Source organism: Martinezella lusitana (genome assembly GCF_010668395.1).
GTDB lineage: Bacteria > Pseudomonadota > Alphaproteobacteria > Rhizobiales > Rhizobiaceae > Rhizobium > Rhizobium lusitanum_A.
In genome coordinates, this window is sequence record NZ_WUEY01000031.1 from 1 (window position 1) to 49751 (window position 49751).

The window sequence follows — 49751 nt, forward strand, 5'->3', positions numbered from 1 at the left end:
TGTTTAAAAGTCCCATGTGGATCACTCCGTTGCCCCCGTCGCTCTACGCGTTGGGGAAGGTTCACATGGCTCAATTCTCAATGGAAATTATGTGCCTAACCGGCTCAGTTCTGCGTGGAAACCAACAATCAGAGGAACAAACAAGGCGCGAGTGGCGATTGCGCGCAAGCTTTTGACGATTGCCTTCCAGATCCTGCGTGACCAGCGCGCCTATGAGCCGCGCGACACTAGCACCACGGAAGACGCGTCGACGATATCCCGGTTGTCCTGATGGTTGTCTAGCGAGCCCGGCAGGACTGGGCTGCGCTCATAATGGAGAATGGGAAACCGGGAGCCGAACGCCACTCTGTGACCGAAGCCGAGAGCATCAGGATCACGAATTGGAGAATGGTTGAAGGACCGAAGGACATCTTTGTCCTGCGGAAGTGAGACGTTTAGCCGATCGGCCAAAATGCCGGTCAAATAACAACTGAACCCAAGGAAAAGCCCGCAAATGCTGGTGTTTTTGCCCCTTGTGTTCTTTCATTGGAGAAAACTATGAGTGTTCGTGATCTGATTCCCTGGCGCCGCAACAATGGCAACCAGGTTCCGACTGTCCTGCGCGATGACGACCGGGACCCTTCCTGTCGCTGCATCGCGAGGTGATTCGCCTGTTCGACGACGTGTTCCGCGGGCTTTGGCTCCGGCCTGCCGACCTTCGGCAGCAGTCCTGCCTTCAGTGCCGGCTGGCATCGACGGCGTTGTCTGCACGCTGATTGCGAAACTCGATTGATCCTGAAGACAGAATTCCTTGTCGGAAGTCCATCCCGGGCCATGGCCACCAGAAACATAGGCCACATGGCCATTCACCACACAGCCGTTCTCGTTGTCGAAGACGAGGCACTCGTTCGAATGGCCATCGCTGGTGAACTGGAGGAGGCCGGCTTTGAAGTGTTCGAAGCCGCCAATGCTTCGGAGGCAATCGAACTGCTGATCGCCCACACGCAGATCGAGGTGCTGTTCACCGTTATCGACATGCCTGGTGGCGTCGACGGCATCGAGTTCGCCGCAGCGGTGCGGGAGAGGTGGCCGTCAATCAAGATTATCGCAACGTCCGGCCATCGCAGAGTCGATATCGACACGTTGCCTGTTGAAGCACGCTTCATGGCAAAGCCCTACAATCCAGATCTTGTCATCCTTGCGATTATGGAGATGGTTGCGACGGGATCAAGCCCTTGAACCCGACCGTGCTGTCTGAATCCATTCTTTTTTGGCACGTGTGTCGGTCTTGCTCTGGTTCTTCGCAACGGAACAGTTTTGGAACATACCCGTTCTTGACGTTATCACGGACGAGAGGGACCTATGACCGCGCGCACCTTGCTTCAGTTCTTTCATTGGTACTATCCGGATGGCGGACGACTATGCAGCGAGGTGGGAGAAAAGGCTGCGAGCCTTGCCGAAATGGGCATAACCGATGTTTGGTTGCCGCCAGCGTATAAGGGTGCGGCCGGGGGGTACTCGGTCGGTTATGATACTTACGACCTTTTCGATCTCGGCGAATTCGACCAAAAAGGTACCGTTGCCACCAAATACGGCGAGCGCCCGGGGCTTGAACAAGCGTGCGCAGAACTGAAAAACAATAATATCCGCGTCATCCATGATGTCGTCTTCAATCACAAGATGGGAGCCGATGAGAAGGAAAGCGTGCATGTCCGCCGCGTCAATCCTGACGATCGCACGCAAATCGAGGACGAGGAATTTCAGGCGCTTGCCTATACCCGGTTCACCTTTCCCGGCCGACAGGGCAAACACTCGCAATTCATATGGGATCACAAATGCTTCAGCGGTGTCGACCTCATCGAGCGACCCGACGAGACGGGGATTTTTCGGCTCGTCAACGAATATGGCGAAGGCGAATGGAGCAACGAAGTCGATGATGAAAAGGGCAACTTCGACTATCTCATGGGCGCCGATGTCGAGTTTCGCAACAAGGCGGTTTATGAGGAGTTAAAATACTGGGGCCGATGGCTTTCCGAGCAGATACCAGTCGACGGCTTCCGACTCGACGCAGCTAAGCATATTCCAGCATGGTTCTTCCGCGACTGGGTCCGCCATATGCGCGATACGGTCAGTCCCGCTCTTTTTATCGTGGCGGAGTACTGGGATCCCGATATGGGTGCTCTGAAAAGCTATCTTGATCTTGTCGACAAGCAGTTCATGCTCTTCGACGTCGCGCTTCATCACCGCTTCCACGAAGCATCAAAGCAGGGAAGCGATTTCGATATGCGGACGATCTTTGATGGTTCGCTGGTTTCGGCAGCACCGGAGCATACGGTTACCCTCGTCGACAATCACGACACCCAGCCATTGCAGGCGCTTGAGGCCTCTGTCGAGCCTTGGTTCAAGCCACTCGCATACGCGCTGATCCTGCTGCGCGAGGAAGGTGTGCCATGCGTGTTCTATCCTGATCTATACGGCGCAAGTTATAGCGATACCGGCGCAGACGGCAATAAGCAGGAGGTGGACATGCCGGCCGTCAATTGCCTGCCAAAACTCATTGAAGCGCGCAAACGTTTCGCCAACGGATCTCAAACCGATATGCTCGACGACGAGCATTGCATCGGGTTTATTCGCCACGGCACCGCTGAAGAGCCTGGCTGTGTCGTGATCATGTCCAATGACCAATACCATGAAAAATTTGTCGATCTGGGCGCCAATCAGGCTGGCGCGGTGTTTCATGATTTTCTGGGCCACCGCGACGAGCAAATCAGAGTAGACCAGGAGGGAAAGGCTACTTTTCCGACGAATGCGGGGAATGTCAGTGTTTGGGTACGGCAGGCCCCGTAAATAGAATTGATGAGCGTTCACGGCTCGATGGCGTCGCCGCGCTTGAAAGTGATCGTAACCGCCATACCCTGGCCAGGCTGTGAGCTGACGTCGATCTCGGCTTTTGCATTATGTCTGACAGACTGAACGATCATGGCGCTGAGCTTGCCTCGCTGTGGCCAGTCGGTTTTGTCGGAAAGGCCGACTCCGTCGTCAGCGACGAGAACCTTGCAGCCATCGTCATCTACGGTGCAACGAACCGTGAGCGAGCCTCCGTCAAGACCGACAAAGGCGTATTTCAGGGCATTGGTCATCAATTCGTTGACGAGAAGGCCGACAGGCATCGCGACATTGACCGAAACCGGCCAGGTGTCGACCTTCATGTCGAGTCGAATGCCTTCGATGGCATGCGCCGCCATCACCGAGGATGCGATCTGACTGACATAGGTTCCCAGATCGACCGTTTCGGTTTCACTGCTGCCGTAGAGCGAGCGGTAAAGGATCGACAGCGCCTCGATGCGGCCAGCCAGTCGATTGAACGGCTCTCTCTCTTCCTGCCGCTGAGCATTGCGCGCTTCCATGCGGATCAGCGCGGTGATCATCTGAAGATTATTCTTGACCCGGTGCTGGAGCTCTTTGAGCAAGACATCTTTTTCCACAAGCGTCTCGGTCAACACCGCCGTATCGTCCGAACGTTCGCGCGCGGACATCGCCAACAACCGGAACAGGGGTTTGCCGAAGTCATCGACGATCGTGTTCGACCAGGCATCGACGACCCGTGTGCCGTCATCAGCCCGGATGGTGAAGGCGCCGAGATACTCTTCGTTTTCCAGCAAGGCTGTTGCAAGTTTCGGTCCCTCGGCAAGGGAAACAGCCGCTGGAAGAACTGACCATGGCTTACCCTGAAGCTCTTCGGCCGGCATGCCTATCAGGCGCTCGAACTCGATATTGGCATAGACGAGCACTTCGTCCTCGCCGATTTCGGCGACCGCGACCGCGAACGGAACATGATCGAGAAACTGCCGAAACCGGTCGTCGTCGAGCGCCTCCGCCAGATGGGGAAGATCGGCCATGGTCGCAGGCGTCGGATGTTGGTCGTTTGCGTCTGTCATGAAAATCTGTGCTTTCGGTAGGCCGATACTTCATATCATGGCCTCGCGAGAGGTCGCCACTGATTTTATGGAACGGCAACGTGGCACTTCGACCTAGCCAAGCAAGGTTCTCAGCGTGTCGATGACGGGTTGATGAGCATAAGGCTTCGGGAAGAACCGCGCCCGCTCGGGCATATCGCGTTCTTCAACTTTTCGATGGCCCGACGTCACGATTATATGGACCGGCGGCCACCGATCCCTGACGATCCAGGCGAGCTCTAAGCCATCCAGACTGCCGGGCATATCGATATCGGTGAAGATTGCACCAATACTATGGTCACTTTCAAGGATGGCCAATGCCTCATCCGCATTCCCCGCCTCGAGAACCCGAAAGCCCGCATCGACAAGATCGTCCGCCACGGCCATCCGAATAAGCGGCTCATCCTCGATTATCAGCACGGTCGCTTGCTGCATTGCACATCACTCTGTCATGCATGATGGCAAGAAACCCTTAGTGCAGCAACATGTTCCCCACCGCTCACATCGAGTCAAAAGATACCGATTGAGCTAACAATCTCTGCGTTTTCTCGCCCACGTCGTAACCTAGGATGCCACTACCTCCAGTTGTCGGCGCTATGAGCGCCTGTCCAACCGTATCTCCAGCGGATCCAGTTACTATCGCCACTGAGCTTTCTATATGCCGATACGGACATAGGCCCAGATGAATTGAAACGGCCTTTCCTCGGGACTGCTCTCGACCTTCATCGAGGCGATCTGCGGACCGGTCTCATCAACAATGCAGACCTGCGTGGTTTCCATCGACAGGTCCAATCCGGCATAATGTTTCATGGCTGCTTCCTTTCTTCTACGTTCCACAGCCAGAATGTGACCCATCTTTCAGGTCCGAGGGAGGCAGCCACAAATTACCCGATGACTCAATCAGGCCCACCAGATGATGATGGCTGCGATGAAGCAAGTTGCTGTAAAGTTCAGCATGAGCTTGTCATATCGTGTGGCGACCCGCCGCCAGTCCTTGAGGCGGCAAAAGGTACGTTCAATGATGTTCCTTCGGCGGTAGGCGATGGGGTCGAAAGGCCTGATGCGCTTACGCGTCGGATTGTTAGGAATGACCGGTTCAGTGCCACGTACTTTGAGAAAGTCACGTAAAGTGTCACTATTGTAAGCCGTATCCGTAGCGCAAAGGCGGCTCGGCGGCAGTGGTTCGAGCAGCGGGATGGCGACGGGAGCATCACCGCGCTGTCCAGGCGTTATTCCCAGCGCGATTGGACGGCCGCAACGATCGACAACAGCATGGATTTTTGTCGATCTGCCGCCTCTTGAGCGGCCGATTGCTTGCGCATCTGCCCCCCTTTTCCGCCAGAGGCGGATCGGTGTGCCTTTGCGGTGGTACTGTCGATCATGTGAATGTCCCGATCGGTCGTTTGCACCAGAGTTTCAAACAGCCGCCGCCATATACCTTTGGCAGACCAACGATGGAAGCGATTGTAGACGGTGGTCGAGGGGCCGTAGCAAGCAGGACAATCCTGCCACCGGCAGCCAGTTCGCAGCACATGGATGATGCCGCTAATCACCCGGCGGTCGTCGGTTCGATGGGCGCCGGGTTGGTTCGTTGGAAGCAAAGGCGCGATCACCGCCCATTGCCGATCATCAAGCCAGAATTCTCCTGCCATAGTCCAAAACTCCCCTTATCAGGAGAGTGAATCATGGAAACGTAATTACATCAATCGTTTGATTGGGTTTCAACCCTAAGATGAGTGGTCGAAACACCTCACATCTCCCAGACGGGCGCACCGTAATCCATTATATTTGGCGATGACAGGTCACCATCGTAAACTTAGCGGAACTTGGAATTCGATGTGGGATGACGGGCGATGACAGATCGTGATCCTCTCTATCGCCGACATCGTTTTCACGCTGAAATTATTGTCCACGCAGTATGGCTCTCTTGTGTCGGCGGGTGGAGTTGAACTTGTGCGGCATGCGGCAAATCCTGAAGATGATTTCTCCCCAAATATCAGCCACCTGCACGATCCGTGCAACAAGGCCGATAATTTCCCACATAGGCCGAGCGGACGTTCTATTTCATATACAGCGCACGCGAGCGTTCCAGATGCTTGAGCACCGCCGCCTCGGCGCCGTCCGCGTTGTTGACGGCAAGGCACTCCAGGATCTCTTCGTGTTCGGCAAGCGTGAATTTCTCCTTGCCGCTCCAGATTAGCATTTCCGTGTGATATTCCTTCAGCCATGCCAGCATGGCTTCACTGACGGCGGCAAAGATCGGATTCCCGGAAATCTGGGCAATGCGCGTATGGAACTGCATGTCGGCCGAAATGAATTCTTCCGCATGTCCCAGCGACGCGCGCTGCCGTTTGATGATCTCGTGAAGATCGGCGACATCCTTTTCCGTTACGCGCAATGCCGCTTCGCGTGCCATGCCGCGCTCGAAGAAAATTCGGGCGCTCTTCAGATGCTCGAGCGAGTCCGACGATTGTGACAGCATGATCTTGGCGGTCAGATCGACCTGTCGGAAGATCGATTTTGCCGTGAGCTGCAACACCTTGGCGCGCTCGCCGTGCGAAATATTCACCAGCCCCATATTGGCAAGCGCCTGCATGGCCTCGCGAATCGCCGGACGGCCGACGCCGAATCGCTCCATGAGGACACGCTCGGATGGCATCTCATCGCCAGGCTTGAGCTCTCCCGAGGTGATCAACCGCTCCAGCCGGTCGAATACCTCGTCAGACAGCTTTCGACGTATAATCTGTTCGACTGGCTGGCCCATGGAACCCCGCTTTCTCAAAGCTTTTCCTCCCTTATGCATTTTTGTTGCCTCGGCGGAAGCCCCATTACGAAACGCGGTATCCGCTGCCGGGCAAAAAAGTCTTTGCAGAAGTTGGAATACTCATTATACCAGATTACCAGTTTGCGCCACGCTAAAAGTCGTGTGCGAGAGGAGCGTTCAGCCGTCCATGACCATCACCGTCACCTATCGTATCGAAACGCCCGGCAGCATCGAAGCGATGGCCCGCAAGATCGCCAGCGATCAATCGACCGGAACTTTTGTTGCCGTACCGGGCGAAACGGAAGAGCTGAAGGCGCGCGTCGCCGCCCGCGTCATCGCGATCCGTCCCTTGCCCGACATTGATCATCCGACCTGGCCGGAAGCGGCGGAGGGACATGGCCCGATCCACCGCGCCGACGTCGACATAGCCTTTCCGCTGGACGCGATCGGCACCGATCTGGCGGCGCTCATGACCATCGCGATCGGCGGTGTCTACTCGATCAAGGGCATGACCGGCATCCGCATCGTCAACATGAAGCTGCCGGAGGCTTTTCGCGACGCGCATCCCGGCCCGCAATTCGGTGTTGCCGGCAGCATGCGCCTGACCGGCGTCAGCGGCCGCCCCATCATCGGCACCATCGTCAAGCCGGCACTCGGCCTGCGGCCGAAGGAAACGGCAGCGCTTGTCGGCGAATTGATCGGTTCGGGCGTCGATTTCATCAAGGACGACGAAAAGCTGATGAGCCCGGCCTATTCACCGCTGAAGGAGCGCGTCGAGGCCATCATGCCGCTAATCCTCGATCACGAGCAGAAGACTGGCAAGAAGGTGATGTATGCGTTCGGCATCTCGCACGCCGATCCCGACGAGATGATGCGCAATCACGATCTGGTGCTGAAGGCCGGCGGCAATTGCGCCGTCGTCAACATCAACTCCGTAGGTTTCGGCGGGATGAGCTTCCTGCGCAAGCGCTCCGACCTGGTGCTGCACGCGCATCGCAACGGCTGGGACGTGCTGACCCGTCATCCCGGTGCCGGAATGGATTTCAAGGTCTATCAGCAGTTCTGGCGCCTGCTTGGCGTCGATCAATTCCAGATCAACGGCATCCGGGTCAAATACTGGGAGCCGGACGACAGCTTCGTCGAGTCTTTCAGGGCAGTCAGCACGCCGTTATTCGATCCCACGGACTGTCCGCTCCCCGTCGCGGGTTCCGGGCAATGGGGAGGTCAGGCGCCGGAAACCTACCAGCGCACGGGGCGGACCACGGACCTTCTCTATCTCTGCGGCGGCGGCATCGTCAGCCATCCGTTCGGGCCGGCTGCCGGCGTTCGCGCCATCCAGCAGGCGTGGCAGGCTGCGGTTTCCGACATACCGCTTGCGGATTACGCCAGGAACCATTCCGAGCTTGCCGCCTCGATCGCAAAATTCAGCGGCGGCAAGGACGCCTGACAGCAATGTCCGATCTTCTTCTCGGCTATTACGGCGACGATTTCACCGGCTCGACCGACGTCATGGAGGCTCTTGCCTCGAACGGCGTGCCGACGGTTCTCTTTCTCGGCATTCCGAGCGAGGCTATGCGGAAGCGGTTCAAGGATTGCCGCGCCATCGGCATTGCCGGCACCAGCCGCAGTGAAACGCCACAATGGATGGACGAACATCTGACGCCGGCGTTCCACTGGCTGAGGAGCCTCGATGCGGCGATATGCCATTACAAGGTCTGCTCCACGTTCGATTCAGGCCCCGACATCGGCAACATCGGCAAGGCGATCGAGATCGGCAAGGCGCTCTTCGAACAGTCGGTCGTGCCGATCGTGGTTGGAGCGCCGCAACTGAAACGTTACACCGCTTTCGGCCATCTCTTCGCGGCCTATCAGGGCCGGGTCTTCCGGATAGACCGGCACCCGGTCATGAGCCGGCATCCGGTCACTCCGATGGATGAGGCCGACCTGACCCTGCACCTGAGAAAACAGACATCCCTTCCCGTCAGCATCGCCGATCTCGTCACCATCCGCGCAGCCGATGCAGACGGGCGGATCGATGAACTCGCGACCGAAACCAAGGGCATTCTGCTTCTCGACGTCGACAGCCCGGAAACGCAAATTGCAGCGGGACGCCAGGTGTGGCGCCTTGCGGGCAAGGGCAACGCTTTCGTGGCGGGCTCCTCCGGTGTCGAATACGCCCTTCTGAGCGCCTGGAGCAGCGAGGGCCTGATGGGACCAAGGCCGGAATTCGCATCTCCAGGCAGGGTCGATCGGCTGGCTGTTGTTTCCGGCAGCGTGTCGCCAACCACGGAACGGCAGATTCGCCGCGCCGCGGCCAACGGGTTTGACGGCATCGACCTTGATCCGCTGGAGCTTATCGGCGAAAGCGCTGCGAGCGCGCTGGACGCGGCCGTCAAGAACGGCATTGCCAGCCTGAAAGCCGGTCGCAGCGTCATTCTTCATACCGCGCTTGGGCCTTCCGCCGATCGCGGCGGTGACATCGATCGCATTCCCGGCGCAAGGCATCGCCTCGGGCAGGCCCTTGGCACCATTCTGCGGCGCCTGATCGAACAGGAAAACCTCGGCCGCGCCGTCATTGCCGGCGGCGACACATCGAGCCATGCGCTGAAGGAACTGCGCGTCGAGGCACTCACGACCCTCCTGCCATTACTGCAAACCCCCGGATCGCCGCTCTGCACGGCCCATGGCAGTTATTCCCGCACCAACGGTCTGCAGATCGCCCTCAAGGGCGGACAGGTCGGGACCGACGATTACTTCGCGCAGATCCGCGACGGCAGAGGATCCTGAGGCGGACATGCCCATTTTTCGCCCGGACAAATGGCATGCTCATTGACTCATCATACCACTTGCGTTACCACACTCTGAAAGTGAACGAGGTACGAACATGACTGCAATTGCTCTTTTCGGCGCCGGCGGCAAAATGGGCTACAGGCTCGCCAAGAACCTGAAAGGTTCCCGTTTCGATGTGCGCCATGTCGAGGTCAGCGATATCGGCAAGGCCCGCCTTAAGAACGACCTTTCCATCGATTGCGTGCCGGTCGACGCTGCTTTGGACGGTGCCGAGGTCGTTATCCTTGCCGTGCCGGATACGGCGATCAGCAAGGTCGCCGCCGGCATCGTCGACAAGCTGAAGCCAGGCACCATGGTCGTCGCTCTCGACGCCGCCGCCCCCTTCGCGGGACATCTCCCCAAGCGGGAAGACCTCACCTATTTCGTTACCCACCCGTGCCATCCGCCGATCTTCAACGACGAAACCGACATGCAGGCGAAGAAGGATCACTTCGGCGGCCTGTTTGCCAAACAGCACATCGTATCGGCACTGATGCAGGGGCCGGAGAGCACCTATGACCTTGGCGAGGAAATCGCCAAGGTCATCTGGGCGCCCGTCATGCGCTCGCACCGCGTCACCGTCGAGCAGATGGCGATGCTGGAACCGGGCCTTTCGGAAACGGTTTGCGCGTCGCTGCTCGTCATCATGCGCCAGGCCATGGATGAATGCATTGCCCGCGGCGTTCCGGCCGAGGCCGCCCGCGACTTCCTTCTGGGTCACATGAATGTGCTCGGCGCCGTTATCTTCAAGGAAGTGGAAGGCGTGTTCTCGGATGCCTGCAACAAGGCGATCGAGTTCGGCATCCCCGCGCTGATGCGCGACGACTGGAAGAAGGTGTTCGAGCCGCAGGAGATTGCAGAAAGCATCCGTCGCATCACCTGATCGCTGTCCCTGGGAGGGCGCCGCCCTCCCTTTGCTGCCCTGCCGGGAACAGGGCCTGTTTCATAACTGGGAGGAGACCATGAAACTGACACGCAGACTGACACTTGCAGCCTTCGCCGGTGCGCTTGCCCTGGGAACGGCAATGCCCGTATTCGCCGCCGACCTGATCGCCGTCATCACGCCGGCCCCCGACAACCCGTTCTTCAAGGCAGAGGCCGTCGGTGCCGAAGCGAAGGCGAAGGAGTTGGGGTACGAAACGCTTGTCATGACGCATGACGACGATGCCAACAAGCAGTCGGAAGTCATCGACACGGCAATCGGCCGCGGTGCCAAAGCCATCATCCTCGACAATGCCGGTGCGGATGCGACGGTAGCCGCCGTCAAGAAGGCCAAGGACGCCGGCATCCCCTCCTTCCTGATCGACCGAGAAATCAACGCCACCGGCGTCGCCGCCGCCCAGATCGTTTCCAACAACTATCAGGGTGCCCAGCTCGGCGCGCAGGAATTCGTCAAGCTCATGGGCGAGAAGGGCAACTATGTCGAGCTCGTCGGCAAGGAATCCGACACCAATGCCGGCATCCGCTCGCAGGGATATCACGATGTCATCGATGATTTTCCGGACCTGAAGCTCGTGGCCAAGCAGTCGGCGAACTGGAGCCAGACCGAAGCCTACGCCAAGATGGAAACCATCCTTCAGGCAAATCCCGACATCAAGGGCGTGATCTCGGGCAACGACACCATGGCGATGGGTGCGATTGCCGCCCTTCAGGCTGCCGGCCGCAAGGATGTGATTGTCGTCGGCTTCGACGGGTCGAACGACGTGCGCGATTCCATCAAGGCGGGCGGCATCAAGGCAACGGTGCTTCAGCCTGCCTATGCACAGGCGCAAATGGCCGTGCAGCAGGCCGACGCGTACATCAAGAACAAGACCGTGCCGAAGGAAGAGAAGCAGCTTATGGATTGCGTTCTCATCAACGCCGGCAATGCCGACAAGCTCGAGACTTTCGCGCTGAAAGACTAACGGTCAACCATGCAGTCGCGGAGAGCGTGCTCCACGCTCTCCGCCCTGTTCGTCGAGAGATTGAGGTGCATTGCATGGCGAGGATCGCAGGGGTGATTGCGGCCACTTTACTGATCGCGGCGCTACCCGGATGCAAGATCATCAAGACGCCGACGGCCAAGGAAAAGGCCGCCGCAGAGGCGAAGAACGCTTTCGATCCGACTGCCCGGGTTGATGCCATCTGGCAGCCCCAAGCGATACCGAGCCTTGAAAAGCGCGCCGGCGACCTGAAAGCGGTGCTGCAGGCCCTTGCCGCCAGCCCTGACGAAGCCGGAGCCCGATACGGCAACCCACGCAAGCAATCCGGCTCGCCATGGACCTATGCCGTGAAGCTGAGCGGCAGGATAGTTGCAACCGACACGTTGTCGCGCGCCGCGACGCTGGACGTTGACGTCGACGGCGACGGCAAAGCCGACGCCAAAGTCCAGATCGGACCGGCCATCCGCGGAACGGCGCTTCGCGACGCACTGGATTTCGTCGACTTCAACAGTTTCAAGAACCAGATCGAATGGGCACAGTTCGGCAAGGCGTTCAATGAGAAGATCAACGCCGCCTTTCTCGGTACCCTTCCTCGCGACGGCCTGGCCGGAAAGACGGTCACCATCACAGGCGCATTTCCTCAGCCCATGTCGGGCCAATTGCCGCTGGTGACTCCTTCGGCCCTGACATTGGGACAATGACGATGAACACCGCCTCCGGCAACGACATCATCCTGCGCCTCGAGGAAGTCTCGAAGGTCTATTCCGGCATTGTCGCGGTCAAGCGCGCGAATCTCGAACTCCATCGCGGCGCCGTCAATGTTCTCGTGGGCGAGAACGGCGCCGGCAAATCGACGCTGATGAAAATCATCGCAGGCGTCGAACGGCCGACTTCCGGCCGCATCCTGCTCGAGGGTAAGGACGTGTCCTTCAGCAGCCCGCCCGATGCACAGGCGCGCGGCATCGGCATGATCTTCCAGGAACTCAACCTCTTCGCCAACATGTCCGTTGCCGAGAACATGTTTGCGACGCGGGAGATCACCCGCGGCATTCTCGGCATCGACCACAAGGCGCAGATCGACAAGGCGAATGAGTTCCTCAGGAAACTCGACGCCGACATCAGCGCCGAAACCATGGTCGAGGATCTGCCGATCGGACAGCAGCAGCTGGTCGAAATCGCCAAGGCGATTTCGCTAGATGCCCGCATCCTGATCATGGACGAGCCGACATCGGCGCTTTCCGCCGCCGAGGTCGATGTCCTGTTCAAGGTCATCGCCGAGCTGAAAGCCCAGGGCGTTGCGATCGTCTATATCTCGCACCGGCTGGAAGAGCTGATGCGCATCGGCGATTACATCACAGTTCTGCGCGACGGTCAGATTACCGGCCAGGCGATGGTTCGCGATATCGACACGCGATGGATCGTCCGCTCGATGATCGGGTCCGATGCCAAGGACTTTGCCAAATCCAGCAGCCATACCATCGGCAAGGAAGCCTTTCGTGCCGAGGACATCAGCTTGCCGAGACGCACCGGCGGCCTCGCCGTCGATCATGTTTCGCTCTGCGTACGTGCCGGCGAGATACTCGGAATATACGGCCTGATGGGTGCCGGCCGCAGCGAATTCTTCGAATGCGTCATGGGCCGGCATACGCACTCCACCGGGCGGATCTACGTCGATGGCGTTGAGGTTCGCGCGCAGGATACGACCACACGCATCCGGCGCGGCCTGGCCCTGATCCCCGAAGATCGCCAGCGCGAGGGTTTGGTGCAGGTCCTGTCCATCGCCAGCAATCTGACGCTTGCCAGCCTCGGCCGTTTCGCCCGTTTGTTCGTCCACATCGATGCGGCGGCGGAAAAGAGCGCCATTCGCGATATGATCCGCGACCTTTCGATCAAGGCGCCCAACCCCGATTTCGAGGTCACATCCATGTCCGGCGGCAATCAGCAGAAGGTCGTCATCGGCAAGGCGCTCATGACCGACCCGAAGGTGCTGTTGATGGACGAGCCGAGCCGCGGCATCGATGTCGGTGCCAAGGCCGACGTCTTTCGCACCATGCGCCGGCTCGCCGGCAAGGGCCTGGCAATCCTGTTTTCGACATCGGACCTTGAAGAGGTCATGGCTCTTTCGGACCGCATCGCGGTGCTCAGCAACGGCAAGCTCGTGACCGTACTCGACAGAAGCGAAGCGACGGAAGAGGCCATCATCGCGGCATCCGCCGACGGACACGGACACAAAGGGAAACTCGCGTCATGACGGCACATACGTCCTCCGGCCTTGCGGCCAACCGCTCGAACGGCTCTGTTCTCCTGGCGGTGATGAAGCTCAGGACCTTCATTGCGCTGTTTTCGGTGATTATCTTCTTTGCGATCTTCGCGCCGAATTTCACCTCGACCGCCAACATCATCCTGATGTCGAAGCATGTCGCGCTCAACGCCTTTCTCGCCATGGGCATGACCTTCGTGATCGTGACCGGTGGCATCGACCTCTCGGTCGGTTCGATCGTCGGCCTATGCGGCATGGTGGCAGGCGCCCTTATCCTGAACGGTATAGATCTGCCGATCGGATATACCGTCTACTTCGACATCTACGAAATCATTCTCATCACCCTGGCCGTCGGGTTGCTGATCGGCCTCATCAACGGCCTGCTCATCACCAAGCTCAACGTCGCGCCTTTCATCGCCACGCTCGGAACGCTCTATGTCGCCCGCGGCCTTGCGCTCCTGTCCTCGGATGGGCAGACCTTTCCCAATCTGGTCGGGCGGCCGGAATACGATACGACCGGCTTCGACGTCTTCGGCGCCGGCCGGCTGCTCGGTCTTCCGGTTTCCATCTGGATCCTGATCGTACTCGCGCTGATCGCCGCGTATGTCGCACGCTCGACGCCGATCGGGCGGCATATTTTCGCCGTGGGCGGAAACGAGCGCGCCGCGCGCATGTCCGGCATCCGGGTCGATGTGGTCAAGATTTTCGTCTACATGTTCTCGGGGCTTTGCGCTGCCATCGTCGGCATCGTCATATCGTCGGAGCTGATGGCCGCGCATCCCGCCACCGGCGAGAGCTTCGAGCTGAATGCGATCGCGGCGGCAGTGCTCGGCGGCACTTCCATGTCGGGCGGTCGCGGCACCATCGGCGGCACCATCATAGGCGCCTTCGTGATCGGCATCCTTTCGGACGGCCTTGTGATGACGGGCGTGTCATCCTTCTGGCAGATGGTCATCAAAGGATTGGTCATCATCGTCGCCGTGGTCGTGGATCAGGCACAGCGGCGTCTCCAGCAGCGCGTAACTCTCATGCAAATGGCAAAGGCAGGCTGAAATGGCAGGACTCAAGGGCGCGTTGATCGGTTGCGGCTTCTTCGCGATCAATCAGATGCACGCGTGGAAAGACGTCAAGGGCGCTGATATCGTCGTAATATGCGATCGCGACCCAGAGCGTCTTAAGATCGTCGGCGACCAGTTCGGCATCGAGCGCCGCTACACGGATGCCGCCACGATGTTTGGCGACGGCGGCTTCGATTTCGTCGATATAGCCACGACCGTGCAGAGCCACCGCGCCCTGGTGGAAATGGCTGCCGCTCACAAGACCCCGGCGATCTGCCAGAAGCCATTCGCAAAGACGCTGAACGATGCCAAGTCGATGGTCGCTGTCTGCGCGCAGGCCGGCGTGCCGCTGATGGTGCATGAAAACTTCCGCTGGCAGACGCCTATTCAGGTGGTCAAGGCCATCCTGCAGTCGGGGGCGATCGGCGAACCTTTCTGGGGCCGCTTCTCCTTTCGCTCCGGTTACGACGTTTTCTCGGGTCAGCCTTATCTGGCCGAGGGAGCGCGCTTCATTATCGAAGATCTGGGCATTCACACGCTCGATATCGCCCGCTTCATCCTCGGCGACGTCACATCGCTCACGGCCCGCACCAAGCGGGTCAATCCGAAGATCAAGGGCGAGGATGTCGCCACCATCCTGCTCGACCATGAGAACGGCGCAACATCGATCGTCGACGTCAGCTACGCCTCCAAGCCCGCCGTAGAGCCGTTCCCCGAGACGCTGATCGAGCTCGACGGCACGAAGGGCACACTCCGGCTGTCGCAAGGCTATCGCATCGAGGTCAACGGCCCCGACGGCATTGCCGTTTCCGATGCCTCGCCGCAGCTTCTGCCCTGGGCCTCGCGTCCATGGCACAACATTCAGGAGAGCGTCCTAGCGATCCAGCAGCACTGGACAGACCGCCTCGCCGATGGCGGCGAGACCACCACCTCCGGCGCAGACAATCTCAAGACCTTCGCGCTCGTCGAGGCCGCCTATGAGAGCGCCACCAGCGGCCGCGCGGTCGATATCGGTGCGATGCTGCAATGACGACCGAGAGCGACACGTTTCAGTTCTACGGCACGCGCGAGGCGGAGACACCGCCGGTGCGGCTGAGCGCCGGCAAGCTGGCCGTCGATTTCAAGGACGGTAATCTGAGGACCATCTGCTATGACGGCGTCGAGGTCCTGCGGGCCGTTTCCTACCTCGTTCGCGATCGCGATTGGGGCACCTATGCGCCCGCCATCGGCGACCTGCGGATCAATCAGAGGCAAGACGCCTTCTCCGTCTCCTATGTCGCGCGTTGCGCGGGGCCTCTGAACACGAATCTCGCCGTCGATGTGCGGATCACGGCCGAGGCGGGGGGCACGCTCGTCTTCGAAGCGGAAGCCCTCTCTGCCACCGGCTTCGAGACCAATCGCTGCGGCTTCTGCATCCTGCATCCGATCGTCGGTCTCGCGGGCATGCCCGCATCGGTGGAGCATGTCGATGGCAGCTGCCGGGACAGCCGCTTTCCCGACCTGATCGAGCCATGGCAACCTTTCAAGGACATGCGGGCGATCACCCATCGCGTAATGCCGGACGTGACGGCACAATGCCGTATGGAAGGCGACACATTCGAAATGGAAGACCAGCGCAACTGGTCCGACGCATCCTACAAGACCTATGTTCGCCCGCTTGCCCTGCCCTGGCCCTACCGCATCCCGGCCGGCGAGCCCATGCGGCAGAGGATCGTTCTCACAGTAGAGGATATCCGTTCTTCGCCGGCCGTATCGGCTAAAGTTGCGGATACGGGTCCGGTCACGCTGAGCCCGGGAACGAAGTCCGGCAGGATGCCTGCAATCGGGCTTGTCATCACCCCGGAAGAGGTTGGGGCGACGCTTGCCGCCCGTGATCGCCTTAGCGAAATCGCGCCGCAGGAATTGCTGTTTCACTTCGATCCCGACGTCGGCCATGGCGCGGAGGCTTTAAAATCCTTCGCCGCGATCAAGGCGGTTCATGCTGGCCGATCGACATTGGAAATCGCATTGCCGTGTCGCCAAGCTCCGCTTGACGAAGCACGGCAGATCGCGACCTGGATGCGCGATACCGGCTTCAGGCCGGATGCGATCGTCATATCGCCGTCGGTCGACCGGCAATCGACGCCTCCCGGCAGCAAATGGCCCGAGTGCCCACCTCTTGAAGAGGTCTATGCCGCCGCTCACACCGCCTTTCCCGGCATGCGCCTCGGCGGCGGCATGCTGAGTTATTTCACAGAGCTCAATCGCAAACGCGTTCCTGCCGACAGCCTCGACTTCATCACCCATTGCACCAACCCGATCGTTCATGCGGCCGACGACCTCAGCGTCATGCAGACGCTCGAAGCATTGCCGTTCATCACCCGCTCCGTGCGCGCCATTTACGGAGATGGGCCCTATCGCATCGGCCCCTCGACCATACCGATGCGGCAGAACCCTTACGGCAGCCGGACGATGGACAATCCCAACGGCGGACGCATCGCCATGGCGAATGCCGACCCTCGGCACAATGCCCGCTTCGGCGCGGCCTTTGCGCTTGGCTATGCCGCCCACATCCTCGATGCCGGTTTGGAATGCCTGACGCTTTCGGCGCTGACAGGATCTTTCGGACTGATCGCCGCGGAAAATGAACCTTCGGCGGCGGGAACCCCACGACCGCTCTTGAATACGGTGTCCACCTTATCTCGTCTTTCCGGTCGCCATTGGTGGGAGTGTCGGTCGTCCGACCCTAATGCTGTTCTCGCCTTCCTCACGGCTGCCTCCGGAATGCCGCGGCAACTCCATCTGGTCAATATCACCGCCAAGCCGCGACACATCGAGCTCGGAGAGTTTCGCCCGGTGGAGCAGCCTGAAAAGACTAGTATCACGCTTGGAGCCTACGCAACTGCTTCCATGGCTGTGATGAACTGACTTTAATGCCGAGAAGTACATCCTCGCTCTCCCGTTCGGCGGGGTGGGATTGGGGAATCCGCGCGAGGATGAACGAACCGAACATCTGAGGTGCACCATTCCAGAGTTCCGGAGAGCCTTGGCCGGTGGAACCTTCCACGCTTGGCTAAGCTAAGCGGATGATTATCTCATCATACCAGTTGACATGTTGACACCGATTTGTGAAAACCGCCGACAGCTTTACTCAGAGGAGGACGGGAGATGGCTATCAACTTCAATTATGCGCGCTGGCTCGGTGCCGCTGCGATTACGGCCGCCAGTCTGGCGGCGACCCATGCCGCCGCGGAAGACCTGACGCTCTGGACGTTGAACTTCGACAACGGCGCAGCGAACACCGCGCTTCAGAAAGTCGCCAACGACTTCGAGGCCACCAATCCTGGTACTCATGTTGAAATCGTTCAGCGCGGCATCGACGAGCACAAGACGGCGCTGCGCGTAGCAGCTGGCTCCAGCAAGGGACCCGACATCTATTTCAGCTGGGCAGGCCTTGGGCTTGGCGGCGAATATGTGAAGGCCGGCCTGTCGCTGCCACTCGACAAGTACTACACCCAGTACAAGTGGAACGACGAACTACTTCCCTCGGCCGCCGCCTTCGCCGATCTCTATCCGGGCGGCAAGCATGGCGTTCCCTTCACCTTCAAGGGCGAAGCGATCTACTACAATAAGAAGCTCTTCCAAAAGGCGGGCATCACCGAAGAGCCGAAAACCTACGAGGATCTGCTTGCCGACGCCGAGAAGCTCAAGGCAGCGAAAATCCCCGCCTTCACCTTCGGCGGTTCCGTCAACTGGCACGTCATGCGCCTGATGGACGTGCTGCTCGAGACCAAGTGTGGCGCCGACAAGCATGACGCCCTGATGGCCATGAAGTCCGACTGGACCAAGGAGCCCTGCGCCACCGACGCCTTCGCCGAATTCGCCAAGTGGACCAAGGACTATACGTTGAAGCCCTTCATGGGCATCAGCAACCAGCAGTCCTACACGCTGTTCGTTGCCGGCCGCGCCGCAATGATGCTGGAAGGCGACTGGCTTGTGAGCCAGCTGAGCGGCAGCAAGGTCGACCTTGACGACTATGGCGTCGTGCCGTTCCCGACGAACACGAACCGTCTCTATGGCTTCGCCGAGTACAATTACATTAGCACCAAGAGCAAAAATCCGGATCTAGCCGCGAAGTTTCTCGACTATTTCCTCTCGACCAAGGTGCAGCAGGATCTCGTCGGCCAGATCAGTTCGACCTCCGTCAACAAGAATGTCCAGTACTCGAACCTGAAGCCGCTGGAGGCAAAGTGGTTGGATATCTTCAAGACCTACAGCAAGGTCTACATGAATGGCGACCAGGCTTTCCCGCTCGACGTCACGACTGAATACTTCCGGGTGATCAACGACGTCGCCTCCGGCAACATCCAGCCGGCCGACGCGGCCAAGCAGCTGCAGGCCTTCATCGCGGGCCGCACCTGATCGCTCGGGGGAAGCCGCCACTCCGATTGCCAGTCGCGGCGGACGGCTTCCCTGACTTTCATGCCCACACATCAGCTGCCGTCGGGAGAAATCATAATGTCATTCCGCAATCGAATATACGATGCACGTGTTCAGGCGGTGATCCTGCTTGCGCCGGCCATGCTGATCTATTTGATTTTCGCGCTTTATCCGATGCTGAACGTCGTTGTGCTGAGCTTCCAGAAATGGAATGGCCTGGCGCCGGAGCGACCATTCGTCGGTCTCGCGAACTATCAATATATCTTCACGCAGGACCCGGTCTTTTGGGTCGCCTTCCGCAACACGGTGATCTGGACGATCATGTGCGTGATCTTTCCGCCCATGGTCGGGTTGCTTTTGGCGCTCAGCCTCAATCAGAAGCTCTTTGCCCGTAATACCTTCCGCGCCATCTTCTATCTGCCCGTCATCATCGCGCCGATCGCAGTCGCGACCATGTGGAAGTGGATGTACGATCCCTTTTTCGGCCTCTTCACCGAGATCCTGACTTCCATGCACCTGCAGGACTGGATTCAGGACTGGCTCGGCGACAAGGATATCGCGCTCTATTCCGTCTTCGTCGCCTATCTCTGGCAATCAGTCGGTTTCTCCATGGTCCTGTTTCTGGCAGGTCTGCAAAACGTCTCGCAGACGCTGGTCGAGGCGGCGCGCATCGATGGCGCCGGGCGCTGGAACATCTTCCGCTACGTGACCCTGCCCGCGCTGCGCACGACGCTGACCATCGTGCTGGTGCTGTCGGTCATTTCGTCGCTGAAAGCCTTCGACATCGTCTACGGCCTGACCGGCGGCGGTCCCGCGCAATCGACGCAGATGCTGGCGCTCTGGGCCTTCACCCAGGCCATGCAGATCTTCGATTTCGGCCGCGGGGCTGCGATCTCGGTCGTCCTGCTGCTCATCACCATCGCCATCGTCATTCCCTACCTGCGCTGGACGCAGAAGCATGAGGAGGCCGAACAATGACCGCAGCATCGGCAACATCCATGTCGGAAGGCTTCGAGACCATCACCCCGGCAAAGCGCAAGCGCGATCCCGTACTGATCGGGTTGTGGATCGCACTCCTCATCGTCGCTGCGATCTGGCTCGCACCGTTCGTCTTTATCGTCTTCACCTCGCTGAAGACACAGGCGGATGTGACGTCGACCGGCGCCTTCATGCCGCCACTCGAGCCGGCCTTTGAAAATTATTCAAGCGCCTGGGGCCGTGGCAATTTCGCCAATGCTTTCCTAAACAGCGCCATCATCACCGTGATCAAGGTGCCGCTCGGGCTTATCCTCTCGGCGATGGCGGCCTATGCCCTCGCCAAGATCCGTATGCGGTTCAACAAGCTGCTGTTGCTCCTCGTCGTCTTCGGCACAATGATCCCCTTCCAAGTCATGCTTGCCCCACTGTTCACGCTGGTCAATTCGCTCGGTTTGATCGACACCTATCCGGGCGTCATCCTGCCCTACATCGCGTTCGGTGTGCCGTATCAGGTTTTCATTCTCTACGGCTTCTTCAGAGGCATTCCGAAGGAACTGTCAGAGGCAGCCCTCATCGACGGCGCAAGCCATTTCACCATCTTTCGTCGGATTTTTCTGCCGGTTTGCCTGCCAGTGCTCGCGGCACTGCTGATCCTAGATTTCGTCTCGACATGGAATGAGTTCGCCATGGCGCTCGTGCTGTTGCAGGACCAACACATGTGGACGCTGCCGCTCGGGCTCATGTCCTTCCAGGGGCAGTTTTCCAATGATTACGGCCAATTGAACGCGGCGATCGTCATGACCGTGCTGCCGGCCACCATCGTTTATCTGATCTTCCAGCGCTACTTCGTCTCCGGCCTCACCTCCGGCGCGGTGAAGGGCTGAGCGGTCGCACCATCCATACATCTTCCGAGGAGAACATCATGTCCAACGCGTCCGTCGAAAAATGGGGAGTCTTCGAAGCAGCCTTCGACGGCCCTTCGGGCGGCAACCCCTATCTCGATGTGGCATTCGATGCCGTTTTCAGCCAGAACAGCCGCGAGATCCGCGTGCCCGGTTTCTATGACGGCGACGGCGTCTACCGCGTGCGCTTCATGCCGGACAATGAAGGTGATTGGTCCTTCCGCACACGGTCGAAGACATCGGAACTGGATGGCAAGACTGGCTCCTTCGTCGCGACCAAGCCGTCCGAGGGCAACCACGGCCCCGTACACGTCCACAACAAGTTCCACTTTGCCTATGCCGACGGCAAGCCCTTCCTGTCGTTCGGCACCACCTGCTATGCCTGGACACACCAGCCACTCGACATGCAGGCCCAGACGCTCGAAACGCTGAAGACGTCGCGTTTCAACAAGATCCGCATGGGCGTCTTCCCAAAGGACTATCCCTATAACGTCAACGAGCCGCTTTACGTCTGCTTCGAAAAGGGCGCTGACGGCAAGGAAGATTTCGATCGGCCGAACCCGGTGCTCTTCCGTCATTTCGAGAACCAGGTCGCAGCCCTTTGCGAACTCGGCATCGAAGCCGACATCATCATGTTCCACCCCTATGACCGCTGGGGTTATGCCGATATGTCGGCCGAACAGGACTTTCGCTACGTCGCCTATCTGGCCGCCCGCCTCGCCGCCTATCGCAACGTCTGGTGGGCGCTTGCCAACGAATATGACTTCCTTCTCGACACCAAGCCGCTGCAGCAGTGGGATCGTTATTTCCACATTCTCGAAGAGAACGATCCCTACGGCCATCTGAAGTCGATCCATAACGGCGAGCCGACGATGAACTTCGATCATCGCAAGCCCTGGGTCACCCATACCTGCATTCAGAACTGGGACGTGAAGCGCACGCAGGAATGGCGCGAAGCCTATGGCAAGCCCGTCGTCAACGACGAGCCGGAATATGAGGGCAACATCATCCAGTCGTGGGGCAACCTGACGGCTGAAGAGCTGGTGCATCGCTTCTGGATCACGGTCACGCGCGGTGGCTATGCCGGCCATGGCGAAACCTATTCGCATCCGCAGGATTTGATCTGGTGGGCCAAGGGCGGCGAGCTGCGCGGCGAAGCCTGGAAGCGCATCGGCTTCCTGCGCGACCTTTTGGAACAGGATGTCGTCGATGGCCTTGAGCCCATGGCCTCGTTCGGCGAATGGCCGTGGACACGCGTTTCCGGCGCTCGCGATGGCGATGTCAGCTACATCTATCTCGGCGAGCACCAACCCGTCATCTGGTCCACCGGCCTGCCCAAGGACGGAACCGATTATGACGTCGACATCATCGACACCTGGGAGATGACGATCACGCCGGCGAAGAAGCTGGAAGCGCCGATCCCGCATCCGACGCGCCACGGCGCGGTCGTGCGCGGCGGCAAGGCCGATGCGGCTTTCGGCGTGGAGCTGCCCGGCAAGCCATACCAGGCGCTCCGTATCCGCAAGAAGCACTGATCCACCTTGAAGGGAAGAATGTCATGTCCGGATTGACCATCAAGAACGTCAGGAAGTCCTACGGCACGGTAAACATCATCCATGGCGTCGATGTCGAAATCTCGGACGGCGAATTCGTCATTCTCGTCGGCCCCTCGGGCTGCGGCAAGTCGACGCTGCTGCGCATGATTGCCGGGCTGGAGGATATTAGCGGCGGAGAAATCTCGATCGGTGGCCGGGTGGTCAACGACCTGCCGCCGAAGGATCGCAACATCGCCATGGTATTCCAGAACTATGCGCTATACCCGCAGATGACGGTGGCTGAAAACATGGGCTTTGCGCTGCAACTTGCCGGTGCCAAGCGCGCCGAGATCGAGCGGAAGGTTGGCGAAGCCGCAACGATTCTCGGCTTGGAACCACTTCTGAGCCGCAAACCCACCCAGCTTTCTGGCGGCCAACGCCAGCGCGTCGCCATGGGCCGCGCCATCGTGCGCGACCCCAAGGTGTTTCTCTTCGACGAACCGCTTTCCAACCTGGATGCCAAGCTGCGCGTGAAGATGCGCGCCGAAATCAAGGCCCTGCATCAACGCCTGAAAACGACCATCGTCTACGTAACCCACGATCAGGTCGAGGCCATGACCATGGCCGACAAGATCGTCGTGCTGCAGGGCGGGAAGGTGGAGCAGATCGGCTCGCCACTCGAACTCTACGACCGGCCGAAAAATGTCTTCGTCGCCGGCTTCCTCGGTTCGCCCGCCATGAATTTTCTCGAAGGCAAGCTTGCCGGCGGCGCGGCACCGGCGCTGGTGCTGCCCACCGGCACCCGCATCGAACTTTCCCGCGCTCCCGCTCAGTCGGAGGGCCGAGAAATCGTTCTGGGCATACGTCCGGAAGATATTTCCCTTGCGGCGGAAGGCGGCGTTGCCGTAACTGTCACGGTCGTCGAGCCGACCGGCTCGGAAACGCATGTCGCGCTCGATCTGCAAGGTAGGGAATTGACCTGGGTGATGCGAGAACGGGCCGAACTGACGCCGGGCCAGAAGATCGAGATCTCGCTGAAGACGCCGAACCTGCACTTCTTCGCCCGGGACACGCAGCAGCGCCTCTAATCAGTGATGTCTCGGAGTGGTTTGTTAGCTCTTGCTCACGACCATCTTAAGGCATAGTCGGAGGCAGTCAGAATGTTTATTATCCGGCGGTCAAACCACCCAGCTGCGTTTTCCGACAGCAGCCGCACCTTTATGGGCCGCCGGCGCCGTGGAACTACCTGCACGAGGGATCCACGTATTAAAGACTGTACTATTAATCATATCAGCCGCCTGTTTGCCAATTATCATGTTCGGTGCATTGGTGTTGCGGCTGAGAAGCAAACGCATAATCGATGAGTCCGCAACCCTGAGCCTTTGGACGCTCCCCACCCGTAGGTGCGGATCGACCACGGCATCATCCATCAACGCCCATCCTTGATCTCGTTAGGCCGCTATAAGACAACAGGCCGGCATACCGATTATCGTGCCGACTCTAATGCCTGCAGAGATCAACACTGTCGGTCACGTTCGGTTCACGGGTAAGAGAGCCGGCTGGTTCAGCCGCAGGGACGGGACTAACAAACAGACAGCATGTAAATTGCCGATATCAGAAGTGTCTTTCTCGAATCGGGAAAGCCGAGATATGTCGGAACTGAAGCAACAGTCCCCAGTGCGGAAGGGCTCGGTCGGAGGCGGACCATACGAGGATTTCGGCCGAGCCCAGCATCGGATTCAGGCACCTGGCTACTACTTTCAGGGTATAGTGCCTTGTCATCTGCTGAAAGTGCATTAGTTAGGCGTCGCCGCACCGCCATATGCGGCAGAGACCTGGCGCGGCGGACACCACGAGGACAAAGAGCCGGGTCTCTTTTAGGGGCCTACAAGTGAAATTCTTCTCTCGATTATTGCGTTTGGCCTTTATAGCCAATCGTGCCCATAAAGACGAAATATCCAAGCTTGAACCTTGGGCGATTGCCGCGATATCAGAATTTGAACGGGAGATAGCCGCGCTCTGTCGGCGGTCGCGGTTTGAGATATTCTAGTCTTCAGTGAGCGAAGCGCGCCGTTCGACTTGCCGCAGACACTCTATGGCCTTCTGTCTTTCCTCTACGTCGTCTCGACTGAAGTAAGCGCGTGCCGTCAGTATGCTCAGCTCTTTCAATTCATCAAAATCAGTCGATCCGCTGCGGTAGAGCTGGATCACCTGGGTTGCGAAAGCCTCCCGGCTGAATTCGTTCAAATCGAACCATGGTCGTTCGATGATCTCGTTGAAAATCGCTTGCAACATAGCCAGTTCGTCCGGTCGGAAAATACCTTCCGTCAAGTGGTGATAGCGCTGCATTTTATTCCCTGCCCATGCGGAGCTCTACTCGCTCGCAATCATAATCGGCTCCGCATATATTTCCACTTAAAGTTTATGCTTGAAGCATCTTGCAGCAGCGTGTTCAGCCTAAGGCTCAGAAGAGTTACCCTTTTGACCTAGAGCAAGGATTGGACATAACTCATGTTCAGTATTAGCCCCATCAACTTACCACCTTTCCGTGTCTGATCGCGGGAATTTATATGAAGTATGCGGTTGGGGACGGCATGGAGCGTTTGCGGCGCCTCGCGGGTAGGGCACTGCGCCCTAAGGAATTGGAGATTGTCGAACGAGTATTCGATCTGGTGACGGCGCAGCCTTGGTTCGATAAAAGCGAATATTGCCTGGATGGTTTCGCTGTTCGGCTGATTCATTTGGTTCGATCTGGCATCACGAATCCGGGCCAGCTTGAGACCATCGCTGTCCTGTGGGCAATGACGGATTTCAGCCGTGATATGACGAACAGTCAGCGGATGAAACTGATGGCAACCTATGAAGCACAAAGGCATCGGCGCCCCGCGCTTTAGCTGTGCATGTCGATTCCGTTCCAATCAGACGCCTTGGTTTTAGCCTTTTTCAAACTTGCGTCCCTGCGCGCTATCCACTATTCGCGCCAGCTTACACGGTTGAGGAAAAAGCTCTCGTTAGCGGTCGGCTTCCATTCCAGCTTATCAGCCGCGCCGTAAATGGCGGCCGCCTGATAGAGTGGCAGAACCGGAACATCCTTTGCCACCGCCGTCGCCACCTCGTTATAGGCAGCTACCCGCTTGCCGTCATCGAGCGTGTTTCTGGCCGTATTCAGAAGTGTGTCAATGCTGCTGTCCGAAAGCGACGACCACGAGCTGGTGCTGTGCAGGAGCGGAAAAGATATGCCGTCTGCGTCCTGGCAGGCACAGGACCAGCGCCCGAAAGACAGCGTCGGCTGCTTGGTCTTCTCGCTTTGGACGCGCTGCAAGTAGGTGGCGAAATCAACATTCTCGATGTTGACCTTAAAGCCGACGTCGCTTAACTGCTGCACCAAAGCCTGGACGATGCGCTGATCGAAAGTCGGCGACGTTAGGAAATCGATCGGCTGCCTCGCAGCGGCACCGGCCTCGCCGACGAGCTGCCTTGCTTTATCCGGATCAAAGGAGAGCCCTTCCACGTCTGGCGCATAGCCGGCATAGTCCGGGGACGCCAACTGCAAAGCCGGTTTGTCGTAACCCCCAAGCAGGCCGTCGATAATCGATTGCTTGTCGATCGCATAGGCGACGGCGCGGCGCAAATTCACATCATCGAAGGGCGGCCGCGACGGATTGAGCTTCAGATAGGCGATGCGCTCCGTCACCGTCGTCAATACCTTGACACCGGAGGTCGACTGAAGCTGCGCGGCGAGATCCGGGTCGAGCGTCACGGCCAGATCGGCGCCTCCCGCCTTCAGATCGGCAACGCGCGTTGCGGGATCAGGCACGGGACGAAATTCCGCATGCTGAAAATAGCCTTTCGTGCCCCAATAGGCGTCGTTGCGGTCGAGGTAAACGCCGACGCCAAGCTGCCACTTTGCGAATTTGTAAGGGCCGGAACCGACCGGAGAAAGGTTGAACGCCTTGTCGCCGACGACCTCCACCACGTGCTTCGGAACGATCGACAGCTTTACCAGCTGCGCCAGCAGAACTGGATAAGGGCCGTCGGTGCGGATCGTCACCTCATGCGGCCCAGTGACGGAAGCCGACAGGATCTTGTTGAACTGGCTGAACTGCGGACTTGCGAACTTCTTGTCGATGATGCGGTTGACGCTGAAGGCAACGTCATCGGGCGTCAGCGGCTGCCCATTATGGAAGGTGACGTCGTCGCGCAGCGTGAAGGCGATTTCGGTATCGGACTTGTAGGTCCAGGCGGTTGCGATATCGGGAATGATCTTGCCGCTGTCGTCGCGAGTGACGAGCTGATCGAAGATGTTGCGATAAACGAAATAGCTGTCGGGATTCCATTGCTTCTGCGGATCGAGAGACGAAGGCTCACTGACAAGATCAACAATGATCGTATCCTTTGCCGCGGCATAGGTCGGCAGCGGTGTCGCCGCACCGAGCAGGATTACAATTGCCAAAACCTTCATTGTCTTCATCTTCCACGTCCTTTTTTAAAGAGGGTTATTCCTGAAGGGATATGCCAAAGAAATTTCGTCCTGAGGATTTGCGTTCGGTCCGACAGCACAATCGGCAGAAATCTCGGATCGGGATCGAAACGAGCATGCGCATGACCAGCAAGATATGCGAAAATCGCCCAGTCCCCAGAGAATATCATTCAATCGCGTCGCCTCGGGCCCGGGATCGAACGGCGATCAGAATCTCCACCTCAAAACTTTCACACGTTCCGGCCTGCATGAGCTCGCAGTGGTACAATGAATTGAAACTAACATCTCAATTTCATAAACTGAAGCATCAGTTGTCTAATGTCTATAATTCTGGTGGAGAATTTTTTCATTGCAGTCTCTGCGGGAGAAATGTGCGCATTTTCTACATGCCCAGAATTCGGATCAGCCACACCTGCACGTCATGCTGGGAAATAGTTGTCGAGCTCGCCGGCAACGTGCGTCTCTCTCAAGTCGGGCAGCTAACCGAAAAGTTGGGTTTTCAGTTTCGCCGCGGCATGCTTCGGGACAATTCCGAGATCCGCCCTTTCAGATCGCGTGTCGTGCGGCCGAAAATGCCGCGCTCGCCGAAGCAATGCCTCTCCTCGTGGAGCTGCAAGCGCGAGTGCCGAAGGACGCAGTGGTCCGGCGTATTCGAATTCGGGATTTTCAGGTGATCTCGGATAGCTCCATTGATTTTGCCGGCTACAACCTTCGCCCCTCTTCACCGGGATTGCCGCTGGGCACTTTCGAGTTGCTTGACGCATACGCTCCTGCTCGACCGCCCGTAGCCGATGCGGCTTGGCGCAGACAGGTGCCTGAGCTCGCGGGCTCAGGCATGTCGTTTCGCTGACGGATGGGATGCGAGAGGTCCGCCGCGCCATGTTCAATGGCATGGGGAAAGCTCTGCTCCTTCGGCACCTCTCGTGTCGAAGACACTTCCCTTCGCGCTACCAATTTTCTCAGCGCGGGTGTTCATTTAGCAGAAATCTTTCGTTTGGAAGCGCTTTGCGCAAATCTGACACTTCAATTCTTATAACTGAGATGTTAGTTTTATGGCATGCTCGATACTCAAAGCCCCTTTCTGTCGTCCGGCGCGCCCGATACGGTTGCGATCACCGAGGATAAATTGAAGTATGCCATCATCTCCGGTGCGCTCGCACCGTGCGAAAGGCTCTCCGAAATTGAGGTCTGTAGGGATTACCGCGTTGGCCGCGGCATCGTCCGTGCCGCCCTCGGCCGCCTGGCGCATTCGGGCTTTGTCTCTTCGCAGCCGCGCAGCGGCTGGAAGGTCGCGTCCATCAGCGCCATCGGCCTGCGTGAAGTCATTCTCGGCCGCCGGCAGCTAGAACCGCTGCTTGGCGATGTCGAGCTCTCTTCCGACGAACTTATGCGGCTGGAGACGCTGTCGAACATGCATGCGGCGCTCGCCGCCGCTCAGGCGCAGGGTCTTGGCGAAGATATCGTTTCGGCGCGACGTTACGACCGGCAGATACGGCATCTCCTGACGATGAACATGAAGGCGCCATTGATTGCCGGCTGGCTCGAAAATCTCTGGGACAAATCGGATCGATATCTCGCATTCATGGAAGCGAAAGGCGGCTCGAAACTGCCGGTGACGGACTGGAGCGCCTTTGTCGAAGCCAAGCGCTCGGGCGGAACGATCGCGGCGACCGCATTCCTGACGGAAGCCTGCGAAGCCTTCGCACGCTTTACGCAAACCCGCTTCCTGGAATCGGATGCATCAGCCGTGGCATCGCCGACGAAGAAGTCGAAAGCAGCCCCGGGAACGGACCTTTCCGCAACCGTTCTGAACAGGAGCGAAACCAATCCCAAGCGGACGAGCTAGCGCCGCCCCGCATCAATCCGAGACCCGCAACAAAGGGAATAGGTCATGCCTGCATTTATCGCCAAGCGTCTGTTGCAGGCCGTGATCGCTCTGTTCGGCGTCGTGACGCTCGTCTTCTTCCTGCAGCGCCTCACCGGTGATCCGGTGCTGCTGCTCGTGCCACCCGATGCATCCAAGGCCGACATCGAAACACTGCGGGTCGCTCTCGGCTTCGACCAGCCGCTATACGTTCAATATTTCCAGTTTCTAGTGGGCCTGCTCCGCTTCGATCTCGGACAATCCTATGTGCAGCACTTGCCGGTGATCGATATTATCGCCAGTCGCGTCCCGTACACCCTATCTCTTGCCGCAGGCGCCCTTGTGGTGGCGATAGGCCTGGGCGTGCCGGTCGGCGTGTTCATTGCCGTGCGCCGACACTCATGGGAGTCCCGCTGGCTGATGGGCTTCGTGCTCGTCGGTCAGTCGATGCCGACCTTCTGGACATCAGTTCTGCTGATCATGCTGTTCGGCGTGGTCCTGCGCTGGCTTCCGACATCCGGAGCAAATGGTATTGCAAGCCTGCTGATGCCAGCCTTTGCGCTCGGCTTTCTGTCGATGGCGACCTTTGCCCGCGTCGCCCGCAGCTCCGTTCTGGATGAGCTGGAAAAGGACTATGTGCGCACGGGCCATGCCAAGGGCCTGTCGATGGCGCGCATCGTTCTGCGCCACCTGCTGCGCAATGCCGCCGTGCCGCTGGTAACGATCTCGGCGCTAGAAATAGCCAACCTGCTGACGGGGGCGATCATCATCGAAACGGTATTCGCCTGGCCTGGCCTCGGCCAGTTGACGATACAGGCGATCAGCGCCCGAGACTTCCCGATCGTCCAGGGTGTGGTCCTGATCGGCGCAACGCTCGCAATTCTGCTCAATCTGCTCGCCGACGTGCTTTATAGCGTCATCGATCCGCGCATCCGGCTTTCCGGGAGGCATGCATGAGTGTTTCGTTTGCCGGATCGCGACGATTCATGCGCGAGACGCCGGTCGGCGTGGCGATTTCGATCGTCGTCCTGCTGCTGATCGTCCTGATGGCGATCTTTGCGCCGGCCATCGCCCCGCATGATCCCAACACGCAGAATCTACTGGCCCGGTTGAAACCGCCGGGCACGGTCGTGCGCAACACGCCCTATCTTTTCGGTTCGGATGAGCTCGGCCGCGACACGTTGAGCCGGCTGATCTACGGCGCGCGCGTCTCGCTGTTCGTCGCGATTACCTCGGTGCTGCTGTCTGGCGTCTTCGGGTGTCTGATCGGCATGCTTGCCGCTTTCTATCGTGGCTGGACGGAAACGATCATCATGAGGCTGGTTGATATCGTCCTATCCGTGCCCGCCATTCTGCTCGCGATCATCACCGTCGCCGTGCTTGGGCCGGGGCTCCTGAATGTCGTGCTCGTTCTGGCCCTGACGCGCTGGCCGCGTTACGCACGCGTCGCCTACGGGCAGACATTGACCGTGACCAACATGCCCTATCTGCGCCTGTCGCGCTTCATGGGTGCCGGCTGGTTCCGGGTACTGCGGCGGCATGTTCTGCCCAATATCGCTGGCGCTCTCATCGTCGTCGCCACGCTCGAATTCGGGCTGATGGTGTTGTTCGAGGCGGGTCTCTCCTTCCTCGGCCTCGGCGTGCAACCGCCGACAGCCAGTTGGGGCGCGATGCTGTCGACGGGGCGCAATTACGTCGCGACAGCGTGGTGGCTCTCGGTCCTGCCGGGCTTTGCCCTCTTCCTTCTCGTCCTGTCCGTCAATTTCATCGGCGATCATCTGCGCGACCGCCTCGACCCACGGAGTACCTAAATCAAATGGTTGATTTTTTGAACGATTTCAAAGGAAAACACGTCGTCGTCACCGGCGCGGCGGGCATTTTCGGGGGCTGGATCGCCCAGGCGTTCGCCAATACGGGCGCGCAGGTGCTGCTGACGGATAAGAATGTGGCTCGGCTTGCCGCTGCCGCCAAAACTGTCGGTGACGGAAACCATCCTCAGTTTGCTGCGGATCTCACGTCTGACGCCGATATCAAGGCCCTGCTCGCTCACATCGCCGACACTTGGGGCGCGGCCGATGTCCTGGTCAACAACGCCGGCATCTATCCGTCCGGCTTCCTTCTCGACATCAACGCCGATGATTGGGACAAGATTTTCGGCATTAACCTGCGCGCGCCTTTCCTGCTGTCGCAGGGCGTTGCGCGGCAGATGATCGACAAGGGCATCAAGGGCTCGATCATCGACATTTCCTCGGGCGGATCGCGCAAGATCCGGCGCACCTCCGTTCCCTATTGCGTTTCCAAGGCAGCGCTCGACCGGCTCAACAAAGGGCTCGCCATCGAGCTTGCCGAATTCGGCATCCGCGTCAACATCGTTGAACCCGGCTTTGCCCCCGGCAGCGACGTCAGCCACCTGACGCAGGAACATATCGACGCCGTGCTCGGCAACATCCCGCTCGGTCGGTCGTCGCAGCCGGGAGATGCGGCCAATGCCGTCCTCTTCCTCGCCTCGGATGCTGCCTCCTATATCACGGGAGCGACGCTGACCGCCGATGGCGGCAATTCCATCGGATCACTTGCCGTATACCAGGCAAAAAAGAAGCCGCTATAAGCCACGGAGACAGGGATCATGGTTCAGGATGCAGGCAAATCCGGCAGCGGCTTTTCGTCCTTCCCGGCCTATGAATGGCCCGAAGGCAAGAAAAGCGCGGTCCTTCTAAGCGTCGATGTCGATGCGACCTCCCCTTTTCTCTGGGAGCAGCGCGAAGGCCTCTCCAATCGCCTTTCCCGGCTGGAAATCCGGCGCTTCGGGCTTCGCATCGGCCTGCCGCGCATCCTCGATCTCTTTTCGCGCTACAACGTCAAGGCAAGCTTCTATGTGCCGGGCGTGGTTGCGCAATCCGATCCGTCGCTTCTGCCGGCTCTCTTAGAGGCCGGTCACGAAATCGGCCTCCATGGATATTTCCATGAGCTCGTCGGCGATATCACCGACGAGGAGTTCAGCGCCGCGCTCGACGCCAGCCTTGCTCTTTTCGTCGCCCAGACTGGCCGGAAGCCGGTCGGGTTCCGATCGCCGGCCTGGGAAATGACGCCGCATATGCTGGTGGAGGTAAAGCGCCATGGCCTTGCCTACGATTCGTCCCTCATGGGCTTCGACCATCCCTACGAGATCGAGGGCGTGACGGAAATACCCGTACAATGGGCCTTGGACGATGCGATCTTCTTCAAGTTCGAAAATAGCGGCACCGAGCGCGGCGCACCCTGCTCCAGCGCTTCGGTCCTGGATGATTGGCTGACCGAATGGCGCGCGCTCCATCGTTTCGGCGGCCTCTTCACGCTGACGATCCACGACTGGATATTCGGACGGGCGCAACGTATCGCAATCCTCGAAAAAATGTTGGAGACGATCACGGCCGAGCCGTCGAGCTGGGTTGCGACCGCCGCCGAGATTGCCGCTCATCACGCCTGTTCCAACAATCAGGGACGTTTTGCCGTCGGCGCTGCCATTCCCGCGGCGATCGGCCCCTCGCGATTCGGACGAAGCAAATGAACGAGACCTGGCAGATCGGCAAGCGCGAGACCAGCAGCGAAAATGGCCTGGTTGCCTGTCAGAACTGGCGAGCGGCCGAGGCTGGTGCGGCGGTCCTTTCCAAGGGCGGCAATGCCGTCGACGCGGCGGTGACGACAGCGCTTGTGCTCAGCGTCGTCGAGCCGTGGCTGTCGGGCATCGGCGGCGGCGGTTTCATGGTTCGGGGCGACGGAAACGGCTCGGTCGACGTTCTTGATTTCAACGTCATCTCGCCGGCACCCCTCGATCCTGCCGCTTATCCGCTTGTTCCAGGCCGGGACGGCGACTGGTTCGATTGGCCGTCCGTCGAAGGCGACCGCAACCTGATTGGTTATGGGTCCATATGCGTGCCGGGCGCCATCGCCGGCTTTGCCGAAGCCCTCTCCCGCTTCGGAACGATCTCATGGGCCGAGGCGCTTGCGCCCGCGATCGAGCAGGCCCATCGCGGCCTGCAGCTCGACTGGTATGCCGCCCTGGCGCTCGCGATCGACGGCGCCAATCTCGCGCAGTTTCCGGCAGCCTCCGAACTGTTCCTGCACAACGGCCGCGCCCCGCGTGTCCCTGAAGGTGGCCGAACGGCCTTCCTACCGATGACGGCGAAGGCGAAGACCCTGGAAAGGCTTGCTGAGGCTGGCGCACGCGACTTTTACGAAGGAGAAATCGCCGATCTCCTGGTCGATGGCCTATCGTCGGGCGGATCGACACTTTCAAGGCAGGATCTCGCTGCCTACGCGCCACGCTGGCTGACGCCGCTGACGCAAGAATACAAGGATCTTGTCATCCACGCCGTACCCGGCCTGTCGGGAGGGCCGACGCTTTGTGCGGCCATGGCCGAACTCGATCGCAGCTTGCCGACGGATAGACCCCTCAGCGGCGAGGCCGCCCTGGCCTTTGCGCGCGCGATCCGTCGCGCCAGCGAATATCGTCTGAAGCATCTCGGACATGCCGCCGGCGAGAGCTGCACGAGCCATATCAGCGTGGTGGACGGCGACGGTACCATGGTTGCGCTCACCAATACCCTGCTGTCGCGCTTCGGCTCGAAAGTGGTGGTGCGCGAAACCGGCTTTGCGCTCAACAACGGCATGATGTGGTTTGATCCACGCCCTGGCCAGCCCAATTCCATAGCGCCGGCCAGCAGGCCGCTCGCCAACATGTCTCCGATCATCGCCACACGGAATGGCGTGCCGGAGATTGCGCTTGGCGCCGCCGGCGGCCGGCAGATCGTTCCCGCTGTCGCGCAAATCCTCTCCTATATCGCCGCCTACGGCCTGTCGCTGGAGGAAGCGCTACTGAGCCCGCGTATCGATGCCAGCGGCACGACAATTCACGTCAACCGCACGGCGGCACCCGATGTGGCCGCGGCCGTCGCCTCGGAATTCAAGATCAACCTGATCGAGGATACGCTCTATCCCGTCAATTTTGCGGTGCCCTCGGCGGTTCTGCGGCGGGATGGCGTCAATACCGGCATGGTCCATCCGAAAAACCCGTGGGCCGCCGTTCGCGAGGCGAAGCCGGCATGACGCAGCCCGTCCTCACCGTCGAAGACCTGCACATCTCGATCGGCGGCAAGCCTGTCGTCGACGGGGTCGGCTTCTCGGTCGCGGCCGGTGAAATCGTGACATTGGTCGGCGAATCCGGTTGCGGGAAGTCGATGACGGCCTTCTCCGTCATGGGCCTGCTGCCGCGCGTTGCTACGCGAAAGAAAGGATCGGTGCGGCTGAATGGCCGGGAACTTACCAGGCTCGACGATGCCGCGCTGAAACGCCTGCGCGGCGACGAAATGGCGATGATCTTTCAGGAGCCCGTTGCGTCGCTCAATCCGCTGATGCCGATCGGCCGGCAGATCGCCGAAAGCCTTGTCGTCCATCGTGGGCTTACGACAAGCCAGGCACAGCGGCAGGCGATTGCCATGCTGGAACAGGTGGGCATACCCGAACCGGCGCTGCGTTTCCGGCAATTTCCGTTCGAATTGTCCGGCGGCATGTGCCAGAGAGCGATGATCGCCATGGCCCTTATCACAGAGCCGCGCCTGCTGATCGCCGACGAACCGACGACGGCGCTCGACGTGACGATCCAGGCCCAGATCCTCGAACTGATGACGCGGCTGCGCGCCGAGACCGGCACGGCGATTTTGCTGATTACCCATGACATGGGTGTCGTCGCCGATATCGCTGATCGGGTGTCGGTCATGTATGCTGGCCAGATCGTCGAGGAGGCGCCCGTCGATGCCATTTTCGACAAGCAGCACCATCCCTATACGCGAATGCTGCTGTCGACGATACCGAGGCTCGATGGCGTCGCGAAGACCTTCCTGCCGACGATCAAGGGGACCGTCCCCGACATCGGCAGCTGGCCGTCGGGTTGCCGGTTTTCCACGCGCTGCCCGCTTGCCGACGACGTGTGCAATCAACCGCCGCCGCTCGCCGCGGCCGGCATCGATCACCGCGCGGCCTGCTGGCATCAGACATGGATCGGGACGCTCGCATGACGGCGCCTCTGCTTTCCGTCCGGGATCTTCGCGTGCATTTTCCGATCCGCGGCGGTTTTCTCGGCCGCCCTGTCGGCTGGCTGAAGGCGGTCGACGGCATCGATCTCGATATCGCGCCGGGAGAAAGCCTCGCGCTCGTGGGTGAATCGGGCTGCGGAAAATCGACGCTCGGCGCCACGATCCTCGGAATGCAGCGCGCAACGTCCGGCAGCATGGTCTTCGAGGGCGAGACCGTGGCAGCCGAAGCCTCGGAGCGCCGAGCCAATCTGTCGCGCGAGATACAGATCATTTTTCAGGATCCGCTTTCGGCCCTCAATCCGAAGCTGACCATCGGCGAAAGCATTGTCGAGCCGTTGATCATCCACAATGTCGGCACTCGCGACGAACGCAAGCGGCGGGTGGCGGAACTGCTGGATCTCGTCGGGCTCAATCCTGCCCATGCCGATCGCAAGCCGAACGCCTTTTCAGGCGGGCAGCGCCAGCGCATCGTGATTGCCCGTGCCATCGCGCTGCAGCCCAAGCTGCTGATCCTCGACGAGCCGGTCTCGGCCCTCGACGTCTCGATCCGGTCGCAGATTCTGAACCTGCTGCTCGAACTGCAGCAGCGTTTCAGCCTCTCCTATCTTTTCATCTCCCACGATCTGTCGGTCGTGCGGCACTTCGCCGATCGGGTTGCGGTGATGTATCTTGGACGGTTCGCAGAGACTGGAGCGACGGCGGATGTCTTTGCTCGTCCGGTCCATCCCTATACCGAAGCGCTGCTGAGCGCCGTGCCCCTGCCCGATCCGCGCGCGCAGCGCCATCGCAAGCGCATCATTCTGCAGGGCGACCTGCCGAGCCCGGCAAATCCGCCCGATGGCTGCCGGTTTTCGACGCGATGCCCGATCGTTCAGCCGCTCTGTCGAGCGATATCGCCTGAACTCCAGCCGCTACAGGAGACTGGTCATTCGGCTGCATGCCATTTGAGTGCACCATCCCGGCTCGAGCACGAGCATTCGTGAAGCAATGCCAATCGACGGCCGGCGTGTCTCCGCCCGCCAATGCCCGCACCCATTCTTTGAAGGAGTAGATGATGATATTACGCAAATTTCTTGTTTTAACAGCCGCTGTCGGAATGGTCTTGCTTCCCGCCACCATGACGCAGGCGGCGGAAAAACCGCAGATCGTGGTCGATCTCGTCAACGAACCCTCGACACTCGATCCGCAATTGCAATGGAATCCGGACAGCTACTTCGTCTATCGCAATATTTTCGACAATCTGGTCACGCGTGACAACAACGGCAAGATCGTTCCGGAAATCGCCACATCGTGGAATAGCCTGTCGGACACGAAGATTGCCTTCACGCTCCGCAGCGATGTCAACTTTCACGACGGCACGCCGCTGACTGCGGAAGATGTCGCCTTCAGCGTCAACAGGATTATCGACCCGAAGCTGGAAAGCCCTCAGCTCAGCCAATTCGACAAGATCGCCAAGGCTGAGGTTTCCGGCGATCACGAAGTCACGCTGACACTGAAGACTGCCTATCCGGCGCTGCTCGCGCAGTTGACCAAGCTTTCCATCGTTCCGGAACATGTAGTGCAGGCGGTCGGCAACCAGGCGTTCAATCTGGCACCCGTTGGCAGCGGCCCTTATAAATTCGTCAAATGGGATCGCGGCGTGTCCGTGACGCTTGCCCGCAACGATCACTATTGGGGAAACAAGGGCCCGTTCGAGCAGGCCGTGTTCCGCGCCGTCCCTGATGCATCGACCCGATTGGCGGACCTGCAGGCCGGCGTCGCCGATTTCGCGCGCGCCCTGACCTCGGACCAGGCTGCGCAGTTGCAGGACTCGCAAAGTGTCAAGGCGCTGCCGGTGCTGACCGAAAGAATGGCCTTCATCCGCGGCAACCCCAACAAACCGCCCTTCGATAATCTAAAGCTCCGGCAGGCGCTCGCCTATGCCATCGACAAGGACGGGATCACGCAAGGTATTCTCGGCGGCTTCGACAAGCCAGTCGCCCAGATGATGACGCCCGCGCATTTCGGCTGGAGCGACAAGATCACCGGACTGCCCTACGACCCCGACAAGGCGAAGGCCTTGATCGCCAGCGCCGGCAAACCGCCGAAGTTCCAGCTCACCATCGGCGCCTTCTTTGACCAGCGCGTTGCCGAAGCCGTTCTCCAGGAACTGCAGGATGTCGGTTTCGATGTCGAAATCACTCAGGTCGATACCCCGACCTTCCTTCAACTGATCCAGAAGGGACCGAACGACGCTCCGGCTTTGGCGATCAGCACCAATTCCTGCGCCTGCCAGGATGCAGACGGCGTTCTGAACTACCTTTTCCACTCGGGCAGCACTTGGTCGATCACCACCAGCCCCGATCTCGATGCACTGCTGGATGAAGCAGGCTCTTCGTCCGATGAGAGCAAGCGGCTGTTGGATTACCAAAAGATCAGCCAGTTCATTGCCGATGAGATCCCGGCCGTGCCGCTCTATCAGATGGATGCTATCTACGGCGCGTCGAAAGCACTGAACTTCCAGCCGACCCCCAATGAAAGCTTCTTCCTGAACCGGATGAGCTGGACCAACTGAGACTGAAACGAGCGACGTCTGACCCTCTGGATGGCCAGGGGTGATGTCACGTTGTTAGTGGCTTAACGGTTGATGGCTAAGCCGGCGCGATGAACCCGTCGATCGTCAGCTACAAGAACCATCGCTTTCCAGCGCCGATCATTGCCCATGCCGTGTGGCTTTATTACCGGTTCCTCTGAGCCTGCGACTGGTGGAGGAAATGCTTCTGGAGCGCGGCATCATCGTTTCCTACGAAACGATCCGGCGATGGAGTCCGAAGTTCGGCGCGGCCTATTCCATGAAACTGCGCAGAAAGAAGCCGTCGCGAAAGGACATCTGGCATCTGGACGAAGTGGTGATTTCCATCGGTGGCCGGAAGCATTGGCTTTGGCGCGCCGTAGACCAGGAAGGCTATGTTCTCGACGAGATCGTCCAGATCCGCCGTGATACAAAGGCAGCCAAGCGGTTGTTAATCAGGTTATTGAAGAAGCAGGGCCCGTCGCCAAAGCGCATCGTTACCGACAAGCTGCGCTCATATGGAGCGGCAAAGCGAGAGGTCATGCCTACCTTCGAACACCGATCGCATAAAGGCCTGAACAATCGTGCAGAGAATTCACACCTGCCGCTGCGAAAGCGAGAACGGATGATGCAAGGCTTCCGATCCGCCGGCGGGTTGCAACGGTTCATCTCGGTCTTTTCTGCGATCAGAAATCACTTCGTCCCGTCCCGCCAGAAGCACAACGCCCTTGCCACCCACATTCATCGTATCCGCGCAATGCCGCATTGGAAGGCCGTAACCGGCGCGGCAGCCTGACTTCAACGGCAAGCCCTTCGCCCAGCGTCAGGCATACAACGTGACATTACCGTTCGTCGATATCGCCGCGCAGCTTTGGGAAGCCTGGCAGCCGGACGCTGTGGTGCATGACAAAGACCACCACACATGCCGACTATACGAAGGTCCGCAGCTTCGACTATCACGGCAAGTATTTCCGATCGCGCGGACCGCTCAATGTCTCGCGCTCACCGCAGGGACGCCCGGTCTTTTGCCAAGCCGGTAACTCGCCACCCGGGCGAGCTTTCGGCGCGCGCCATGCCGATACGCTGATCGCCGCCATGGCAGGCGACGACCCGATTGCAGCGGCCAAGGAATTCCGTGACGACATTCGCCGCCGCATGATTGAGAACGGTCGCAATCCCGATGATTGCAAGGTCCTGTTCCCCATTCTGCCCGTTCTTGCCGACACCTAGGAAGACGCAGAACAGATCGCCGCGCTGGTTCCCGAGATCGATCAAAACGCAATCGACCGCGTCCTCGCCGGGCTGTCGGCAGATAACAACGTCGATTTTTCGCAATTCGATCTCGACAAGCCGTTGCCGGAGATCGACACGGATGGGCATCGAGGAACGCTCGCCGCCTTTTCGAAGCAAGGCAAGACCCTCCGCCAGATGGTGGAATCCCGACTTGGACGCTCCACCCGCACCATGCAGTTTGTCGGCACGTCGGCCTCGGTCGCGGAACGCATGGGCGAAGCCATCGACGCCATTGGCGGTGACGGCTTCCTGATCCATGCCTTTCCGCTGACGCGACGATATGTTGCCCGAGATCACAGACGGGCTCGTGCCGGAATTGCAGAAGCGCGGCCTCGTGCGCAAGACCTGTGAGCACGAGAATTTTCGCGACAATCTTCTGAGTTTCTAACGAAAGGGTTTATGGATCTCCCCTCTAGCTTAGCAAGATTAATCAGCGCGGAGAGCATAATTGTTCGTCACCAACTGGCGTCGCCGCCGTTTGGCGAGATCGATTGTCCCACCATAAAGCTCGCGTCATTCGAAGCAAGATAAACATAGGCGGGTGCGATTTCCTCTGGCTGCGCTATACGCCTGATCGGCAGCTGTGCCTCTTTCCACCTGCGCCAATCGGCATCGCTTTGTCGCCATGTCGCAGTATCAGTCGGTCCCGGACACACGCAATTGATTAGGACGCCACGAGCAGCGACCTCCTGAGCAACCGCTGTCGTCAGCGCGACCACTCCTGCCTTGGCGGCGCTATAGACCGCTGCACCAGCGGCCGGCTTGTGTGCCAGTTGGGAAGCCGTATTGATGATGCGGCCATAACCCTGTTTCAGCATCGGTTTGAGAGCGTAGTGCATCCCCAACGCAATGCCACGCAAATTGACATCCATCAACCGTTGCCAATCAGCCCAGTTTTGGTCTGCGAAATCTCCGGGGGATTCGCCTATACCGGCATTGTTGACCAGCACATCAATGCTGCCATATCGGGCGATCGTTGCCTCGACTGCGGAAACGACATCTGACTCGACCGTTACGTCGCATTCTACACAGATTGCGTCGCCGCCGCCGGCGCGTATTTCTGTAGCGATTTCTTCGCTTTCTGTCGCATGTGTGTGATCGGCGATGACAAGCCTTGCCCCTTCTCGTGCAAACGCGAGCACGACGGCACGACCGATCCCTATCGCGCCACCAATAACCAGGGCATTGCGCTCCGCCAACCGTTTCATCCTTGCCATTCTGCCGTGCACAATATTGTAGAAATCAAAATTAGTCCCTTACACGCATGATATTGATCAGGCTGCGGCTGCCGCAACCATAACCTCAACCGTATATTGCGGTGCCGCCAGCTTTGCCTCAACGCATGCTCTGGCAGGCGCTTGGCCCGGCAATAGCCAGCCATCCCAAACGCCATTCATCTCGTCGAATGTACCAATGTCGGTGAGCCAGATGGTCGCCGTCAGGATCTTGCTCTTATCTGTATTCGCCTCCCTCAGCAGCGCATCGATACGTCCAAGAATATCGCTTGTCTGCTCTGCCACCGAACCGCCGGGTGCGCCGCTGGCGACCTGACCGGCGACATAGACAACACCGCCATACTGAACAATCTGGCTCATTCGCTGGTTGGTGTGATTGCGTTCGATCAATATGATTTTCTCCTGCCTTTTGATCAATAGGGTTCAACTAGGTGAGGGATTCTTCACGCCCGCGCACGAGCTGCGACAACGCGACAGCGACGACCAATGCCCCACCGTAAAACAGGTCTTGAACGAAGGTGTCGATCCCAAGGATAGACAAGCCGGTAATGCCCGTCACCAGCAGATAAACCGCAATCATCGACCCCAACGGATTGAATCGTCCGGGCGAAATGGCCGTGGCGCCGAGATAGGCAGCCGCAAAGGCGGGCAACATCAGCTGCGTCCCGGAATTGGGATCTGCCGAACCCGAAGTCCCGGCATACAACACGCCGGCGATAGCGGCGACCCCGCCCGATGCCAGGAAGCAGACCAAGCGCACACGCGTTACGGGGATTCCAGAAAGCCGAGCCACCTCGCGCCCCCGCCCTACAAAAAGCGCCTTTCGACCGAGCGAAGTAAACTGGAAGACGTAGACAAGGATCAACGCCAGCGCGAGCGCATAGTAAAAGGCGAGCGGGATGCCTAAAACGCGGATGAGGATGACAGCATTGACCAGACTCCAATCTATGCCGCCGATCGTGCGCGAGTCACTGATCCACAGCGTCAGGCCGTGAAGAAAAGTCCCCGTTCCAAGTGTGACTATCAGGGAGTGGATGCGAAAATAAAGAGTAAAGAAGGCGTTCAACAGGCCGGTTAGCAGGCCGACGATGAGAGCTGCAATGATAGCAGCGCCGATCGGCCAGCCGTGATCGACGTTCAAGACCGCAATGACCATGGACGATAGCGTCAGGATCTGTGCTATAGAAAGATCGATGTCGCCAGCAGTTAAGGGGATAATCAGCCCAAGCGTCAAAATCACCAGCACCGCTTGGGACCCGAAGATAGTCGAGAAGTTTGGCCAGGTCAGGAACGAATCCGGTGAGATCGCGCCGAAGATAGCGATAATCAGCAGCCAGGCGATCAGCAGTGCCAGACGCTCAAGTTCGACGAGGAAGCGGTGACGTCCGCGCTTTGCGGCTTTGATGTCTGCCGATGGACCGGCGATGATGGCTTTGCTCATTGAGAATACTCTTCCAGGGTGGCTGGTGGGGTAGCGAGCGTACCCGCAACGCTGTCGAGACAATATTGGGTGATCGTTACCTTATTCACGTCCGCACCGGTCAGACTGGCGACGACCCGCCCGCGGCTGAAAACGAGCACACGATCACAAATCATTTCTAGTTGCTCGTGATCGGAGCTGGCACAGATGACCGCTGCCCCGCGCTCGGCCGCGTTTCGGATGAAGCCATAGACCTGATGTCGGGCACCGACGTCGACACCCTGCGTCGGCTCGTCGAGCAGGATAACGTCCGGCTCGGTCTGCAGCCACTTGGCAAGCACCACCTTCTGCTGGTTTCCCCCCGACAATTCTCTGATCGGCCGGCTTGAATCACGAAGTCGGATATCGAAATCCTCGACAAGTTGATTGACGTGATGCGCCACTTTGGCAGCCTGAACAAAAAAGCGAGGCAGCGAGCGGCCGAAGGCCGGCAACGCAATGTTTTCGGCAACCGTCAAACTCTCGGCGATACCAGCCCCCTGCCGATCAGCGGGAACGAGAACCATACGACGCCTGATTGCCTCGGCCGGCGTCATGCCGGTCAATGTCGCGATTTTATCCGCGAGAATGATCCTGCCTCCGGCTGCGGCTTTCGCGCCGTAAATGCAATAGGGAACAAGATCGTAGCCCGAGCCCACAAGACCGGTAAGACCCACCACTTCGCCTGATCCTATCTCCAGATCGAATGGCGCCAGACCATCACAAGTGAGCTCCGAAATGGTCATGATCTTGGAGCGTTGCAGCTTGCCAGGCGTGGGACGTTCGGAGTCGAGATGACGCCCGACAATCGCTGCGATGAAATCCGCTTTGGTGGATTGCACCGTGGTCAGGCTGGCGGCAATTGAGCCATTGCGAAGCACAGTTGCTTGGTCTGTCAGTTCCTTCACCTCGTCGACATCGTGCGAAACGAAGATGACGCTAGTCCCCCGCCCGGCTAGGTTTCGCACTAGCTCGAACAGCCGCTCGACATCCACGCGCGGAAGGAACGGCGTCGGTTCGTCGAGAATGAGAAGGCCACCACGATCACCCGTGGTTTCGCTAATTTCAGTGAAGGCGCGGATGATAGCGAGCAACGCACGTTCCACTGGTGTTAAAGCGGATACGGGTAGGCGCGGATCAATTGCCAGCCCGAAATTGCTAAGCGTTGCCCTGGCTTCGCGATGGGCCTTACCCCAGTGTATCATCGGATTTGATTGCCGAACGAGGCGCCGCGCGAGGAGATTTTCGGTTACCGAGAGTGACGATACAAGTCCAAGGGCCTGATGTACCACGGCGATGCCATAGCGGTTGAACTCACCGGGAGGCAGCGGCAATGGCAATTCCCGCCCTCCCAGCGTCACGCGCCCGTTATCCGGGGCATAAACGCCAGACAACATTTTGATCAACGTCGACTTTCCCGAGCCATTGTGACCCAGAAGTCCGTGGATCTCACCGAAATTCACGATGAGCGAAACGTCATCGACAACCCTGATGCCGTCGAAGGACTTTGTCAGTCCCTCGACGACGAGGTTAGCGCCGGAAGCGGCTGTCTGCGACATCACTGTAGTTCCCAGAGCTTGCGGTATCCGTCGAGATAAGCATCGCCATAACCGGTCGAGATCTTTGGCGGCGTGCCCGCAGATTTCGCATTCGACGCTTCGAAGATGTACAGTGGAACCTTCGGATCCTTAACAGGCGTCAGGCCGCAAAGGATGCGCATCTCCGCATCGACGATAGCGTGAGCCACCCAGTCAATGCTCTCGCCGATGTCCATTTCGACCTTGCCCTGCTGAACAAGCTGCAAAACGTAGGGACTACCGTTAAAGGTAGCGATTTTAACCCGGTCGGCCGATTGGGTCAGATCAACGGCGGGCACCACGAATTGAGCCATGCCATCGTAGATAGGAAGGATGTAGTTGATCGAATGATCGGCGAGGAGGGCTGACTGAACCGTCGATTGCATGCGTGTAGCCCAATCGGTCACAGGTACATTCAGATACTTGACCTTGCACTCCTTACACTGGCTCATCACATCTTTGATGCCGTTTTGTAACGAGTTGGCGGAAAATGAATCCTCGGCGACGATGGCAAGTACGTTTGCCTTGCCTTGCGTCTTGAAGACGGCCCATTGCGCCATCAGCCGACCGGCTTCTGTATAATCGATCTGGACATTCTGGAATGGCGCAGGTGCGGGCGTATCGAAGCCTGAAGCATGCGCAGCAACAATCTTGACGCCCGCCTGATCGGCCTGTTTGGCCTGCGGCAGCAGGACACGTGGATCAGACATGAGCACGTCAACCAAGTTGTAGTGCTGTGTGATGGCCTGATTGATACCCTGAATCCACTGCGATGGTTGGCCCTGCGTCCGGTAATGCTCATATCGAAAGCCGATTTGCTTGGCGATCTCCGTCATCTGGGTTGCCACCCCGCCAGTAAATTCCACTGCGCTGGAAAATGGCACGACCATCAGCTTCTTGTCTGTCATGCAGGCCTTGGCATTGAATGATGGGCCCGGCGGCACAAAGACCGGTAGCTTCTGATGTTCGATGATGCTGATTTCGATGCTCTTAAGGTCGGTGGCGGCGGCTGGCACAGCACCGATTGCAAAAAGTACGGTCAAACCGGCAAGGCCGGCAAGAATTCTGATCATCAATTTACCCTCTGGTTGAGCCACTCTTGGAGCGGCCTTTCTTGTTTTTGTGATATTCAAGGATCATTTCGTTGTCCCTGCCAGATCAGGATCGTGACAATGGACAATTCAGGCAATCGAATTGATTTGAAGCATCCCCTTCATTTTTTCTGAAGTAACCAAGCCGCGTAAGATCGAATGCCGGCCGTCAGCTCGATTGTGGGCAGCCAAGCGAGATCGCGTTGCACGGCTTTGAGATCATAGGGGCCTTGAGGATCGGAAAGCGGATCCTCATTTGCTTCGACATCGATATGCGGCCCCGGCACGGCCTCACGAACGAGCTTTGCGAGCTCACCCAGAGACACACCGCGGTCGGCAGCAATCGTATAGGCCGAGATGGAGAAGTCTGCGGCATCAAGGGCAGCAATAACAGCCGATGCCACATCGTCAACGTGGATGTAGTGATATCGCTGATGGCCGCCGACTGGCAGGTTCAGCACTCTACCTTCGGCTGCCGCCATGATCATTTCCCGTATGACGCAGGGTGTTCGGCGGCCCGGTCCATAGACGGCGGCAATCCGCAGGCTCGCTGCCGAAAGGCTATACTGGCTTGAATACGCCTCGACCAGCGCTTCCCCAGCGATCTTGGTTGCGGCATAGACCGAACTAGGATGGAGCGGCATATTCTCCGTCACATCCAAACAAGGGTCGGTCGGGCCATAAACACTGGCAGATGAGGCAAAAACAAAGCGTGGGATCTGACGCTTCCGTGCAAGGTCCAGTAGATTTTGCGTCGATCCAATATTGGTCCCTACTACAAAGCCAGGATCCTCCCGATAAAGCGATGGCCCCGAGACGGCCCCGCAGTGGACGATAGCCGCCAGATCCCATTCCTTCGCGACCGTTTCCAGGTGCTTCATGTCGCAAAGATCGCATGCGAGCACATCGCGGTCCGCATCGGCTGTCAGGTCAATGCCGATGACTGGCCTGCCACGTCTGCGCAGAGCTGACATTACGGCGCCACCCACCAAGCCGGCGGCACCTGCCACTAGGATGGCGGCGCTCATGACTGCGGCGGGTGGGTTTTGCGCCAATGCTCGGCGATGTCGATCCGTCGTGTGACCCAAACATCATCGCAAGCGGCAACGTGATCGAGAAACCGCTCCAGATCGGCCGCGCGGCCCGGCCGGCCGACTATGCGCGTGTGCAAGCCGATACTCATCATCCGCGGCGAGGTTTGGGCTTCCCGCCGCAGGAAATCGAACGCCTGGGTGAGATAGGCCGAGAAGCTCGGTGACTGGTAGCCGTAAGTGTTGACATAGCGACCATCGTTATTATCGAGCGTATAGGGAACCACCAGATGGTCATTGCCCTCCACCTTAACCCAATAGGGCAGATCATCCGAAAAGGAATCAGCGTCGTAAGTAAATCCTCCCGCCTCGACCAGAAGCCTTCGTGTGTTAGTGCTCATGCGCCCCGTGTACCAGCCGGTAGGACGAGCGCCGGTGACTTCCGTATGAATGCGGATGGCTTCGGCGATCTGCGCTCGCTCCTGCTCTTCCGGCATCTCCGCGTATTGGATCCAGCGGAGCCCATGCGAGGCGATCTCATAATTTGCCGCCTTCATCGCTGCCACCGCCTCAGTGTTCTTTTGCAATGAGGCCGCTATGCCGAAGATCGTTACCGGGAACTGACGCTCCTGAAACATACGATGGAGCCGCCACCAGCCCACACGAGTACCGTATTCATATTGCGATTCGACATTCAGATTGCGGATGTTCTGAAACGGAACTGCTGGCTCTTCGACAAGAAATGCTTCGCTCTGCCGATCGCCGTGCAGGACGGAATTCTCGCCACCCTCTTCATAATTGATGACAAACTGCACCGCCAGGTTTTTGCCGCCTGGCCATTTAGGATCGGGAGGATGGGCCCCATAGCCTTTCAGATCACGCGGATAGGTCATTCCTGGTCTCCTTCATCTTAATAGGCAAGGGCATGCAAGCCGGCTGCGAGCACTCGGATGCCGGCGACAATATCCTCGATCGAGGAAAACTCGTCTGGCGTGTGGCTTCGCCCGTCCTTTGACCGGACAAAAATCATCGCGACCTTGGCGATCGCCGCCATTTGTTGCGAGTCATGGCCGGCACCGCTTGGCATGGTCAAAAACGGAACCCCCTGCTCAGTGGCTACTCGCTGCAGCATGGACACGATCGCTGGATCGGACTGTGATGGCTCGTGGTCAAGCATGACATCCCAGCGGATATCCAATCCCCGTCGCCGCGCCACCTCCTGCATCAAACCTTCATGCGCGTCGTAAAGACGGCGTCTGGCCTGCGGATTGGGATGTCGCGCATCGATCGAGAATTCCACCTTGGCCGGAATGATGCCCGGAAAGTTCGGTTCAACGAGGACGCGACCGACCGTTGTTACCGCAGGGCGTCCAACACGATGAGCCGTATCGATCAGCCCGGAGGCGATTTCGGTGAAACCAGCCAAGGGATCGTGGCGGATGTCCATAGGGAAGGCACCCGCGTGATTTTGCACGCCCCTGATCTCGCCGCGATATTGACGAATGCCGGTGATGGCATCGACGACAGCAACCGGCAGACCGGCCTGCTCCAAGATCGGCCCCTGCTCGATATGTAGCTCCACAAAACTGTCGATATCATTCCGCTGCGCTTCGGGAATGCGGGCGGGATCAAGTCCCACATCCCGCATAGCCTGCCCAATCGTCTCACCCGAAAACGCAATAACGCGATCGGGGTCCTCCGGTCGAATACGCCCGGTGATCGCGCGCGAACCCCAGTAATTTGCGTTGGGGAAGCGGCTTGATTCCTCCTCGCAAAAGGCTACCGCCTCGATCGTACGCTTAGGTATGCCGAACTGTTCCTTCAACGCCTTGACGGCAATCAGCGCAGCAACCGCGCCCAATGCACCGTCATAGCGTCCGCCGGGCGTCTGAGAATCAATATGGGAGCCCGACGCGATAGACTTTTCCGCAGTGGAACCCGGCAGCTTTCCCCACACGTTGCCAACGGCATCGCGATACGCTTCAAGCCCTGCTTCGGCACAAGCATTGGCATAATAATCGGTCGCACCTACCCATTCTGGCGAATAGACAGTGCGGGAGACGCCGGTCTCACCGACCGCTCCGAAAGAGGCGAGCTCAACAACGGTTTTCTCGACGAAAGCGGCGTCGATTTCAACTAATTTACCAGACACGTTTCCTCACTGACTTCCGACTTGTTTTCGTAGCGGCCTCTTGACTGGCGTCCTGTCGTGAAGAATTCAGCACAAGCGAAACCCCAAAAAAATCGAATTATTCGCTAGACCACATTTCAAAAAAATTGAACTATGGAGATCGATATGGAGGATGTCGATGAACCACCGGCATATTTTGACCTTTTACTGGGCCGCACGCCTAGGAAGTTTTGCGAGAGCCGCGCATCGGCTAAATGCCACACAATCGGCTGTTTCTATGCGGATTCAGGAGCTAGAGGCCCAAATCGGCGCGCAGCTCTTCGATCGGACCCAGCGAACGGCACGCCTGACCCCCCAAGGCGTGCTTCTGATGCCATTCGCCGAAGAAATTCTTCTTGCAACGGAACGCTTTCGCGAGGCCGCGGCGGCGAAAGAAGAAGTTGTCGGCTACATTCGTTTGGGCGTCGCAGAAATTGTCGCTCTAACTTGGCTACCAAGATTCATCGGTTTGCTACGACGCCTCTATCCTCGCCTTCAGCTAGAACTTGAAGTGGCGCTGTCCCATGTCATTGAAGAGAAGCTCGATTCGGGAAGCTTGGACATGGCTTTCGCGGCTTGTGAATTGCCGCAATCACGCTTTTCATCATCACCTTTAGAATCGGTTGACTTCTGCTGGATGTGCAGTCCAGCCGTTTCCGAGATACCGGAGGTGATAACGCCGCGCAGCCTAAGCGAGCTGCCCGTCATTGCAACCTCGAGAGAGTGGCAATTTCGTGGGTCGACCTTGAGTTGGCTGACATCAAACGACGTCCATTTTCGACATCTTACGATTTGCAACACATTCCGCACCGCCGCCGACCTCGCTGTCGCCGGCCTAGGGCTCGCCTATTTGCCCGAGCAGCTCTACCGAGGCGACATGGTGTCAGGGCGCCTGAAACGGCTGCGGTCCGATCCGCAACCTGTCGCGCTCCAAATCTATTCGATCAGACCGCTTGGTGGTGTGCCCGCCCATCGTCTGTTGGAAAACGCTGCTGAGACCGTCCTCGCCGAAGACGACGTCAGCTGAAAAATCAATCGCTAGATGTTTAGTCGCGCAAAAATATTGGACCGCCATCCTGCGCAACCTAAGCCGAGGACGCGCTTACCGCAAAACCGGTTCAGCGATTTTCGTAAGTTCGCCGACCAGAACGCTCCGAAATTCGTTCTCGAGCGCCGACAGCGGCCGCAACGACGGTGAGACAACCGTCAGCTTAAGACCCACCCTTGGTTCGAACCTTCGGAATACGATATTGTCGGATCGACCGCTGTAGATTTCATAGTTGCGAATGTTGATTGGGTCGATGATGCCAATCAAGCCGCGGTCTTCGATCATCGCGAATTGCGGGACGAACAGATCGCTTTGAAACTTGATATTCATCGGGCATTTCGCTGCTTTGAATACTGCCTGAATATCCTCGAACAAGGGATGATCCGAGACGATCAACGCCAGGCTTTCCTGAGATAAGTCTTCTGGCGTCAATATCTCTTTTGCCGCCAGTTTATGGGACTTCGACAACGCACAGGCACACCGCAGGTCTAGCGTTTCGAGTCTCAGAAAGGGATTTGGATCGTAGATCTCGACAATCCCGACACCCGATTGATGGTTGGATATCCAGTTGACGATGCTTGAGCTATTCCAAGCCATGAGCGAGGCGTTCACCTGGCTGAGCGCGGGAACGAACTCGTTGATCAGGTTTGGCAAGAAGAAGAGAGACGGCCCAGGGATGCTCATGACTCGCAAGTCGCCGGCACGCATGTTGCCGTAATCCTGAAGGAATCGCGTGGCCTCGTTTAGCTGGTTCAGAACCGAGTTCGCGACATTCTTTAGATAGCTTGCCTCCGGAGTGGGAAACAACCTTCCACGCGATCGTTCAAACAGTCTGATGCCGAGCTCGTCTTCGATCTGCTTTATCATTTTGCTCATGGCAGGCTGCGTAATGCCGATCTCGTCGGCAGCCTTGGAGATCAGTCCGCTATCCATGACGGCGGCAAAGCCTTTGAGCTGTCTTATATTCATCGCAAACGTTCCCCTCCCATTCCGGCAAGTTATGCAGTGAGGCCGCTTATGAAGTAAACGACCTATCGTGCCTGCGCCACACCTTCGGGAACAAAAAGGAGGATGGGTAGCACCACCTCGAGCTATATTGAGATCGCTCGGCCATCTCGCTGCCTGCACCTTCACGAAGATCCGGGGCCTCGCTCAGAAGCAATCCCGGAAGAGAGCCTTGGTGTTTTCCAGCGTCATCGGCACCGGATTGCCGCCGGCGCTCGGGTCTTCGATCGCCATGGCGGAGAGCTCGTCGATACGGTCGGGCGCGATGCCCATG

46 protein-coding genes and 5 pseudogenes are annotated in these 49751 nt (G+C 58.7%); 33 read left to right on the forward strand and 18 right to left on the reverse strand.

The genetic code is table 11. The features are described 5' to 3' along the window. Positions 1–130 precede the first annotated feature (130 nt). From GR212_RS37375 to amyA, 4 genes and pseudogenes are all read left to right on the forward strand, one after another. Positions 131–271 (forward strand): annotated as a pseudogene (locus GR212_RS37375) (IS110 family transposase); the annotation flags it as partial. 266 nt (positions 272–537) lie between these two features. Beyond that, positions 538–729: pseudogene (locus tag GR212_RS37380) on the forward strand (Hsp20/alpha crystallin family protein); the annotation flags it as partial. 108 nt (positions 730–837) lie between these two features. Continuing rightward, positions 838–1218, forward strand: coding sequence for a response regulator (locus GR212_RS33365; protein WP_163993801.1), 381 nt, complete (start codon positions 838–840; stop codon positions 1216–1218). 123 nt (positions 1219–1341) lie between these two features. After that, on the forward strand, positions 1342–2826 hold the full coding sequence (amyA, locus tag GR212_RS33370) for an alpha-amylase (protein WP_163993720.1): 1485 nt from the start codon (positions 1342–1344) through the stop codon (positions 2824–2826). A 17-nt stretch (positions 2827–2843) separates the two neighbouring features. Here the strand turns inward: amyA and GR212_RS33375 are convergent, their stop codons facing one another. The 4 genes from GR212_RS33375 to GR212_RS37885 all read right to left on the reverse strand — a co-directional run bounded on the left by GR212_RS33375 (position 2844) and on the right by GR212_RS37885 (position 5587). Next, positions 2844–3917 (reverse strand): sensor histidine kinase, encoded by a 1074-nt coding sequence (locus tag GR212_RS33375; protein WP_163993722.1) that lies wholly within the window; start codon positions 3915–3917, stop codon positions 2844–2846. Between the two features lie 93 nt (positions 3918–4010). Next, positions 4011–4370 carry a response regulator gene (locus tag GR212_RS33380; RefSeq protein WP_163993723.1) on the reverse strand — a complete coding sequence of 120 codons (360 nt, stop codon included), beginning with the start codon at positions 4368–4370 and terminating at the stop codon, positions 4011–4013. 219 nt (positions 4371–4589) lie between these two features. Further along, entirely contained in the window at positions 4590–4745 is a 156-nt protein-coding gene (locus GR212_RS33385) for a hypothetical protein (RefSeq protein ID WP_204326871.1), read from the reverse strand. Between the two features lie 90 nt (positions 4746–4835). Beyond that, a protein-coding gene (locus GR212_RS37885) for an IS5 family transposase (protein WP_163993725.1) occupies positions 4836–5587 on the reverse strand; the annotation gives its coding sequence in 2 pieces (ribosomal slippage) (positions 4836–5257 and positions 5257–5587; 753 coding nt in all). 201 nt (positions 5588–5788) lie between these two features. Here GR212_RS37885 and GR212_RS37660 point away from each other — a divergent pair. Beyond that, positions 5789–5860, forward strand: a pseudogene (locus GR212_RS37660) (IS6 family transposase); the annotation flags it as partial. A 134-nt stretch (positions 5861–5994) separates the two neighbouring features. On the opposite strand, the gene GR212_RS33395 reads toward GR212_RS37660, so the two are convergent. Beyond that, a complete protein-coding gene (locus tag GR212_RS33395) occupies positions 5995–6699 on the reverse strand; it encodes a transcriptional regulator NanR (RefSeq protein WP_163993803.1) in 705 nt (234 codons plus the stop codon). 187 nt (positions 6700–6886) lie between these two features. Between GR212_RS33395 and oiaX the strand changes: the two genes are divergently transcribed. The 14 genes from oiaX to GR212_RS33465 all read left to right on the forward strand — a co-directional run bounded on the left by oiaX (position 6887) and on the right by GR212_RS33465 (position 23690). After that, on the forward strand, positions 6887–8146 hold the full coding sequence (gene oiaX / locus GR212_RS33400) for a 3-oxo-isoapionate-4-phosphate decarboxylase OiaX (RefSeq protein ID WP_163993728.1): 1260 nt from the start codon (positions 6887–6889) through the stop codon (positions 8144–8146). A 5-nt stretch (positions 8147–8151) separates the two neighbouring features. Next, the gene (locus GR212_RS33405; RefSeq protein ID WP_163993730.1) at positions 8152–9486 is read left to right on the forward strand and encodes a four-carbon acid sugar kinase family protein; all 1335 of its coding nucleotides are present in this window, start codon (positions 8152–8154) and stop codon (positions 9484–9486) included. A 97-nt stretch (positions 9487–9583) separates the two neighbouring features. Next, on the forward strand, positions 9584–10411 hold the full coding sequence (locus GR212_RS33410; RefSeq protein WP_163993732.1) for a phosphogluconate dehydrogenase C-terminal domain-containing protein: 828 nt from the start codon (positions 9584–9586) through the stop codon (positions 10409–10411). Between the two features lie 79 nt (positions 10412–10490). Next, positions 10491–11432 carry a D-ribose ABC transporter substrate-binding protein gene (locus GR212_RS33415; RefSeq protein WP_163993733.1) on the forward strand — a complete coding sequence of 314 codons (942 nt, stop codon included), beginning with the start codon at positions 10491–10493 and terminating at the stop codon, positions 11430–11432. 74 nt (positions 11433–11506) lie between these two features. After that, on the forward strand, positions 11507–12151 hold the full coding sequence (locus GR212_RS33420; RefSeq protein ID WP_163993735.1) for a DUF2291 family protein: 645 nt from the start codon (positions 11507–11509) through the stop codon (positions 12149–12151). Positions 12152–12153: 2 nt separating this feature from the next. Continuing rightward, the gene (locus tag GR212_RS33425) at positions 12154–13701 is read left to right on the forward strand and encodes a sugar ABC transporter ATP-binding protein (protein ID WP_432444429.1); all 1548 of its coding nucleotides are present in this window, start codon (positions 12154–12156) and stop codon (positions 13699–13701) included. Continuing rightward, positions 13698–14762 (forward strand): ABC transporter permease, encoded by a 1065-nt coding sequence (locus tag GR212_RS33430; RefSeq protein WP_163993738.1) that lies wholly within the window; start codon positions 13698–13700, stop codon positions 14760–14762. The genes GR212_RS33425 and GR212_RS33430 overlap by 4 nt, the downstream gene beginning before the upstream one ends. Before the next feature lies 1 nt (position 14763). Then, positions 14764–15798 (forward strand): Gfo/Idh/MocA family protein, encoded by a 1035-nt coding sequence (locus GR212_RS33435; RefSeq protein WP_163993740.1) that lies wholly within the window; start codon positions 14764–14766, stop codon positions 15796–15798. Next, entirely contained in the window at positions 15795–17675 is a 1881-nt protein-coding gene (apnL, locus tag GR212_RS33440; protein ID WP_163993742.1) for a D-apionate lactonase, read from the forward strand. The genes GR212_RS33435 and apnL overlap by 4 nt, the downstream gene beginning before the upstream one ends. A gap of 240 nt (positions 17676–17915) precedes the next feature. After that, the gene (locus GR212_RS33445; RefSeq protein WP_163993744.1) at positions 17916–19169 is read left to right on the forward strand and encodes an ABC transporter substrate-binding protein; all 1254 of its coding nucleotides are present in this window, start codon (positions 17916–17918) and stop codon (positions 19167–19169) included. Between the two features lie 96 nt (positions 19170–19265). Next, a complete protein-coding gene (locus GR212_RS33450) occupies positions 19266–20165 on the forward strand; it encodes a carbohydrate ABC transporter permease (protein WP_163993746.1) in 900 nt (299 codons plus the stop codon). Then, a complete protein-coding gene (locus tag GR212_RS33455) occupies positions 20162–21049 on the forward strand; it encodes a carbohydrate ABC transporter permease (RefSeq protein ID WP_163993748.1) in 888 nt (295 codons plus the stop codon). The genes GR212_RS33450 and GR212_RS33455 overlap by 4 nt, the downstream gene beginning before the upstream one ends. Before the next feature lie 38 nt (positions 21050–21087). After that, on the forward strand, positions 21088–22602 hold the full coding sequence (locus GR212_RS33460; RefSeq protein WP_163993750.1) for a DUF5060 domain-containing protein: 1515 nt from the start codon (positions 21088–21090) through the stop codon (positions 22600–22602). Positions 22603–22625: 23 nt separating this feature from the next. After that, complete coding sequence (locus GR212_RS33465) at positions 22626–23690, forward strand: ABC transporter ATP-binding protein (RefSeq protein WP_163993752.1); 1065 nt, start codon at positions 22626–22628, stop codon at positions 23688–23690. 90 nt (positions 23691–23780) lie between these two features. Here the strand turns inward: GR212_RS33465 and GR212_RS33470 are convergent, their stop codons facing one another. Further along, the gene (locus GR212_RS33470) at positions 23781–24032 is read right to left on the reverse strand and encodes a GMC oxidoreductase (RefSeq protein ID WP_163993754.1); all 252 of its coding nucleotides are present in this window, start codon (positions 24030–24032) and stop codon (positions 23781–23783) included. A gap of 616 nt (positions 24033–24648) precedes the next feature. Then, the gene (locus GR212_RS33475) at positions 24649–24951 is read right to left on the reverse strand and encodes a hypothetical protein (protein ID WP_163993756.1); all 303 of its coding nucleotides are present in this window, start codon (positions 24949–24951) and stop codon (positions 24649–24651) included. Between the two features lie 221 nt (positions 24952–25172). Between GR212_RS33475 and GR212_RS33480 the strand changes: the two genes are divergently transcribed. Beyond that, positions 25173–25496: a hypothetical protein gene (locus tag GR212_RS33480; RefSeq protein WP_163993758.1), complete on the forward strand. Its 324-nt coding sequence runs from the start codon at positions 25173–25175 to the stop codon at positions 25494–25496. 77 nt (positions 25497–25573) lie between these two features. Here GR212_RS33480 and GR212_RS33485 read toward each other — a convergent pair whose 3' ends face one another. After that, a complete protein-coding gene (locus GR212_RS33485) occupies positions 25574–27073 on the reverse strand; it encodes an ABC transporter substrate-binding protein (RefSeq protein ID WP_246726171.1) in 1500 nt (499 codons plus the stop codon). Positions 27074–28139: 1066 nt separating this feature from the next. On the opposite strand from GR212_RS33485, the gene GR212_RS33495 reads away from it, so the two are divergent. The 12 genes and pseudogenes from GR212_RS33495 to GR212_RS37895 all read left to right on the forward strand — a co-directional run bounded on the left by GR212_RS33495 (position 28140) and on the right by GR212_RS37895 (position 39212). Beyond that, entirely contained in the window at positions 28140–28928 is a 789-nt protein-coding gene (locus GR212_RS33495) for a GntR family transcriptional regulator (protein ID WP_163993760.1), read from the forward strand. 45 nt (positions 28929–28973) lie between these two features. Continuing rightward, on the forward strand, positions 28974–29903 hold the full coding sequence (locus tag GR212_RS33500; RefSeq protein ID WP_163993762.1) for an ABC transporter permease: 930 nt from the start codon (positions 28974–28976) through the stop codon (positions 29901–29903). Next, on the forward strand, positions 29900–30757 hold the full coding sequence (locus GR212_RS33505; protein WP_163993764.1) for an ABC transporter permease: 858 nt from the start codon (positions 29900–29902) through the stop codon (positions 30755–30757). Before GR212_RS33500 ends, GR212_RS33505 begins: the two co-directional genes overlap by 4 nt. A gap of 5 nt (positions 30758–30762) precedes the next feature. Beyond that, positions 30763–31554, forward strand: coding sequence for an SDR family NAD(P)-dependent oxidoreductase (locus GR212_RS33510; RefSeq protein WP_163993766.1), 792 nt, complete (start codon positions 30763–30765; stop codon positions 31552–31554). Between the two features lie 18 nt (positions 31555–31572). Then, the gene (locus GR212_RS33515) at positions 31573–32493 is read left to right on the forward strand and encodes a polysaccharide deacetylase family protein (RefSeq protein ID WP_163993768.1); all 921 of its coding nucleotides are present in this window, start codon (positions 31573–31575) and stop codon (positions 32491–32493) included. Then, entirely contained in the window at positions 32490–34031 is a 1542-nt protein-coding gene (locus tag GR212_RS33520) for a gamma-glutamyltransferase family protein (RefSeq protein ID WP_163993769.1), read from the forward strand. The genes GR212_RS33515 and GR212_RS33520 overlap by 4 nt, the downstream gene beginning before the upstream one ends. Further along, positions 34028–34999 (forward strand): ABC transporter ATP-binding protein, encoded by a 972-nt coding sequence (locus GR212_RS33525; protein WP_163993771.1) that lies wholly within the window; start codon positions 34028–34030, stop codon positions 34997–34999. The genes GR212_RS33520 and GR212_RS33525 overlap by 4 nt, the downstream gene beginning before the upstream one ends. Further along, on the forward strand, positions 34996–36000 hold the full coding sequence (locus tag GR212_RS33530) for an ABC transporter ATP-binding protein (protein WP_163993773.1): 1005 nt from the start codon (positions 34996–34998) through the stop codon (positions 35998–36000). The genes GR212_RS33525 and GR212_RS33530 overlap by 4 nt, the downstream gene beginning before the upstream one ends. Positions 36001–36113: 113 nt before the next feature. Beyond that, positions 36114–37571, forward strand: a complete 1458-nt coding sequence (locus GR212_RS33535; RefSeq protein ID WP_246726173.1) for an ABC transporter substrate-binding protein — start codon at positions 36114–36116, stop codon at positions 37569–37571. An 89-nt stretch (positions 37572–37660) separates the two neighbouring features. Continuing rightward, positions 37661–38364: pseudogene (locus GR212_RS33540) on the forward strand (IS6 family transposase). A 107-nt stretch (positions 38365–38471) separates the two neighbouring features. Continuing rightward, the gene (locus GR212_RS37890; RefSeq protein ID WP_163993778.1) at positions 38472–38798 is read left to right on the forward strand and encodes an LLM class flavin-dependent oxidoreductase; all 327 of its coding nucleotides are present in this window, start codon (positions 38472–38474) and stop codon (positions 38796–38798) included. 123 nt (positions 38799–38921) lie between these two features. Further along, entirely contained in the window at positions 38922–39212 is a 291-nt protein-coding gene (locus GR212_RS37895; RefSeq protein WP_163993780.1) for a hypothetical protein, read from the forward strand. A 104-nt stretch (positions 39213–39316) separates the two neighbouring features. Here GR212_RS37895 and GR212_RS33555 read toward each other — a convergent pair whose 3' ends face one another. The 8 genes from GR212_RS33555 to GR212_RS33590 all read right to left on the reverse strand — a co-directional run bounded on the left by GR212_RS33555 (position 39317) and on the right by GR212_RS33590 (position 47406). Continuing rightward, on the reverse strand, positions 39317–40060 hold the full coding sequence (locus GR212_RS33555; protein WP_163993781.1) for an SDR family NAD(P)-dependent oxidoreductase: 744 nt from the start codon (positions 40058–40060) through the stop codon (positions 39317–39319). 75 nt (positions 40061–40135) lie between these two features. Continuing rightward, positions 40136–40489: a Rid family hydrolase gene (locus GR212_RS33560; protein ID WP_163993807.1), complete on the reverse strand. Its 354-nt coding sequence runs from the start codon at positions 40487–40489 to the stop codon at positions 40136–40138. 34 nt (positions 40490–40523) lie between these two features. Next, on the reverse strand, positions 40524–41537 hold the full coding sequence (locus GR212_RS33565; protein ID WP_163993783.1) for an ABC transporter permease: 1014 nt from the start codon (positions 41535–41537) through the stop codon (positions 40524–40526). Further along, positions 41534–43114, reverse strand: a complete 1581-nt coding sequence (locus GR212_RS33570; RefSeq protein WP_163993785.1) for a sugar ABC transporter ATP-binding protein — start codon at positions 43112–43114, stop codon at positions 41534–41536. Before GR212_RS33570 ends, GR212_RS33565 begins: the two co-directional genes overlap by 4 nt. Further along, positions 43114–44205 carry a sugar ABC transporter substrate-binding protein gene (locus tag GR212_RS33575; RefSeq protein WP_163993787.1) on the reverse strand — a complete coding sequence of 364 codons (1092 nt, stop codon included), beginning with the start codon at positions 44203–44205 and terminating at the stop codon, positions 43114–43116. The genes GR212_RS33570 and GR212_RS33575 overlap by 1 nt, the downstream gene beginning before the upstream one ends. 140 nt (positions 44206–44345) lie before the next feature. Continuing rightward, positions 44346–45251: an NAD-dependent epimerase/dehydratase family protein gene (locus GR212_RS33580; protein WP_163993789.1), complete on the reverse strand. Its 906-nt coding sequence runs from the start codon at positions 45249–45251 to the stop codon at positions 44346–44348. Further along, entirely contained in the window at positions 45248–46147 is a 900-nt protein-coding gene (puuE, locus tag GR212_RS33585; RefSeq protein WP_163993791.1) for an allantoinase PuuE, read from the reverse strand. The genes GR212_RS33580 and puuE overlap by 4 nt, the downstream gene beginning before the upstream one ends. A 17-nt stretch (positions 46148–46164) precedes the next feature. Continuing rightward, complete coding sequence (locus GR212_RS33590) at positions 46165–47406, reverse strand: hydantoinase/carbamoylase family amidase (protein ID WP_163993793.1); 1242 nt, start codon at positions 47404–47406, stop codon at positions 46165–46167. Between the two features lie 157 nt (positions 47407–47563). Between GR212_RS33590 and GR212_RS33595 the strand changes: the two genes are divergently transcribed. Further along, positions 47564–48451 carry a LysR family transcriptional regulator gene (locus tag GR212_RS33595; protein ID WP_163993795.1) on the forward strand — a complete coding sequence of 296 codons (888 nt, stop codon included), beginning with the start codon at positions 47564–47566 and terminating at the stop codon, positions 48449–48451. A gap of 75 nt (positions 48452–48526) precedes the next feature. On the opposite strand, the gene GR212_RS33600 is transcribed toward GR212_RS33595, so the two are convergent. After that, entirely contained in the window at positions 48527–49441 is a 915-nt protein-coding gene (locus GR212_RS33600; protein WP_163993797.1) for a LysR family transcriptional regulator, read from the reverse strand. A 183-nt stretch (positions 49442–49624) separates the two neighbouring features. After that, positions 49625–49751 (reverse strand): annotated as a pseudogene (locus GR212_RS33605) (iron-containing alcohol dehydrogenase); the annotation flags it as partial.

Excerpts from the sequence above, each read along its gene's own strand:
- GR212_RS33385 (WP_204326871.1), bottom strand. The coding sequence starts at position 4,745 with ATGAAACATTATGCCGGATTGGACCTGTCGATGGAAACCACGCAGGTC.
- GR212_RS33470 (WP_163993754.1), bottom strand. The coding sequence starts at position 24,032 with ATGGATGATGCCGTGGTCGATCCGCACCTACGGGTGGGGAGCGTCCAA.
- GR212_RS33515 (WP_163993768.1), top strand. The coding sequence starts at position 31,573 with ATGGTTCAGGATGCAGGCAAATCCGGCAGCGGCTTTTCGTCCTTCCCG.
- GR212_RS33570 (WP_163993785.1), bottom strand. The coding sequence starts at position 43,114 with ATGTCGCAGACAGCCGCTTCCGGCGCTAACCTCGTCGTCGAGGGACTG.
- GR212_RS33420 (WP_163993735.1), top strand. The coding sequence starts at position 11,507 with ATGGCGAGGATCGCAGGGGTGATTGCGGCCACTTTACTGATCGCGGCG.
- GR212_RS33595 (WP_163993795.1), top strand. The coding sequence starts at position 47,564 with ATGAACCACCGGCATATTTTGACCTTTTACTGGGCCGCACGCCTAGGA.
- GR212_RS33450 (WP_163993746.1), top strand. The coding sequence starts at position 19,266 with ATGTCATTCCGCAATCGAATATACGATGCACGTGTTCAGGCGGTGATC.
- GR212_RS33435 (WP_163993740.1), top strand. The coding sequence starts at position 14,764 with ATGGCAGGACTCAAGGGCGCGTTGATCGGTTGCGGCTTCTTCGCGATC.
- GR212_RS33495 (WP_163993760.1), top strand. The coding sequence starts at position 28,140 with ATGCTCGATACTCAAAGCCCCTTTCTGTCGTCCGGCGCGCCCGATACG.
- GR212_RS33475 (WP_163993756.1), bottom strand. The coding sequence starts at position 24,951 with ATGCAGCGCTATCACCACTTGACGGAAGGTATTTTCCGACCGGACGAA.
- GR212_RS33580 (WP_163993789.1), bottom strand. The coding sequence starts at position 45,251 with ATGAGCGCCGCCATCCTAGTGGCAGGTGCCGCCGGCTTGGTGGGTGGC.
- GR212_RS33455 (WP_163993748.1), top strand. The coding sequence starts at position 20,162 with ATGACCGCAGCATCGGCAACATCCATGTCGGAAGGCTTCGAGACCATC.
- apnL (WP_163993742.1), top strand. The coding sequence starts at position 15,795 with ATGACGACCGAGAGCGACACGTTTCAGTTCTACGGCACGCGCGAGGCG.
- GR212_RS33430 (WP_163993738.1), top strand. The coding sequence starts at position 13,698 with ATGACGGCACATACGTCCTCCGGCCTTGCGGCCAACCGCTCGAACGGC.
- GR212_RS33520 (WP_163993769.1), top strand. The coding sequence starts at position 32,490 with ATGAACGAGACCTGGCAGATCGGCAAGCGCGAGACCAGCAGCGAAAAT.
- GR212_RS33485 (WP_246726171.1), bottom strand. The coding sequence starts at position 27,073 with ATGAAGACAATGAAGGTTTTGGCAATTGTAATCCTGCTCGGTGCGGCG.
- GR212_RS33600 (WP_163993797.1), bottom strand. The coding sequence starts at position 49,441 with ATGAATATAAGACAGCTCAAAGGCTTTGCCGCCGTCATGGATAGCGGA.
- GR212_RS33530 (WP_163993773.1), top strand. The coding sequence starts at position 34,996 with ATGACGGCGCCTCTGCTTTCCGTCCGGGATCTTCGCGTGCATTTTCCG.
- GR212_RS33405 (WP_163993730.1), top strand. The coding sequence starts at position 8,152 with ATGTCCGATCTTCTTCTCGGCTATTACGGCGACGATTTCACCGGCTCG.
- GR212_RS33460 (WP_163993750.1), top strand. The coding sequence starts at position 21,088 with ATGTCCAACGCGTCCGTCGAAAAATGGGGAGTCTTCGAAGCAGCCTTC.
- GR212_RS33505 (WP_163993764.1), top strand. The coding sequence starts at position 29,900 with ATGAGTGTTTCGTTTGCCGGATCGCGACGATTCATGCGCGAGACGCCG.
- GR212_RS33480 (WP_163993758.1), top strand. The coding sequence starts at position 25,173 with ATGAAGTATGCGGTTGGGGACGGCATGGAGCGTTTGCGGCGCCTCGCG.
- GR212_RS33575 (WP_163993787.1), bottom strand. The coding sequence starts at position 44,205 with ATGATCAGAATTCTTGCCGGCCTTGCCGGTTTGACCGTACTTTTTGCA.
- GR212_RS33425 (WP_432444429.1), top strand. The coding sequence starts at position 12,154 with ATGAACACCGCCTCCGGCAACGACATCATCCTGCGCCTCGAGGAAGTC.
- oiaX (WP_163993728.1), top strand. The coding sequence starts at position 6,887 with ATGACCATCACCGTCACCTATCGTATCGAAACGCCCGGCAGCATCGAA.
- amyA (WP_163993720.1), top strand. The coding sequence starts at position 1,342 with ATGACCGCGCGCACCTTGCTTCAGTTCTTTCATTGGTACTATCCGGAT.
- GR212_RS33465 (WP_163993752.1), top strand. The coding sequence starts at position 22,626 with ATGTCCGGATTGACCATCAAGAACGTCAGGAAGTCCTACGGCACGGTA.
- GR212_RS33415 (WP_163993733.1), top strand. The coding sequence starts at position 10,491 with ATGAAACTGACACGCAGACTGACACTTGCAGCCTTCGCCGGTGCGCTT.
- GR212_RS33375 (WP_163993722.1), bottom strand. The coding sequence starts at position 3,917 with ATGACAGACGCAAACGACCAACATCCGACGCCTGCGACCATGGCCGAT.
- GR212_RS33535 (WP_246726173.1), top strand. The coding sequence starts at position 36,114 with ATGGTCTTGCTTCCCGCCACCATGACGCAGGCGGCGGAAAAACCGCAG.
- GR212_RS33525 (WP_163993771.1), top strand. The coding sequence starts at position 34,028 with ATGACGCAGCCCGTCCTCACCGTCGAAGACCTGCACATCTCGATCGGC.
- GR212_RS33410 (WP_163993732.1), top strand. The coding sequence starts at position 9,584 with ATGACTGCAATTGCTCTTTTCGGCGCCGGCGGCAAAATGGGCTACAGG.
- GR212_RS33365 (WP_163993801.1), top strand. The coding sequence starts at position 838 with ATGGCCATTCACCACACAGCCGTTCTCGTTGTCGAAGACGAGGCACTC.
- GR212_RS33395 (WP_163993803.1), bottom strand. The coding sequence starts at position 6,699 with ATGGGCCAGCCAGTCGAACAGATTATACGTCGAAAGCTGTCTGACGAG.
- puuE (WP_163993791.1), bottom strand. The coding sequence starts at position 46,147 with ATGACCTATCCGCGTGATCTGAAAGGCTATGGGGCCCATCCTCCCGAT.
- GR212_RS37890 (WP_163993778.1), top strand. The coding sequence starts at position 38,472 with ATGACAAAGACCACCACACATGCCGACTATACGAAGGTCCGCAGCTTC.
- GR212_RS33510 (WP_163993766.1), top strand. The coding sequence starts at position 30,763 with ATGGTTGATTTTTTGAACGATTTCAAAGGAAAACACGTCGTCGTCACC.
- GR212_RS33565 (WP_163993783.1), bottom strand. The coding sequence starts at position 41,537 with ATGAGCAAAGCCATCATCGCCGGTCCATCGGCAGACATCAAAGCCGCA.
- GR212_RS33500 (WP_163993762.1), top strand. The coding sequence starts at position 28,974 with ATGCCTGCATTTATCGCCAAGCGTCTGTTGCAGGCCGTGATCGCTCTG.
- GR212_RS33445 (WP_163993744.1), top strand. The coding sequence starts at position 17,916 with ATGGCTATCAACTTCAATTATGCGCGCTGGCTCGGTGCCGCTGCGATT.
- GR212_RS33380 (WP_163993723.1), bottom strand. The coding sequence starts at position 4,370 with ATGCAGCAAGCGACCGTGCTGATAATCGAGGATGAGCCGCTTATTCGG.